General features: G+C 66.5%; 52 protein-coding genes (2 of these 52 cut by a window edge). 25 read left to right on the top strand and 27 right to left on the bottom strand.

Annotated elements, in window-relative coordinates; genetic code table 11:
- Both PP359_RS00575 and PP359_RS00570 read right to left on the bottom strand, forming a co-directional pair.
- Positions 1-582 carry the 5' portion of an NAD(P)-dependent oxidoreductase gene (locus PP359_RS00575; RefSeq protein ID WP_499249682.1) on the bottom strand. 354 nt of this gene lie to the left of the window's left edge, so only the first 582 of its 936 coding nucleotides appear in the window; it begins with the start codon at positions 580-582; its stop codon lies beyond the left edge, outside the window.
- A complete protein-coding gene (locus PP359_RS00570; protein ID WP_499249681.1) occupies positions 579-1,127 on the bottom strand; it encodes a MarR family winged helix-turn-helix transcriptional regulator in 549 nt (182 codons plus the stop codon). Before PP359_RS00570 ends, PP359_RS00575 begins: the two co-directional genes overlap by 4 nt.
- An 81-nt stretch (positions 1,128-1,208) precedes the next feature.
- On the opposite strand from PP359_RS00570, the gene PP359_RS00565 reads away from it, so the two are divergent.
- Together PP359_RS00565 and PP359_RS00560 are read left to right on the top strand one after the other, a co-directional pair.
- Complete coding sequence (locus PP359_RS00565) at positions 1,209-1,787, top strand: NADPH-dependent F420 reductase (protein WP_476151891.1); 579 nt, start codon at positions 1,209-1,211, stop codon at positions 1,785-1,787.
- A 31-nt stretch (positions 1,788-1,818) separates the two neighbouring features.
- Entirely contained in the window at positions 1,819-2,712 is an 894-nt protein-coding gene (locus PP359_RS00560; RefSeq protein ID WP_499249680.1) for a VOC family protein, read from the top strand.
- A 14-nt stretch (positions 2,713-2,726) separates the two neighbouring features.
- Here PP359_RS00560 and PP359_RS00555 read toward each other — a convergent pair whose 3' ends face one another.
- Positions 2,727-3,500, bottom strand: a complete 774-nt coding sequence (locus tag PP359_RS00555; RefSeq protein ID WP_499249679.1) for a dienelactone hydrolase family protein — start codon at positions 3,498-3,500, stop codon at positions 2,727-2,729.
- Positions 3,501-3,646: 146 nt separating this feature from the next.
- The gene (locus PP359_RS00550; RefSeq protein WP_499249678.1) at positions 3,647-4,351 is read right to left on the bottom strand and encodes a TetR family transcriptional regulator; all 705 of its coding nucleotides are present in this window, start codon (positions 4,349-4,351) and stop codon (positions 3,647-3,649) included.
- 55 nt (positions 4,352-4,406) lie between these two features.
- On the opposite strand from PP359_RS00550, the gene PP359_RS00545 reads away from it, so the two are divergent.
- Positions 4,407-5,186, top strand: a complete 780-nt coding sequence (locus tag PP359_RS00545; RefSeq protein WP_499249677.1) for an SDR family NAD(P)-dependent oxidoreductase — start codon at positions 4,407-4,409, stop codon at positions 5,184-5,186.
- A gap of 59 nt (positions 5,187-5,245) precedes the next feature.
- Positions 5,246-5,644: an ester cyclase gene (locus tag PP359_RS00540; protein WP_499249676.1), complete on the top strand. Its 399-nt coding sequence runs from the start codon at positions 5,246-5,248 to the stop codon at positions 5,642-5,644.
- A 27-nt stretch (positions 5,645-5,671) separates the two neighbouring features.
- On the opposite strand, the gene PP359_RS00535 is transcribed toward PP359_RS00540, so the two are convergent.
- On the bottom strand, positions 5,672-6,217 hold the full coding sequence (locus PP359_RS00535; RefSeq protein ID WP_499249675.1) for a helix-turn-helix domain-containing protein: 546 nt from the start codon (positions 6,215-6,217) through the stop codon (positions 5,672-5,674).
- 111 nt (positions 6,218-6,328) lie between these two features.
- Here PP359_RS00535 and PP359_RS00530 point away from each other — a divergent pair, with 111 nt between their 5' ends.
- The 4 genes from PP359_RS00530 to PP359_RS00515 all read left to right on the top strand — a co-directional run bounded on the left by PP359_RS00530 (position 6,329) and on the right by PP359_RS00515 (position 10,137).
- Positions 6,329-7,720, top strand: coding sequence for an MFS transporter (locus tag PP359_RS00530; protein WP_499249674.1), 1,392 nt, complete (start codon positions 6,329-6,331; stop codon positions 7,718-7,720).
- Positions 7,717-8,133, top strand: coding sequence for an organic hydroperoxide resistance protein (locus tag PP359_RS00525; RefSeq protein ID WP_378794723.1), 417 nt, complete (start codon positions 7,717-7,719; stop codon positions 8,131-8,133). Before PP359_RS00530 ends, PP359_RS00525 begins: the two co-directional genes overlap by 4 nt.
- A 572-nt stretch (positions 8,134-8,705) precedes the next feature.
- Positions 8,706-9,566 carry an AbiTii domain-containing protein gene (locus PP359_RS00520; protein WP_499249673.1) on the top strand — a complete coding sequence of 287 codons (861 nt, stop codon included), beginning with the start codon at positions 8,706-8,708 and terminating at the stop codon, positions 9,564-9,566.
- 190 nt (positions 9,567-9,756) lie between these two features.
- Positions 9,757-10,137, top strand: a complete 381-nt coding sequence (locus tag PP359_RS00515) for a hypothetical protein (RefSeq protein WP_499249672.1) — start codon at positions 9,757-9,759, stop codon at positions 10,135-10,137.
- Between the two features lie 192 nt (positions 10,138-10,329).
- On the opposite strand, the gene PP359_RS00510 is transcribed toward PP359_RS00515, so the two are convergent.
- From PP359_RS00510 to PP359_RS00490, 5 genes are all read right to left on the bottom strand, one after another.
- Entirely contained in the window at positions 10,330-11,283 is a 954-nt protein-coding gene (locus PP359_RS00510; protein ID WP_499249671.1) for a hypothetical protein, read from the bottom strand.
- Entirely contained in the window at positions 11,280-13,946 is a 2,667-nt protein-coding gene (locus PP359_RS00505; protein WP_499249670.1) for a DEAD/DEAH box helicase, read from the bottom strand. Before PP359_RS00505 ends, PP359_RS00510 begins: the two co-directional genes overlap by 4 nt.
- Positions 13,947-14,918, bottom strand: coding sequence for a HamA C-terminal domain-containing protein (locus tag PP359_RS00500; RefSeq protein ID WP_499249669.1), 972 nt, complete (start codon positions 14,916-14,918; stop codon positions 13,947-13,949).
- A gap of 194 nt (positions 14,919-15,112) precedes the next feature.
- The gene (locus tag PP359_RS00495; RefSeq protein ID WP_499249668.1) at positions 15,113-18,454 is read right to left on the bottom strand and encodes an NACHT domain-containing protein; all 3,342 of its coding nucleotides are present in this window, start codon (positions 18,452-18,454) and stop codon (positions 15,113-15,115) included.
- 72 nt (positions 18,455-18,526) lie between these two features.
- Entirely contained in the window at positions 18,527-19,210 is a 684-nt protein-coding gene (locus PP359_RS00490; protein WP_499249667.1) for a hypothetical protein, read from the bottom strand.
- 337 nt (positions 19,211-19,547) lie between these two features.
- On the opposite strand from PP359_RS00490, the gene PP359_RS00485 reads away from it, so the two are divergent.
- On the top strand, positions 19,548-20,498 hold the full coding sequence (locus PP359_RS00485; RefSeq protein WP_499249666.1) for a hypothetical protein: 951 nt from the start codon (positions 19,548-19,550) through the stop codon (positions 20,496-20,498).
- Between the two features lie 514 nt (positions 20,499-21,012).
- Here the strand turns inward: PP359_RS00485 and PP359_RS00480 are convergent.
- Genes PP359_RS00480 through PP359_RS00470 form a run of 3 tightly spaced genes read right to left on the bottom strand, consistent with a single transcriptional unit; the run spans position 21,013 to position 22,765 of the window.
- Positions 21,013-21,213 carry a hypothetical protein gene (locus PP359_RS00480; protein ID WP_499249665.1) on the bottom strand — a complete coding sequence of 67 codons (201 nt, stop codon included), beginning with the start codon at positions 21,211-21,213 and terminating at the stop codon, positions 21,013-21,015.
- A 35-nt stretch (positions 21,214-21,248) separates the two neighbouring features.
- A complete protein-coding gene (locus PP359_RS00475) occupies positions 21,249-21,971 on the bottom strand; it encodes a hypothetical protein (protein WP_499249664.1) in 723 nt (240 codons plus the stop codon).
- 5 nt (positions 21,972-21,976) lie between these two features.
- Positions 21,977-22,765: a DUF1883 domain-containing protein gene (locus tag PP359_RS00470; protein ID WP_499249663.1), complete on the bottom strand. Its 789-nt coding sequence runs from the start codon at positions 22,763-22,765 to the stop codon at positions 21,977-21,979.
- A 134-nt stretch (positions 22,766-22,899) separates the two neighbouring features.
- Between PP359_RS00470 and PP359_RS00465 the strand changes: the two genes are divergently transcribed.
- From PP359_RS00465 to PP359_RS00450, 4 genes are read left to right on the top strand one after another with little or no spacing between them, the layout of a single operon-like run.
- A complete protein-coding gene (locus PP359_RS00465; protein ID WP_499249662.1) occupies positions 22,900-23,817 on the top strand; it encodes a NaeI family type II restriction endonuclease in 918 nt (305 codons plus the stop codon).
- The gene (locus PP359_RS00460; RefSeq protein ID WP_499249661.1) at positions 23,814-24,677 is read left to right on the top strand and encodes an HNH endonuclease; all 864 of its coding nucleotides are present in this window, start codon (positions 23,814-23,816) and stop codon (positions 24,675-24,677) included. The genes PP359_RS00465 and PP359_RS00460 overlap by 4 nt, the downstream gene beginning before the upstream one ends.
- 19 nt (positions 24,678-24,696) lie before the next feature.
- A complete protein-coding gene (locus tag PP359_RS00455; protein WP_499249660.1) occupies positions 24,697-26,148 on the top strand; it encodes a hypothetical protein in 1,452 nt (483 codons plus the stop codon).
- On the top strand, positions 26,145-26,729 hold the full coding sequence (locus tag PP359_RS00450; RefSeq protein ID WP_499249659.1) for a hypothetical protein: 585 nt from the start codon (positions 26,145-26,147) through the stop codon (positions 26,727-26,729). Before PP359_RS00455 ends, PP359_RS00450 begins: the two co-directional genes overlap by 4 nt.
- Before the next feature lie 153 nt (positions 26,730-26,882).
- Here the strand turns inward: PP359_RS00450 and PP359_RS00445 are convergent, their stop codons facing one another.
- The 3 genes from PP359_RS00445 to PP359_RS00435 form a co-directional block, all read right to left on the bottom strand.
- Entirely contained in the window at positions 26,883-27,878 is a 996-nt protein-coding gene (locus tag PP359_RS00445; protein ID WP_499249658.1) for a DNA cytosine methyltransferase, read from the bottom strand.
- 116 nt (positions 27,879-27,994) lie between these two features.
- Positions 27,995-29,425 carry a tyrosine-type recombinase/integrase gene (locus PP359_RS00440; protein ID WP_499249657.1) on the bottom strand — a complete coding sequence of 477 codons (1,431 nt, stop codon included), beginning with the start codon at positions 29,423-29,425 and terminating at the stop codon, positions 27,995-27,997.
- Positions 29,426-29,568: 143 nt separating this feature from the next.
- Positions 29,569-29,943, bottom strand: coding sequence for a hypothetical protein (locus PP359_RS00435; RefSeq protein WP_499249656.1), 375 nt, complete (start codon positions 29,941-29,943; stop codon positions 29,569-29,571).
- 324 nt (positions 29,944-30,267) lie between these two features.
- Between PP359_RS00435 and PP359_RS00430 the strand changes: the two genes are divergently transcribed.
- Together PP359_RS00430 and PP359_RS00425 are read left to right on the top strand one after the other, a co-directional pair.
- On the top strand, positions 30,268-31,140 hold the full coding sequence (locus tag PP359_RS00430; protein ID WP_499249655.1) for a DNA-processing protein DprA: 873 nt from the start codon (positions 30,268-30,270) through the stop codon (positions 31,138-31,140).
- An 80-nt stretch (positions 31,141-31,220) separates the two neighbouring features.
- The gene (locus PP359_RS00425; RefSeq protein WP_499249654.1) at positions 31,221-31,631 is read left to right on the top strand and encodes a hypothetical protein; all 411 of its coding nucleotides are present in this window, start codon (positions 31,221-31,223) and stop codon (positions 31,629-31,631) included.
- Positions 31,632-31,658: 27 nt separating this feature from the next.
- Here PP359_RS00425 and mobF read toward each other — a convergent pair whose 3' ends face one another.
- The 8 genes from mobF to PP359_RS00385 form a co-directional block, all read right to left on the bottom strand.
- Positions 31,659-35,216 carry a MobF family relaxase gene (gene mobF, locus PP359_RS00420; protein ID WP_499249653.1) on the bottom strand — a complete coding sequence of 1,186 codons (3,558 nt, stop codon included), beginning with the start codon at positions 35,214-35,216 and terminating at the stop codon, positions 31,659-31,661.
- Between the two features lie 788 nt (positions 35,217-36,004).
- Positions 36,005-37,195: a M20 metallopeptidase family protein gene (locus PP359_RS00415; RefSeq protein ID WP_499249652.1), complete on the bottom strand. Its 1,191-nt coding sequence runs from the start codon at positions 37,193-37,195 to the stop codon at positions 36,005-36,007.
- A gap of 87 nt (positions 37,196-37,282) precedes the next feature.
- The gene (locus PP359_RS00410; protein ID WP_499249651.1) at positions 37,283-38,086 is read right to left on the bottom strand and encodes an ABC transporter ATP-binding protein; all 804 of its coding nucleotides are present in this window, start codon (positions 38,084-38,086) and stop codon (positions 37,283-37,285) included.
- Entirely contained in the window at positions 38,083-39,108 is a 1,026-nt protein-coding gene (locus PP359_RS00405) for a FecCD family ABC transporter permease (RefSeq protein ID WP_499249650.1), read from the bottom strand. The genes PP359_RS00410 and PP359_RS00405 overlap by 4 nt, the downstream gene beginning before the upstream one ends.
- On the bottom strand, positions 39,105-40,169 hold the full coding sequence (locus PP359_RS00400) for a FecCD family ABC transporter permease (protein ID WP_499249649.1): 1,065 nt from the start codon (positions 40,167-40,169) through the stop codon (positions 39,105-39,107). The genes PP359_RS00405 and PP359_RS00400 overlap by 4 nt, the downstream gene beginning before the upstream one ends.
- On the bottom strand, positions 40,166-41,068 hold the full coding sequence (locus tag PP359_RS00395; RefSeq protein ID WP_499249648.1) for an iron-siderophore ABC transporter substrate-binding protein: 903 nt from the start codon (positions 41,066-41,068) through the stop codon (positions 40,166-40,168). The genes PP359_RS00400 and PP359_RS00395 overlap by 4 nt, the downstream gene beginning before the upstream one ends.
- Before the next feature lie 200 nt (positions 41,069-41,268).
- A complete protein-coding gene (gene ocd / locus PP359_RS00390) occupies positions 41,269-42,297 on the bottom strand; it encodes an ornithine cyclodeaminase (RefSeq protein WP_499249647.1) in 1,029 nt (342 codons plus the stop codon).
- Complete coding sequence (locus PP359_RS00385) at positions 42,294-42,935, bottom strand: FMN-binding negative transcriptional regulator (RefSeq protein ID WP_499249646.1); 642 nt, start codon at positions 42,933-42,935, stop codon at positions 42,294-42,296. The genes ocd and PP359_RS00385 overlap by 4 nt, the downstream gene beginning before the upstream one ends.
- A gap of 80 nt (positions 42,936-43,015) precedes the next feature.
- Here PP359_RS00385 and PP359_RS00380 point away from each other — a divergent pair, with 80 nt between their 5' ends.
- From PP359_RS00380 to PP359_RS00370, 3 genes are all read left to right on the top strand, one after another.
- Positions 43,016-44,419: an amidohydrolase family protein gene (locus PP359_RS00380; RefSeq protein WP_499249645.1), complete on the top strand. Its 1,404-nt coding sequence runs from the start codon at positions 43,016-43,018 to the stop codon at positions 44,417-44,419.
- A complete protein-coding gene (locus tag PP359_RS00375; RefSeq protein ID WP_499249644.1) occupies positions 44,416-45,714 on the top strand; it encodes a serine hydrolase domain-containing protein in 1,299 nt (432 codons plus the stop codon). The genes PP359_RS00380 and PP359_RS00375 overlap by 4 nt, the downstream gene beginning before the upstream one ends.
- A gap of 71 nt (positions 45,715-45,785) precedes the next feature.
- Positions 45,786-46,871 (top strand): alanine racemase, encoded by a 1,086-nt coding sequence (locus PP359_RS00370; RefSeq protein ID WP_499249643.1) that lies wholly within the window; start codon positions 45,786-45,788, stop codon positions 46,869-46,871.
- A 2-nt stretch (positions 46,872-46,873) separates the two neighbouring features.
- Here the strand turns inward: PP359_RS00370 and PP359_RS00365 are convergent, their stop codons facing one another.
- Together PP359_RS00365 and PP359_RS00360 are read right to left on the bottom strand one after the other, a co-directional pair.
- Positions 46,874-47,557: a helix-turn-helix transcriptional regulator gene (locus PP359_RS00365; protein WP_499249642.1), complete on the bottom strand. Its 684-nt coding sequence runs from the start codon at positions 47,555-47,557 to the stop codon at positions 46,874-46,876.
- 23 nt (positions 47,558-47,580) lie between these two features.
- Complete coding sequence (locus tag PP359_RS00360; protein WP_499249641.1) at positions 47,581-48,042, bottom strand: RidA family protein; 462 nt, start codon at positions 48,040-48,042, stop codon at positions 47,581-47,583.
- A gap of 153 nt (positions 48,043-48,195) precedes the next feature.
- Between PP359_RS00360 and PP359_RS00355 the strand changes: the two genes are divergently transcribed.
- From PP359_RS00355 to PP359_RS00325, 7 genes are read left to right on the top strand one after another with little or no spacing between them, the layout of a single operon-like run.
- Positions 48,196-49,878, top strand: a complete 1,683-nt coding sequence (locus PP359_RS00355) for an ABC transporter family substrate-binding protein (RefSeq protein ID WP_499249640.1) — start codon at positions 48,196-48,198, stop codon at positions 49,876-49,878.
- The gene (locus PP359_RS00350) at positions 49,875-51,521 is read left to right on the top strand and encodes an amidohydrolase (RefSeq protein ID WP_499249639.1); all 1,647 of its coding nucleotides are present in this window, start codon (positions 49,875-49,877) and stop codon (positions 51,519-51,521) included. The genes PP359_RS00355 and PP359_RS00350 overlap by 4 nt, the downstream gene beginning before the upstream one ends.
- Positions 51,515-52,513, top strand: a complete 999-nt coding sequence (locus PP359_RS00345; protein WP_499249638.1) for an ABC transporter permease — start codon at positions 51,515-51,517, stop codon at positions 52,511-52,513. Before PP359_RS00350 ends, PP359_RS00345 begins: the two co-directional genes overlap by 7 nt.
- Positions 52,510-53,412: an ABC transporter permease gene (locus PP359_RS00340; protein ID WP_499249637.1), complete on the top strand. Its 903-nt coding sequence runs from the start codon at positions 52,510-52,512 to the stop codon at positions 53,410-53,412. Before PP359_RS00345 ends, PP359_RS00340 begins: the two co-directional genes overlap by 4 nt.
- Positions 53,409-55,262 carry an ABC transporter ATP-binding protein gene (locus PP359_RS00335; protein WP_499249636.1) on the top strand — a complete coding sequence of 618 codons (1,854 nt, stop codon included), beginning with the start codon at positions 53,409-53,411 and terminating at the stop codon, positions 55,260-55,262. Before PP359_RS00340 ends, PP359_RS00335 begins: the two co-directional genes overlap by 4 nt.
- Positions 55,263-55,289: 27 nt before the next feature.
- Positions 55,290-56,765: an amidohydrolase gene (locus PP359_RS00330; protein ID WP_499249635.1), complete on the top strand. Its 1,476-nt coding sequence runs from the start codon at positions 55,290-55,292 to the stop codon at positions 56,763-56,765.
- A 49-nt stretch (positions 56,766-56,814) separates the two neighbouring features.
- Positions 56,815-57,099, top strand: coding sequence for a helix-turn-helix domain-containing protein (locus tag PP359_RS00325; protein WP_499249634.1), 285 nt, complete (start codon positions 56,815-56,817; stop codon positions 57,097-57,099).
- A 35-nt stretch (positions 57,100-57,134) separates the two neighbouring features.
- On the opposite strand, the gene PP359_RS00320 is transcribed toward PP359_RS00325, so the two are convergent.
- Positions 57,135-57,671, bottom strand: partial view of a helix-turn-helix domain-containing protein gene (locus PP359_RS00320; RefSeq protein ID WP_499249633.1) — the 3' portion only. It continues 42 nt past the right edge of the window; the window shows 537 of its 579 coding nt (coding positions 43-579); its start codon lies beyond the right edge, outside the window; its stop codon occupies positions 57,135-57,137.

Here is a 57,671-nt window from a genome sequence, read left to right as displayed (position 1 = left end):
GGCGAAGTGGAAGGTCTCTGCCAGACCCGTGACCATCGTGATGAGAAAGGTGTTCACCGCCAGCTTCATCGACAGCGCCGCGGGGATCGCGCCGCATCGGAACACCTGCCCGCACATGGCGGCGACGACCGGTTCGACGTGGGCGACGGCATCCGCCTCTCCCGCGAGCATCCCGACCAGCGTGCCCTCGATCGCCGGGCCCCGGGACCCCGAAACCGGCGCCTCGACATAGCGCCCGGCGGCGGATCGTACCTCGCGCGCGAGCTCCTGCGAGAACGCGGTCGTGAACGTCCCCATCTGCACGATCGTGCGGTCGGCGATGAGGTGCGCGAAGGCGTCCGTTCCCCGGCCGAGCACCGCGTCGACCGCCGCCTCGTCGCGGAGCATCAGGATGACCGTCTCAGCCTCGGCGAACACGCCCGCAACGTCCGTGGCGACGCGCGCACCCCGGGCGGCGAGCTCGTCCGCGGGACCGGCCGATCGCGCCCACACGACGACGTCGTATCCCGCGCGCACGAGGTTGGTCGCCATCGGCACTCCCATGATGCCGAGACCGATGAAACCGATGCTGCGATCAGTCATCCGATTGCTCCGCCGCGCGGCGAGGTCGCGTTTTCCATCGCGGCGGGGTCGGCGGTGCAGGTGACGCCGCCATCGGCGGTGACCGCGAGCCGCTTCTCGGGGTCGAGGGTGCTCAGGATGCCGAGCGACAGTGCCGCCAGCTGGTCGACGCCGTCATCGTCGAGGCCGTCGAGGATCATGCGCTTCACGGCATCCGCGTAGAGAGCCGCACTGTCGAGGTAGACCGCCTCGCCGGCCGCGGTGAGCACCGCGTTGGTCGCACGGCCGTCCTGTTCGCAGGGCGCGCGCAGCACCAGGTCTTTGCGCTCCAGGCTCGTGACGACGCGCGAGAGGCGGGCGAGGGTCGCGTTGGTGCGCGAGGCGAGGGCGCTCAGGCGCAGGCGGTGGTCGTCGGCTTCGTAGAGCGCTTCGAGCAAAGTGAACTCGAAAGACGTGATGCCCGCGGGCGCCAGCTGCTTGTCGAGCGCGGTGGGCAGCAGCTCCAAAAGCGCGTGCAGGCGCGCCACGGCGACACGCTGGGCGTGGGTGAGTGCCGAGCCGGTCATGGAAGGAATCTACCGCATTAGTTGTATCTACAACGGATTGAGGCTATCGTTTTGCTTGTAGGTACAACCAAAGGAGACATCATGACTGCGTTCAGCATCATCGGCACCGGCACCATGGCCAACGCGATCGGCGGCGTTCTCGCCGACGGCGGCAGCAGCGTCACGTACATCGCGAAGGACCAGGTCGGCACCGCCGAACTGTCGGGCGACGTGGTCGTGCTCGCCGTGCCCTACCCCGCCGTTGCGGGCATCATCGCCGCGTACGGCGACCGGTTCGACGGCAAGACCGTCGTCGACATCAGCAACCCGCTCGACTTCGAGACCTTCGATTCGCTGACCGTCCCGGTCGGCAGCTCGGCCGCGGCCGAGATTCAGGCGAAGCTCCCGAATGCCCACGTGCTCAAGGCGTTCAACACGACGTTCGCCGGCACCCTCGTCGGCAAGACCATCGGGGGCCTTCCCACCACCGTGCTCATCGCCGGCGATGACGCCACCGCCAAGCAGGCGCTCGCCGCCGCCGTCGAGGCCGGTGGAGTGAGCGCGATCGACGCCGGCTCCCTGTCGCGCGCGCACGAGCTCGAGGCCATCGGCTTCTTGCAGCTCACCCTCGCCGCGAGCGAGAAGATCTCCTGGACCGGCGGCTTCGCCGTCGCCCGCTGACCGCACCCGACACCCCGACGTGGAGATCCCCATGGACACGCTCAACCCCGCGACCACGATGGACGCCGTCACCCTCCGTGTCGGCGACCTCGAGACGATGTCGTCGTACTACGCAGGGGCGCTGGCGCTCACTCCCCTCGAGGAGCGTACGCAGGGACGTGAGGTGCACCGCGTGCTGGGGCGCGGAACGGTACCGATGGTGAAACTGGTGCACACACCCGACCTGCCGGGTGTCGATCCCCGACAGGCGGGCCTGTACCACACCGCCTTTCTCTTCGACGATGAGGCGAGCCTGGCGGCGACCGTCTACCGCGCCGCACAGAACCCGACGAGCCGGTTCGCCGGATCGAGCGATCACTTCGTCAGCGAGGCGTTCTACTTCACCGACCCCGAGGGCAACGGCATCGAGCTGTACCGGGATCGCCCGCGCAGCCAGTGGAAGTACGACGACGGTGAGATCTTCATGACGACGGAGTACCTCGATCCGCGCGCGTACCTCCAGCAGCACCTCACGCAGGAGGCCCTGGATGCCGCGGCGCAGCACGCCGGACGCGTCGGACACGTGCACCTTCAGGTCGGCGACGTCGCGGCGGCGCGGGCGTTCTACGTCGACGCACTGGGGTTCGAGTCGACCGCCACAAGGGTGCCCGGAGCCCTGTTCGCATCCGCCGGCGGCTACCACCACCACATCGCCATGAACACGTGGCATTCCGCGGGCGCGGGCCCGCGCGCGGCGAGCCTGGGGCTCGGGGATGTCGCCGTCTCGGTGCCGGCGCGCGAAGACCTCGATGCGCTCGCGGAGCGGTTGTCCAGCCGCGGCATCCGGTTCTCCGACGACGGTCGCGCCGTGCGCGTCAGCGATCCGTGGGGAACGCAGGTGACGGTCGCGGCGACCGCTGCGACGGCGGACGAGCTACTGGGCTGACTGGCGCGGTCGCCTCAGTCGAAGACCTCGTTCAGGAACGTCTTCATCGCCGTCCAGCTGCGACGCTCGGCGGTGGCGTCGAACAGGGCGCCGTGCTCGGGCGCGTTCGCGTCGGGGAGCGTGAAGGCGTGCATCGCATTGGCGTACGTGACGACCTGCCAGTCGATCTCGGGAGCCGTCCGCAGATCGTTCTCGAACGCGAGCAACGCTTCGTCGGGGGCGACCGGGTCGGCCGCGCCGTGCAGGACGAGCAGCTTCGCCCCGATTCGCGCCGCCTCGCCCTCGGGGCCGGTGAGCAGGCCGCCGTGGAAGCTCACGACGGCGTCGACGGAGGCGCCGGTGCGGGCGAACTCGATCACGGAGGTTCCCCCGAAGCAGTAGCCGATCGCCGCGGTGCGCGCCGGGTCGACGGACGGCTCGGCGCGCAGTCGGTCGAACGCGACCGTGAGCCGTCGGCGCCACAGCGCGCGATCCCGGTAGAAGCCGCCGGCGACGGCCGCGGCATCCTGAGGGGCGGGTCGAACGTGAGCCCCGTAGACGTCCGCAGCGAACGCCGAGTAGCCGAGCCGGGCCAGCATGTCGCAGCGCATGCGGACATAGTCGGTCACGCCGAGCCAATCGTGCACGACGAGAACCCCCGGGTAGGAGCCGTGCGCGGCGGGACGGGCGTGGTACCCGCGAAAAACGAGACCGTCCGCGGCGTAGTCGACGTCGCCGGAGATGATTCCGCCCGCGGGAAGCGCCTCACGGTCGAGGATCTCGGTGAGGTTCTGAGCGTAGGTGGTCATGCGGTACTCCTCTTTTCGGCCGCGCGCAGGCGATCGTAACCCTTCTTGTTAGGGACGTACCTTCCGCCGCGTGCACCGGGATGCCTCGCACCGCACTGCTGACGACTCGACTTCGTCTCACCCTGCTCGCCGTCGTCGAAGCGCCGTCAAGCCCGCAGCGGGCTCGTCCCTTGACGCTCAGTGAGCCCAACGGTCTGAAAGAGCATTCGCTCCAGAAGCGCGCCACGCTCGACCAGAAGGCGACCGGCCGCGTCACGGTCACCAGAGCTCAGGACGTCGACGGTCATCTTGAGGCCGTCGAAGGCGCCGACGAGCACGGTGGCGAGCGCGTCGGGATCGAGGGGCGGGTCGAGGTCGGCGACGAGACCGTCGTCGCGGATAAAGCCCGCGACGACGTCGATCCACCGCTGTGTCATCGCCGCGGCGAGATCACGGGTGGATGGGACGCCTGCGAGGCTCTGGGTGAGGCGTGAGATCACCCAGGCATCGGAGTCCTCGTCATGGAGTGAGAGCATCGCGGGCAGGAGCCGCCGAATGCGGGCTTCGCCCTCCGCGGCCTGGGCGAGGATGCGCTCCACGTCGGCGATCCATCGGCGGTGTCGTTCCTCGAGCACCGCGACTGCGAGAGCTTCTTTGCTGTCGAAGTGGAAGTAGACAGAGCCCTTCGACAGCCCGCTCGCGTCCACGATGTCCACCATGCGGGCACGGTCGTAGCCGAGACGGGCGAAGACGGCCGCCGCCGCATCGATGATCACATCGCGCGACGCAGCCCCCTGAGCAGTCGGGCCCGTGGGACGTCCGACGCGGCGCGCCGGAACGATGTCGTCATCGGGGTGTGGACGAGTGGTCATGCTCGTACTATAGTCGCATTTTATTAGACCGACTGGTTTGTTTATTAGGAGCATCGTGCGCACCATCGCCGCTGGAACCACCGCCCTCATCACCGGAGCGTCCTCTGGGATCGGGCGCTCGTTCGCCCATCGACTCGCCGCCGCCGGGAGCGACCTCGTTCTGGTGGCGCGCCGGGCCGACGTGCTTGAAGACATCGCCGCAGACCTTCGCGCACGGCACGGCGCGAGCGTCACCGTCCTCGCGCATGACCTCGACGCCCCGGACGCCGCCGAAACCCTTCTGGCACGCCTGGAGGCTGAGCAGATCGCAGTCGACACACTGATCAACAACGCCGGCCTCGGCATCCATGGCGACCTCGGCACCACGCCCCTGCGCTCGGCGACCACGCAGATCGCCGTCAACGTGCGGAGCCTGACAGCGCTCACCGCACTCCTTCTACCGCCGATGCTCTCGCGAGGCCGCGGCGCGATCATCAACGTCGCGAGCACCGCCGGATTCCAGCCGGTGCCCCACATGGCCGTCTACTCCGCCTCGAAGGCATACGTCCTCACCTTCACCCGCGCCCTCTGGCGCGAGACCCGCGGCACCGGCGTCGACGTGCTTGCCCTCTGCCCCGGAGCGACCGACACCGCGTTCTTCGCCACCGCGGGCGACGCCGCATCCGTCGGCAGCCGCCGGAGTCCCGAACAGGTCGTCGGCACCGCCCTGCGCGCCCTGCACCGCGGCAGACCCTCGGTCGTCGACGGCCGCGGAAACGCGTTCCTCTCCTGGCTCGCGCCGCGTCTACCCGAACGGCTCGCCCTGAACATCGCGGAACGCTCCGTCCGCCCCTGAACGTCCGGGCGCCCGGGCACCCGGCATCCCACCGCCCCAACGATCGAAGGAGATCGCCCATGCACATCCACGACTTCGCCCATGCCGCAGCAGCAGCCGTCAACGCGCACGACCCTGCCGCCGTGGTCGCGCTCTGGGCCGAGCCCGCCGCCTACGACTCCCCCCTCACGGGACCCCAGTCCGGGCTCGACGCGCTGCGCGCGCGGGAGGAGGCTCTCTTCGGCGGGTTCAGCGACCTCACCGCGACCATCACCCCGCTCGGACAGGAAGGCGACACGGGCGCGATGCTCGTCCGCTTCGACGGCACCCATGACGGTGCGTACGGCGGCTTCCCTCCCACCGGCCGCACGATCGCCCTCGAGATGATCGCCGTCGTCACCTTCGCCGACGACGGCCGCGTCATCGGCGAACGCGTCTTCATCGACACCGCCGGCATCGCCGCTCAACTCGGCGGCTGACTTCACGTAGCGCGACGGAGCCGATGCTCAGCTAGGGCCAGCGTGGACGCGTTCACCTTGGGGGCCGAAGATGCTGAGGATCTCTGCTTCAATCTCCCCATCGCTGCCGAACCAATGTGGCAGGCGCGTGTCGAACTCGGCGACCTCCCCAGCTTTCAGCACGAGGTCGCGCTCCCCTACGATCAACCGCATCCGCCCGGTCAGAACATAGAGCCACTCCGTGCCCTCGTGCGTTTTCAGCCGAGGAACCGAGTGACCGCGCGGGACCACGATCTTCCACGCCTGCGGCATCCCGGGCTGATGAGCGAGTGGCACGACCGTTCGCCCGTTCACCCGCCGGGGACGCAACCGCACCCGGGGATCGCCGGTCTCCGGAGCACCCACCAGTTCATCCAACGGGACGCGATACACCTGCGCGAGCGGCAGAAGCACCTCCAGGCTGGCGCGACGCTGCCCGTTCTCCAGACGTGAGAGCGTGCTCGACGAGACGCCCGTCCGCTCCGAGACATCCGCGAGCGTCAATCCCCGCGCCTCACGCAACGCCTGCAACCGCGATCCGACACGGTCCAGCACGGAGCGCACATCCGCTCCTTCGGTCGCCTCCACGAATGCCATCGAACACGCTCGTCCCTGTTTCGGCAAGAAACGTTGCGGTCTCAGCACTCGTGAATCGAGGCTGTGTCCATGTCCACACCATCTCGAGCCGTCGCAGGGCTCGCTCTTGCCATACTCACGGCCTCGGTGGGCACGAGCGCCGCGAACGTCGCGCTGCCCGCGCTCGTCACGGCGTTCACCGCGACACCGGGTCAGGTGCAGTGGGTTGTCGTCGCTTACCTACTGGCGGTCACTTCGATCAGCGTGACTGCCGGATCAGCAGGTGACCGGTGGGGCCGGCGCCGGGTGCTACTCGCGGGAATCTCCATCTTCACCGTGGGCGCCGTGGCTGGCGCTCTCGCCCCGTCGCTCGTGACGCTCGTCATCGCGCGCGGTGTCCAGGGAGTCGGAGCGGCCGTGATGACGGCGCTGCCGCTCGCCCTCGCGAGGGACCTCGTTGCCGACGGGCGCACCGGCCGCATCATGGGGCTCCTCGGCACGACGTCCGCGGTCGGCACCGCACTCGGACCGGCTCTCGGCGGCGCGCTCATCGGATGGGGCGGGTGGACAGCGCCCTTCTGGATGATGGCCCTTCTCGGGGCGGCGGCGCTGCCCCTTGCCGTGACGGTCCCCTCAGCGCGAACGATCACTCGTACGCGCCACCGCTTCGACGCCACCGGCAACGTCCTCTTAGGCGCGGGCATCGCCACGTACGCCCTCGCGCTGACGGCGCCGATGCCGAACTGGCCGACGGGAACGCTCCTGGGCGGCGCCGCAGCCCTTCTGATCGGCTTCCTCGCCGTCGAGCGACGCGCCGACGCCCCCGTCCTGCCCCCAGCGTTGCTGCGCCACCGGACCATCACGACCGGCATGATCACGAACGTCCTCGTCGCCACGGTCATGATGACCACGCTCGTCGTCGGGCCCTACGCCCTCCACGACGGACTGCAGCTACCACTCCCCCTCGTCGGGCTCGTCATGGCCGTCGGTCCCGTGACCTCTGCGATCAGCGGCGTCCTCGCCGGGCGACTCGTCGACCGCACCTCACCACCCATCATGATCACCGTCAGCCTGACCATCCTGACCGTCGGCGCGGCAGCCCTCGCCACGGTGCCCACCTGGTGGGGCGTGGCCGGCTACATCGGCGCCCTCTTCATCCTCACGCCCGGCTATCAGCTCTTCCTCGCCGCCAGCAACACCCACACCCTCAGCGCTACAGACCCCACGCAGCGCGGCGCCATCGCCGGCGCACTCGGGCTCTCCCGCAACCTCGGCCTCATCATCGGCGCCTCCGCCATGGGCGCCCTTTACGCCACGCTCGCCGCTGAGTCGGACACGGCAGCGAACGGCCCATTGGATGCCGCGCAGACCACCTTCTTCATCGCCGCACTGCTCGCCGCGATCGCGGCCGCCGCATCTCTGCGTGCATCACGCTCCCTCCAGCCCCGCGCCCAGACCGCCCCACGAAAGGAACAACCGTGAACACCCTTTACACCGCCGAGGCCACCGCTCACGGAGACGGCCGCTCCGGCCACGTCGATACACCCGACGGCACCCTCGACATCGACATGCGCATCCCCGTCGAGATGGGAGGCCCGGGTGGAGCAGCCAACCCAGAGATCCTCTTCGCCGCCGGCTACGCGGCCTGCTTCCACGGCTCCCTCCAGCTCGCCGCACGCATGCGCAAGGTCTCCCTTCACGACACCAGCGTCACCGCCCGCGTCAGCATCGGAGCCGACACCGACGGCGCCTACCGACTCGCCGTCGCCCTCACCGCTGTGCTGCCCGGTATCCCCGCCGACCAGGCCCGCGAGCTCGTCGACGCCGCACATCAGATCTGCCCGTACTCCCACGCGACCCGAAACAACCTGGATGTCACGATCACGGTCGCCTGAGCAGCGCCGCACAGGGTCACCCGCTCCGCAACGATACGAGGCGTCAGCAGGGAAGAGCCGGGAGCCTCGCCTGTCGGCGCTTCTTGAAGAAGTCGACAACAGCTGTCGCGGCAGCCGAGGTTAGCGGTCGCGATGCGAGCCCGTCATGCCAGAAACGAAGAGAACCTCCCGCATCTCTGCGGGAGGTTCTCTTCGTCGACCTGTATGAGGCTCACCTCGTTCAATGGCTTGAACTCCTCAATATGGTCGGGATGACAGGATTTGAACCTGCGACCCCTTGACCCCCAGGCGTCCAGACGGCATAAATCTCACCAAAAACCGCGTAATTCCGCGGCGCAGATCATGCAGAGCACGTCACGAAATGCGTGGATTGCATGATTCTGGTCCCCTTCTGGTCCCCCTCCACGAACGTGTGCCGGGAGCCTGAAATGGAGCTTCGTTGGGGCGCCGATGGCCAGAAAGCCGGCCGACACGATCTTCGCTTCGTCAGCGAGCTCGACTTGGATATGGGGTTCTTGCCTTTCTCCCCCGCGACGCACCAACAGCCCGCCGAGCGATACTCAGCGACATGCATGACCAAGACGGTCCTGGGCCCCCTTCGGCATCGTCGCGGTTGCTCCGAAGTCGGTGGTGGAGGAGATAATTTGGCTGTGATCAAACGGCCAGCGGATCTCATGGCGCAAATCGAGCGCGACCTCCTCGATGAGAAGCCCCTCGACACCCTGCTCCGCAAACTCATCCTGCTCGGCGGAAACGCGGGCTCACCCGAACTCCGCAACTGGGCGTCGCTAGAGCTCCGCGGCTACGGGCGGGACGCAGAGCTGCCCCACTACCGCACTGTGTCCGCTCCACTGCAGATCGACGGCACCGTTCCAGGCGGGATCGTGCGCCACGAGACAATCGGTGCGATGGACATTCCCGACTTCGCTCGCGACGAAGTCAACGAGCAAGTCCCATTACGAATGGGCGTGAGCGAGATTCACAGCATGGTGGATCAGCACCGAACCGACCGAATGGTCAAGCTGCAGCCACCGGGGGCTCCAGACCTCGTCACCTACATGAACGGCACCCGGAAGATGAACGGCCACATCACCGCGCTCTATTGGAGCGTCAGCACTATCGCGCTCGCAGGCGTGCTCGACCAGATTCGCACTCGCTTGGCTGAACTCATCGCAGAGTTGCGCTCCGGAACCCCACAGGGCCAAGACCTCCCAACCCCAACGCAGGCAGCCAACGCCGTGAACTTCGTCATCAACGGGCGCGGGAACCGCGTGAGCATCGCACAGACCACGGACGGCAGCACGACCACTGCTGCCCCCGAGGAAGCGAAGCCGCGCTTCTGGACACGGGCCAAGTTCGTCGGTGCAGCAGGCGTTGGACTTGCCACGATCGCAGGAACGGTCATCGCGACACTCCAACTACCAATCTGGTGAGGCAATCGCGAGGACGCCATGACCACACATGCACCACCAACAGTCACATCAGTACTGGCGGCACTGGGAACCGACAGTGTCACCGTCACGTCTGGACTCGGAGAGCCAGTCGAAGCCGGTGATGTCGAGTTCTTCGGCTATGGCGTCTACTACTAGGGACCGACCGGCAACAGCGGAAAACGTCCGCTAGATGGTCGAGCACGCCGCCAATCGGATCGAGTCGGCCGCCGCCGACTTGGACTCATCGAGTAGTGATTCACTCAGTAACCATCAACAGAAGGCCCTTCAATCAGCGACTATTGGAACGTCGTTGGTTCAAGGTGCCAGCGAGCCCAACCAGAATCTCGGGCTCGGCGCAGTGTGGCTGGCGGTGGTCCTGATCCTTACTCTCGTGCGCCTCCTTAGCGAACGCCGAATCAGTAAGCGAAAGGAGAAGCCTATGAACACAGTTCAGAAGCAAAACACCAACAGCACGACCAACATCCCACGAAAGTTCTGGCAGTACCTGCTCGAAACGATCTGGGCGACGGGAGCTGGGGTCCTTGCGGCCCCGCTGGCCACCTTGAGCTAACGAACGACGAAGAGGCCTCCACTAGGAGGGCCTCTTCCAGTTCCTGCGCCCATCACGCAAGTCGCTCCCCCGAAATCCCACCTGTCGGTCTTTTATGCATCATTCAAAGAGCCGCGACGAAGCGCTTGAGATGCAAGGCGCCGCTGGTCCGGTCTACCCACTCCCCGTACATCGTTGGCAGGCTGACCACGGTCAGGTGGTACCGGACTGCTCCGAACCATCGTGTGCCGCGTGTTCGGCGTCCGCCCCCTCCGGCTCTGGCTCGTCCTCAAGCCAATCGTCGCCCTCTTCGAAGTCGGGCATGACGAACGTGTCCCTGTGATTGATGAGCTCTTCGATGACAGGTTCTCTGTCGGAGACGCCCGCAATCTCGTACGCGAAGAAGTTGTCCGTCGTCTGGGTCAGCACGTTCACTGCCTCGCGCAGGATCGGTAGCTCTTGGCTCGTGTAGTTCGAGACTGACGCGAGAATCTCCGCCGGCCACCTCGCCCGTCGGTACATCGCGAGACCAACTGCGACGGCCGCGGCGTGCAATGGTTTGGTCGAACTCTCCAGGATCGGATAGGCCGCGCTCTCAAGGTCATTGGCGATACAGACATCGGTGAGTGCGTTTCCGACCGCATTGCGAATGCTGATGCTCTGCTCGACATCCTCCGAGACAGCTCCGCCGGAGCAGAACTCTTCCCATTTCTCCCACGTCAACACGTGAGCATCGTCGCGTGAGAGCGAATCGAGAATCTCGTACCTGCCGCCACCGGATGCATACCGCTCCAGCCACTCCACGAGGTCATCACCAAACTCATCGCTCGGTCGCGACAGATAGTCGGGGTTGAAGGAAACGAGTTGAGAGGTGTCGAGCTCTTCGAGCGCGGTCAGCAGATTGCTCAAGCGGTGCGAATAGTCGCGCACGTTCGAGAACTCCCCCGTGGCAGCGAACCCGTGGCAGGCGAGTGCCAGCTTGCACAGGCGCTCAAGCCCGCTCGTGTAGAGATGCAAGCCGATATTGAGCGGATACGTCTGGTCGTACCCCACTCGGGCGCGCTCGTCACCGCTCATCGGGAGCGCGCAGACCTGACTTATGCCGGATCGAACGAGCTCCGTTGCGAACTGAGACTCGACGACGAGGTTGCGCCACCTGTCGGTCATTGCAGCGGCTCGGCGATCACGTCCACCGGAGCAGCCTTGCGCAGGATGTTCTCCAGCTCGGCCTTCGTCTCTGCCGCAACGTCTGAGGTGGCAAGGAGTCCCTCAAGATCAACGTCCTGGAGCTCGTCTCCCGCGAAGCTCAGGAACTCGGCGTGCTTGCCGAGCAGATCGAGCGCCACGCCTCGCGTGAACCCGACCTCCTGCAAGTTGATGACCTTCCCGTCGCTCGAGCCGTACTCGACGAGCTTGGCAACGTTGATACCGGCCTCGTCTGCACCAAGTGCCTGCACCGTGAGGTCGTAGTAGTTCTCGAGGTAGCTGATGATCTTGAATCGCAGCCCTGTCTCGAGATCTCGCATCGTCTCCTCGATGATTCGGTTGACTTGCTTGGGGTCGCCAGCCTTGAAGGGCTCCTCGATCAGGTAGGGCGAGATCGCGTAGTCGTGATACTTCACGACTCCTTGATTCGCGTGGTAGCGGATCGACCGGCTAATCACCAGCACCAGCGGATCGCCCTTGACCCAGTAGGACATCAAGGTCGCCCAATAGCGCAGCCGTGCCGTGTAGCCGGGATCTTCCTTCGGAACGAGCGGGTCCTTTCCACCGGACTCTTCAACAATCCAGTTGTAGACCCGTCCAAGATGAACGAGCACTCCTTCGAACAGTTCGAAGGTGAGCTCCTCCGTATCGCTCGGCACCAGCGGGCCGGCAACACCGGACTTCAGTTCCGTCCAGACATCGCTCTGATACTTCGGTTGGATGCCGGGCGAGCGTCGGAGTACTTCCTCTGAACCAGTGAACGAGTTGACGGCCTTGTCGAGCAGCTTCGCGGCATCCGGCACCTTCTCGAGGAACAACGAACGCAGCGGCGTTTGCTGTTTGCCGAGAACATGAAGAAGCAGGATGGAGGTGTACTGCTCGACGGTGCGCTTGGCGTCATTCGAGGGCGTGCCCGGAATCATCTCGCCCCGAAGGACATAGCCGATGTCGGTGAAGTCCTTGCGCGTCTTTCCTGGGTTGACGAGGAAGCTCTTCGCGATGATCGGCTCACCGCGTGGGATGAGTTCCTGCCGCGACTCACTCCAGCCGCCGGTTTCGTGACGAACGCAAATGACGTTGCCGGAGAAGTCATAGGTCAGGCGACCTGCGCGCCCGGCGAGGTTCTCGAAGTCGATCTTGCCGAAGCCAGATGGCCCATGGGTGTCATTGAGGACGAAGATGTTCTTCGCCGGAAGGTTCACGCCCTCGAGCAGCGTTGACGTACAGACGACGAACTGGAGTGGCGAGTCCGGATCTGAGAAGCACTCTTCGACCTTCTCCCGTACCTCCTGAGGCATCTTGCCGTGGTGGAAGGCGACGCCGTGACGCAGCGTGTCCGCCAAGAAGTAGTCCTTATGGATGTGCTCTTTGACGAACTTGATCACCGACTCGATGCGCGGGTCGTCTACCTTCGGAAGCACCTTCGCGAGCTCCAGGGCAAAGTCTGCGGACTTGGCCGAGCTGTTGATGTAGACGATCGACTTACGGGCTCCACTCAGCGAAGTGACGAGTTCGATCGCTGTCTCGGCGGCAGGCTGCTCCTTCAGGGCGCCGTCACCATCGCCGGCTCCCGAGAGGTAGAACTGCTTGCGGTCAATGAGGTCAACGAAGTACCGCTGCTGCGCGACCGTGCGTTCCCGGACGGCAAGGGCACCGTTCGAAGCTTTGCCGAAAAGCTCGAGGAAGAGCTGCGGGTTCTCGATGCTCGGCGAGGCGAAGACCAGCTTGGTGGCGAACCGTCGAATCGTCTCCACGATGGCGTGGTAGTAGATCGAGGATCGGGCGTCCTTCTTGGCGATCACCTTCTGCGCCTCATCAACGATGAGGTAGTCGATATCCCTCACAGGGTTGGAGAGGTATCGAAGCAACCGTTCCGGCGTGAGCACAAAGATCGTGCGCGGATAGGTCTGGCGCAGGAAGAGGGGCAGGGAAGGGAACGTCGCGACGTTGACCTCGGGCACATCACGCAGCAGTTCGCGGAGATCCGCGGCGGTCTGCCCAATCAGGGCCTTCGTCGGGACAAGCACCACCACACAGTGTTGATCGAGATCTGATCGCCGAACGATTTCGTAGATCGCGTCCTTCAGGATGAACGATTTACCGAGTGATGTCGGCCCCGAGAAACTAAAGAAGTCTTCGTCGCGCATCCGCTCGGCGATCTCGAACTGTGTGTCCGTAAGCGTCGCAGTACCGTGCTTCGTGGCCTGCGTGACCTCCTTCGCAGCACGAAGCACACCTCGCGAAACGGGGAGCGCGTAGGTCGCGTCAGTGGCATTCGCCAAGGTGCGGAGACCCGGAAAGTTCCCGAGTTCGATGAGCACGGCGGTGGCGACGGCTGTGACACGGCCGCTGGCTCGTTCGGAGAGCCCGACGAGCTCGTCATACTCGCGCAGCAGCGCAATCAAGTTGTATGCGGTCTCCCGATGCACTGAAAGCGTTGAGTGGGACATGATGTCCGCGTACCGAAGCAGTCGATCGACCAAGGCATCGTCAACGACTGCATTGGCTGCGCCGGTCAGAAAGGCTTCGGAGACGGCGGACTCCAGCGCGAACAAGTCGCCCACGTAGTCGTCGCGAGCGACGATCGTGTCGCTCAGCACATCGGCCGCGATGCGCCCGGCCATCTACTTCGACGCTCCGTGGTTTCCGAGCTGGGCGGCAAGCTCCATTCGGATCTGCGTGATCCCATGTGCCTTGTCACCCGTGCCGCGTTTGGCGAACGGAATGGCGTAGAGATGAATCGGGTACACGCCAAGGCCGCGATCCGTCACCTCCTGCTTAATTAGGTCGTGCTGCGCGGTGATGGCGTCGGTCGCGCGCTTCCGAAGCTCTTCCTCGATCTCGGCGAGCTCCATATCCTCAACCTTCATGTCCGAGACGTCGACTTCGTAGCCGACGAAGATCCCGAAGGCGTTGTGCTTCTTGATGTCATCGTCACCGCCGCCAGTCGACGGAAGCAAAATCGCAGAGAGCGCAGCGAGCTTTTCGTCGTCGAGTTCTTCCTTCAACAACTCAGACTGAACGAGCCATGTATCGAAGTCGAAGCCTTCTTCATGCACCTTGCCGACAGACTTGAAGGCCGCCTTGATGCCGCGCTTCGCGCTGTTGCCCACGCCACCCGAGTCGCCGTACATCTTGGACTCGCCAAAGATCAGCTGGTACGTGTTCTCATCGGTACGCAGCAGATGGACACCATCCGAGCCGTAGACGTAGTGGTCGCTGTTTGTCTTCAGCTCCATCTTCGAGAGCACCTTCGGCGCGCCGAGGTGACCTTCGAGAAGGGAATAGAGGATGACCTCGCCACCCTCTCCCGCCAGCTCGTCGGGGATGCGGAACTGCGCCTGCACTTTGGCAGCCACCTCCATCATCCGACCGGGATCTTCCAATGCCTTCTTGTAGTTCAACCGCGAGAGGACGTACGCAACGCTGTTGTTCTTCAGCTCTCGGTAGAGCCCAGGGAGGTCGAAGTTCCCATTCTGAACGCGGAGTACATGGACGTGCAGATTCGTCTTCGTCTGCAGAGCAACGCTCACGGGTTCGTAGAAGAGCGCGTTGAACTGATCACGGTTCGAAGCGAGCAGCGACAGAGGCAGCACTGGCTCTGGTGTATCCGTCAAGATGGTCCCCCAGGTTTGACCCAAAACGTAGTAAGACTCAGGATGCCCTGAACTGCATACGTAGACGTGGTGACGCGGCGGAGTGCCCTCATTTGCCCCTGATTATGAACGAGTCGCGGAATTCGTCAAGCTCGACCACCTTCAGGCGTGAACAACGTTCTGACGTCGCTGAGCTAGCGGTAGTTCGCCGTCCGGTCCACCTTGAGCCACTTGCGCTTCCGTGCGATCTCAGCGAGCGGTATGGGTCCAGCAGCTACTCCGTTGGAGGCGAGGGGAATCTTCGCCTCCGGCGTCTGTGCGGTCCTCAGGGTTATGAGCTCATCGAAAGCGCCGCCGAGCCCAACTGGTTCGGGGTGCAGCTGACCAATCCAGCCCGATTCGGAGAGACGTCGTGCTGCCGTCAGGAAGGCGCGCTTCTGATCGGCAGGGAGCTGATCGACCGCCGCGTCAAGATCCGCCGCGAGGGCCTGGATGACTCCAGCACTCGCCATCGCCCAGAGCGCGAGTGCCCATTCTGCACGCGAGAGATCGTCGTAGCAATCGCCGAGCCGTTCGCGCCACCACACGACGTCGCCAGCCTTCGTGCGTGTCTCCGTGATGAGGGTGGCGGGGTGGCTGGCAGATCCCAGCGCGGCGGTACCCGGCGCCTTGGTCACTCCCAGGCCGAAGGGCGCCGCAGCCCCAATGACAGCGATCTCGGAGACCAGCCAGCATCGACCGGTCTGGTCGAGAAGCGCCGTCGCCGTATTCGCCCATGGGAAGGTGCTGCCTTTTTCACCTCGCCGGAACCGGCGAAGACGGGCGATCGTGGCGTACTCGGGAGCACTTTTGCGAAGATGCTGCATCGCGAGCGCACGCCGATCGCTCGAGGTGACTGCTGGGCGATAGGTCGCAACCTCCGCACCGAAGGCGTAATACTCACTGGGGTTCAGCACCGCAGCTATTTGGGCGGGTCGAGAACGCACAGAGGTCGTTTCGGAACACTGCCCGTCGAGGACTGCGCGGATGAGTTGCGCCTCGAGCATCCCGCCGTCTTCGGGTACAAGCCCACAATTCAAGATGAGCTGTGCGCGCTGGCCGTCCTCGGCGGAGAGGCCCGGAACATTCACCTTCGCTCCGGCGAGCACCTCGCACTTCGCACCGATTGCGAGCCACGGCAGATCGTTGCCTCGTTGAATCGCCTCGGTGAGCTGCTCTAGCCACCATGCCGTGAACTCCGCCCGCAGGCCGAGTAGGTCTCGGATAACGCGCACTCGCCATGCGTGCTGGGGGTCATCTGGATCAGCGCAGATCTGTGCGGTGAGGCGAGCCCAGGCGTCCTTCGCGTGGCTGGTCTCCGGGAGCGGAGTGATCTCTTTGCTGTCCAGTGCGGCGAGGAGCAGTCGGCTTCCGCGTTCGTTCGTCAGCGCGTTCACGACTGACGCGGCTTCGTTAGGCCGGCTGTTGAAGACGCCGTCAGTCAGGAGGCTCCACGCTGCCACTCTGACCTGCTTCGATGTGTTCTCCGCGAGCTCATGCTCGATCCCGGCTTTGAGTACATAGATGTCCGAACCGCGCGCATTTCCGCTATAGAAACGAACCGTGTTGAGCCAGTACGGGCGGCGGAGAAGCTCGCGGAACACGTCGGTGCGATCGAAGGCAGGATCTCCCTCGCCAGCGTTGTAGTAAAGGAACCGGGCGGCAAAGTACTCGCGCAGGGAAAGCACCTCGAACTCAAGGGTTCCTTCCTCCTTACTCGTCAGCGCCCAGAGCCGATCGCTCGCTGCGCGGAAGAGCTCGTCGACCACTTCCGTCGGTTTGCCGTAGGTCGTCTGGAAGTGCTTCATGGCGGCGTCGACCTCGGCGAAGGCCATCCGTCCGCTGTGGCCTTGCTCCTCGCCGCGGGATTGCAGATACCAGCCGAGGAATGGCACGATCTCGGTGAGGTCGTCACGGTAGCGACGCACCGATTCGGGTCGCTTGTTGGCTTCACGAGCGAGCAGCAGAGCCATGTAAGCGTCGTAAAGCTCGGTGCGCTGGTTCGGTGTCGCGTCGCCGTGCTGACGGAGCAAGTAGAGCAGGATCGTGAGCTGCATCGGGTTGCCGGCGAGCTCGCCGATGTAAGGTTCCTTCGTCTTCTCCGTGAAGTTCCGCCGAAGCACGCGGCTGTCGTTTCCTCGCACGTTGTGGACGACGCACCACTTGCGCAGGTACTCATCGCGCAGCGACGGTTCGAGCGGGCTCAGAGAGATGACTTCGAAGATCTCGCTATTTGGTTCCGGCAATCCGGCCGAGTTCGGACGGGTCGTGACAATGACCTTCGGTTCGACGGCGTACGACTTGCCTCGAGCACAGAACAGGTCGATCTCCTGGACCACGCGCTTGCGGTCGTCCAGGTTGCCTACCTCGTCGAGACCGTCCAGCACCACGAGGCTCGGCACACGGTCGAAGATCTCTTGCACCTCAGACGAGGTGACCGTGCCCCGTCCGCTGGCGTGGGCGATCAACTCAGCCAAGAACGACTCAATCGACGCTTGCGCCGCTCGTCGTTTCGGGCCCTTCGTAACTTTGGCGCCATCAGTCTTGTCGAAGACGTCATAGCCCTGCATCCACGCTGCGTAATCACCGAGGTCTAGCCGAAGAGGGAATCGGGGCTGCTTGATGTCGGGAAGCTCTTCTGCGAATGCTGACTGCCCAGGCACGAACGCGATTCGGTAGGCCTGGCAGACATACTGACTCAGCGTGGACTTTCCCTGGCCCGGCGCACCGCGCACGAGCGTGAAGGGGTAGGGAGTCCTGGTGGCGACGTAGTTCGCAGCGCCACCGACGGCCCTTGGCTCTAAGTGAAGAACTTCAGTTCGTTTCGGGATTCGTATGCGTTCCGCAGGAACATCGACGAACAGGTCGGTGAGGCGTTCCCGATCCAGTTCAACCTGGCTGAACTTGATCCGCTCGTCCTCGTCCCACTGGGCCGCCGCGACCTTCCGAACAAGGTCGCGGAGCTCTGAGTCTCGTGCAACCACTCCTTGCTCGCTGACGAGGTAGCGAATGAGATCCCAGCCGGCGAGCATCTCCGCGTACGCCCATTTGGTCTCCGTCGGCGCGGAATCTACGACCGAGTTGATGGCTTCGCGCCAAAGGCACGACATCTCGAGACCGAAGTCCTTCGAATACTGCTGCAGCTTGGCATCTAGGCGATCGAATGTGCCGGTCTTCGGCTTGCCCGTGCTTTCGACATTGGTGACCAACACGTACTTGCGTGCGCCTTGTGCTGCGAGCTTCTTGATCTTCTCCGCTTCGCCACGCACCTCAGCATCGAGCCACGAGACGGGATCGCGTTCACGGCCACGTGCCGACCACTTGACCTGAAAGACGAGCCGGTGCGGGCCCACGATGCCATCGCGTCCACCGTCAGACTGCCGAAGCGGCAAGGGAACATAGTCGGGGAACTGCAGTGCCAGCAGCGCCGAGACTAGCTGCTGGAAATCATGGTCGCCTAGTCGCTCGTACAGATACTTGTGACGGCTTTCGGGCACGGCGATCCTCTCTTCCTCCTACCAGCGTGCATGCCACCACCGACACATACGTCACCAACACACCCCCGTACGTCAATGTGACTGGTGACTTGGCTGCTCTTCCCAAGGGATCTCGAAGGTCATCGTCTCCGCCGTGCCGCCTGATCGGAGATCTGAGCTCAGTTGACTCGCAACTTCTGCCCATTGGGCCTTTGCCCACTCGAAGCCTTCCTGCCAACCGACGTTCGCGTCGTCGAAGAAGTAGGTGACCTCGAATCTGCCCTCTCCAAACTCAATGACGAGTTCACCGGTCGATGGATGAGTCTCGGGAACTGATCCTGAGATGGGCACGTCCGGAAGCCCATCCTTCGAGAACTGCCGAAAAGTGGGGTCAAAGATCATAGACAGTGTGCGGCTCGTCAGGATCATGTGTCCCGCGCGTTCGAAGCTGCGCTCCGAAGTGTCGTCGGGGAAGCCAGCGACCTGAGCCCCGAGACGTGCCTTGGCATCCTCACCGGCCGCGACGCCTGTCATAGAGACTCGATGCTCCTCGGTATCGATCGCGAGGATGGACACTGCGCGAGCCTCGACCGGGAGCCCCAAGCGATCAGCGGTGGCAGCAAAGAGAGCCGCCACCTCGACGCACTCCGCACGAGTTCCCCAAAGCTGCGCAATCATGCGCGTCAGCTCCGACAGCCATCGAGCCTCCCGCTCGGCCCTCTTTACCTTGTTCACTTCGCGCCCACCTTTACCCATGGGGCCGACTGTATCTGCCAAAGCAAGAGGATGGGCGTGTCGAGACGGCTCGGTTCGTCACGGTGGACTAGTCCCCCGATGCACAGTCCCACCCGCGCGACTCGGGCCAGAGTGCGCGTGACAGCGCGGTCGTCCGATATGGGTCGGCGCGTCATCCAGGGAGGAGAGTCAGCAGTGCGTCAGAGGTGCTCCGTAAGCTGAGGGGATGCCAGCGACTCGAACATGCGTATTCTGTGGCAGCTCTGAGCCACTCACACGCGAACATGTTCTGCCGAACTGGCTGAGCGCGATTGGTCTTCCATCCGACCCCGTTGAGCAGCGCGCAGGTCCTCTCAACCGGATCCCAAAGGCGATGGGGGTGAATGCGCCGTTCAAGACCACTGTCAAGAACGTCTGCAAGGCCTGCAACAACGGCTGGATGGGAAGTATCGAGGGCGTCGCGAAGCGAGTCCTGACACCGCTCATCCTCGGTGAATCCAGACATATCGAAGAAGGCGACCAGGGTGCGATTGCCCTATGGGCTCAGAAGACCGCCCTCATTTCGATGCTCCTATCCTCCGCCGAGGATCGAGCGCAGGGGTATGGACTGCCGCCGTCCGAGTACGAGCTGCTGTACGCGCGACGCGACATGCTCGAGCCACTCCCGTCCAGCCAGTTCTGGATTGGCCGCTACGCAGGCTCGCTTCAACTCGGTTCGGTCTGGGTCACGCCGCTTTCGGTTCAGATCGACGGCCTACCGGAGTCAGTTGGGCCCCACGCGTATGCCACGACGATTGCGCTCGGCGCTCTCCTTATTCATGGGATCCGCTACACGAGTCGCGAGTTCAAGCTAAGAACCGAACTACGACTTCCGTTGGTTCCGCTATGGCCCTCCACCGGGATGACCACCTTGGCTTCGGAAGCTGGTGTCGACAACGAGGCGTTCTTGAAGCTTGCACGAGGGCGCGAGTTCGCGCTTTCGGATCCTGCGTTGAAACTCCATCCCTGGCGCCCAGCAACCGAACTTGCGCCGAGCACGCTGAACGGATCGGTGGTCGACCTCCCCGCCCTCTGCGGCAAGCACGTTGTCCAGTATCCGGTCGACCTGGTCCACGAAGCCGGTCGCGGTCGCTACTACTGGTTCATGGTCGGGTGCTCCTGCAACATCGCGTACCTCATTCACACAGAACAGGACGGGGCGCACGCAAAAGTGGCGGACTCCGCCGAGCGAGTCGAGGAGATGTACGAATCGCTGGACGGTCCGGAGTTCGTGATTCAGAGCGGTGAGGCTCAGTTCTTTGTAAAGCGAGACGAGTCAGTTCTCTCCTGACCGCACGCATGCGTGACGTGGCGCTGAAGCTGGTCTATCTCATTGGGCCTTGGATCTTACGCGCGTCGTTCTCCTACGAGCTTAGGACCGCCTCACGGATATGTGACAGTTTCACCTACTCGTGCGGCAGTCCCCTGTACCGACGCTCGCTCGTCGCTGACGAGCTCGTAATTGTGTTGCCAGCATGGTCAGACGTTGCGCCCTAACGCGTCATCTCCAGGACTGTCGGGTGCTTCTGGCACCGCTCCCCAGAACACGGCTCGAAGTCGTCCGCCAACCAGTCCTCCTAGTCACCAGAGCTCGCCCGGAACATCGAATATGAAGCGCACGGAACACGGCCTAGCTACCGAGACAGGCTGGACGGCGGCGCGGATATGGGGATCACGAGGACGTCGGCCGCAGCGATGGAACGGGTCACTACGGCGCGCCGCACGGCCTCATAGGTGCCAGTCAGTCGCCATCTGGGCCGCCAACCCGGACGATGAGAACAGCATTGATCAGTTCCGCGAGGGCATCACCGATCTCCGCGGGGGTCGTCATGGGGGTTGATGGGCTGGCCCTGGTAGGCCAGGGCCAGCCCATAGATGCCCTTAGCCATGAGTGAGAGCTCCGGGTCAGCGAGCACGCTGCCAGGGATGGCCGTGGCGTCGGGATCACTCTCGACCGCGCGCAGGCTGACCGGGGCGATCCACCAGTCCGGCAGGGGCGAGCTCATCACGGGATTATTTTGGACGTGTGCTTCCTGCTGCATCAGCCGGATGTGCCGACTTCGAGCTCGGCTAGCTTCTTCCTGGCGGCCCTTGCCTGCGCTTCGGCTCTAGCGACCTCCCGGCGGGCCTTCTCGACGGCGGCTTTCCTCTGGTTCTCTGCGTCGCGTGCTCGGGTTGCGGCAGTGGTGATCCGCTCGGAGGTCACGATGCCGCGGGTAGCGTCGCAGTCCGGGCAGTGCGCGGTCGAGCCGCTGGACCAGTGCTGGTGTGTGTAGTGCTGGGTTCGCTCGACGCGATGATCGCAGGTCAGCAGGAGCACCCAAATATCGAGTTCCCGGCCCCGGTCCGCCGGGATGCTCTCAAGGATGCGGCGCACCCTTTCCAGTGCGGCCTCCGGTAGCGGGAGCGGCGGGCAGCACAGCCCGCAGTGCCGGGTACGCGATGCGCTGATGCTCCAGCTGTAGGTTCCGCAGTCCGGGTGCGCTGCCCTGTATGCAGCCTCGGCCGCGTCGTATTCAGCGCGTTCCTGCTCGGTGAGGTGCATGAGCGGCGGCCAGTCACCGAGGTTGTCGACGGCGGGAAGACCGCAGCCGCGGCAGAGCGCACCGGCCTGGGCTTCCTCCCGTGTCAGGTACATGCCCTGCTCGGCCCATTCGCGGCGTTTCGCCTCGTGCCGGAGAGCCCGGGCTTCCGCCTTCAGCGCTTCCGTCCGGCGGCGTTTCAAGGCACGCCCGGCTTTCTGCTCCTCGGTGAGCGTGGGCATGCGGGTCAGGCGGCGATGCTGTCGCGGACAACAGCGGCGATCTCGTCAGCGATCTCCGCGATCGTGCTGGTCGCGGTCGTGCGGGCGATCTTATCCGCGAGAGATGGCGACTGCCGCTCGACCTCTTCCTTCGAGATCTCGTGCCAGATCGGCAGCATGCGCTGCTTCCCGGCCACCGAGAGCCCGACGATGCCGTCGAGCTCGTACTGCGGCCATCCCTTGGCGAAGAACGACTTGGAGAATACGACGATCCCGAAGGAGGAGTGCGCCAGGCCGTGGTCGATCTTGCGGCGCAGGCTGTCGCCGATGCGCAGCTCGCCCTTGTCGATCCATACTCGCAGGCCGCGCTCTTCCAGAGCGGCAGCCAGCGGGCTGGCGACGGCCGCCTTGTCCTCGCTGGCATGCGAGATGAACACGTCCCACGTCTGCCCCGACTCATCCGGGGTCAGCCGGACCGGCGGCTCGGAGCGGATGCCCGACAGGGGCGCACTCCTGGCAGACCGGGCGGCAGGCAGGGCGGGCGGCTCGACCCGGACGCCGGAGCGGACCGAGGTTGCCCGCAGGCCCGCCAGGTCGACAGTGACGTACCAGGTCCCGGTCGAGGGGACGACGATGCGGAACGGGGTCTGATTTGCGAGCCCGCCGTAGTAACGGTGCTGGCGCCCGGTGCGGTAGCTGGTGAAGTTCGAGGAGTCCATGAGCCGGACGTTCGCCCCGGTGCTCAGCGTGACAACGACGGTTGAGCCCTTCTCGATCCTGCCAAGGTCGTACTTCATGAAGCTGGGTCCGGCCATGCGCGCTTCCTCTCTCTGCGCTGAGCGCGGGCTGCGCCAGCAGGGCCATTGAACCGTGCACCTCCGACATTCAGACTGGACACCGCGCGGCGGGGACCAGAAGTTAAGTGGGCTACGGCCCCTATGGTGAAGGGGTGAGCCTGTTTTACCTTCCCGCCCCCGCTGCTGACCCTGGCGTTGCCGCGGTCGTGGCAGAGCTGCGCCGGCTTGACCCGGACGGGACGCGGATGGCGAAGGTTTTCCGGGCCACGTTCGATCAGCTTTACGACGGCCAGCACACCGGCCGGTACAGTGTCGATCAGCTGTTCAAGACAGAGAAGACGCACTTCGGGACGCTCATCGAGATCAATCTCCAGCGCGAGCTCAAGTTCACCGACGGAGACGTGCTCGACTTCAAGATCGCCGGACTCGAAGTTGATTGCAAGTACTCGCATACGGGCGCGTGGATGCTGCCGATGGAGAGTTTCGAGCAGATCATCCTGGTGACCGAAGCAGATGACCAGCGCTCAGTGTGGAGTGCGGGGGTCGTGCGGGTAACCGCCGAGAACCGGCGCACGAGCGAGAACCGGGATAGGAAGACCGGTCTCAACGCCCACGGCCGCTCACAGATCACATGGCTCCACCGGGATGCTCCGATGCAGCCGAATGCGCTGCTCCAGCTCCCTCCCCAGGTCGTGGCCGAGATCATGTCAGGCCGGAGCGGGCAGGCGCGGGTGAACGAGCTGTTCCGTCAGGCAACGAATCGCCGCCTGTCCCGGAACATCATCGCGACCGTTGCCCAGCAGGACGATTACATGAAGCGCGTACGTGACAACGGCGGTTCGCGTAGCGCGCTCCGCCCGGAGGGCTACCTCATCCTCGGCGGCGACTACTTCATCCAGCGCGATATCGCTGCCGCGCTGGGCGCCATGGTTCCTGAGCCTGGTGAGGTAGTGAGCGTGCAGGTCGTGCCCGCATCACCACTTGAGGGTGTCGGGATCGACGATGAGTGGTGGCGGCTTGCGGGGCCGGATGATCAGATTGATCTGCCCGCACCGGTGCTTCGGCGATGAGCGGGAACGAGCTTCCGCGCCCCGGCAGCGACGAGCTGAGGGAGTTACTGACCCGCCAGGATCTGCGTTCGCTGTACGCCTTCCTCTACGAACGGCGAGAGAAGCCGCCGACGATGGTGGAGATCCGAGACCAGGCGTCCGCGGAGAACGGCGAGTCGCATTCGCAGACTGACCGCCGGGTACGGGAACTGCGTGGCTGGTTCCGGCTGCCCGCGGTGCGCACTGGCCGCAGTTATGTATACGTCCTCCAGGGCCGTGCAGGGACAGTCCGGGGCGGCCGCACTGGCATCTCTGCCACTGTAAGGGGCGAAGTGCTCAGCGCGCATCGGTGCGCGCAATGCGGGAAGACTCCGGCTGAGGATCACATAAAGTTGGAAGTGGATCACAAGATCCCGTACAGCTGGGGCGGCACAGACGATCCCGAGAATCTGCAGCCCCTGTGCACGCAATGCAATCATGACAAGCAGGCGTTCTACTCGTCGCTTGATCCCTTTGAGGAGCAGATCCGCGCCGCCACGTCCCACATGGAACCGCACCGTCGCATTGGTGAACTCCTCAAGGCATTCCACGCCGCGGGAGTTGACGCCCCTTCGCAGGTCATCGGCGTAGTCGCCTCGATGCACCAGTACCAGGAGGATTGGCACCGGCGCGTGCGGGAACTGCGCGAGCTCGGCTGGGGCTACACGACGAGCAGACGCAAGGAGAACGGGCGCGTACGCACTTACTATCGGCTGACCGCTTATGCGGAATGGCCTGACGGAAACATCGCTGCCGAGATTGATCACCGTGTTCGTGCGAGGAACCAGGCGAAGTTCCAACGCACTGTGGGGCCGGACGAATGGCATTCGCCGTCTGAGTGATAGCTGGCAAGATCGGATCATGAACAACCGAGAGATCTCCCGCCGGGATGCCAGCGGCGAGCTTGACCTGCCGGCATTCGAGACCGCCATCCTCGGTGAGATCGAGGCGCTGGGTCTGCCGTCCGAGGACATTCTCGTTCCCGTCCGCCAGCGCGTCGGGGTGCTCAATCAAATGGCTGGCGTTCTGGAGCCCGTGGATGCGGCGGCGCGCAGCACGAGCGCCTACCTATCGAAGTTCATGGCGGCGGTGGCGGCCGGGCTGTTTGACGCGGCCCTGAACTACCTCTGGGACGAGACAGTGTCCAGCGTTCGCGCGAAAGCCGCAGCGTACGACCTGAACTACTTCTTTGATCAGGCTGCCCCGCCGGGCTCGGAACTGCGGTCGAAGCTCCACGGGCCGGACGATATGCGGCTGATTGATGATCAGAAGTTGTTGCTGGCCGCCAATCGGATCGGGCTGATATCGGATCTGGGACTGCAGCAGCTTGATCTGGTGCGGTACATGCGCAACCACGCCAGTGCTGCGCATCCGAACCACGTGACTCTGCGTGCGCCTCAGCTCGTGGGGTACCTCGATGCGTGCATCAACGAGGTCATCAATCTCCCTCTGGCTCCGTCTGTGCTGCAGGTTCGCCTGCTTCTCACGAAGATCAAGGCGGCTCCGATCGAGCAGTCAACGGCGGCGGTGACGGGCGGCGGCTTCGAGGAGATGCCCCGCGAACAGGCTGACAACCTGGCTCTCGGACTCTTCGGGATCTACACGCGGCCAGGTGCTGACACGTATGTCCTCGAGAACATCCGTCTCCTCCTGCCCTACCTGTGGGAGCACGTGAGCGAAGAAGCCCGGCAGCAGTTCGGGACGAAGGCCCGGGGGTTCGGGGTCAACCAGCAAGCGGAAGAGTTCGCGCTCGCGAACGAGTTCCTGGAGTCCGTGGGCGGCCAGAGCTATCTCCCCGACGACCTTCGTATCCCCGTCATCGACGCCGCCCTCGACGCGGTCCTCACCGCCCACCATTCGTGGAGCAACTTCGCCGCGGAGGGTCCGCCTGTCCGCGAGCTCGGCAGGCTCGTCGGCGACGAGCCGAAGGTCCCGCGGGCAATCCAGGAGAAGTATGCCACCGTACTGGTGTACGTGTTCCTCACGAATGGGTCCGGTGTCTCGTGGTCCGCGAACCCGGTCTACAGGGAGCTCATCGGCAAGTTCACGACCCGAGAGTCAGCGTTTGCGCTCAACTCGATCACGAACCAAGCTGTGGCCAATCGCCTGCACAGCGCGCTCGCCAAGGAGAAGTTCAAGGAGCTTCTGGGCATCCTCAACCTGAAGGTCGTGAGCGGGGCGAGGCGTGATCTGTACGACGCGCTCGTCGCCTGGCCCGAGGCAGATCTCAACTCCGCACCGACGGCACCCAAAATCAAGCGCCTGCTGAATGAGGCGCGTCGCGTGAAGTCCACAACCCGGCTCATTGGATGACGGCGCAGGCAACGTTGGAGAACCAGGTTAAGGTCAAACGGGACATCGGGCGCCTGATCGCACACGGCCTTGCCTCGAAGCTGACTTTCGATCAGGCATGTATGAGAGCGGGGCTGTTCAACGAGATCTACCTGCACGGCACCATCAACGAGATCGTCGTATCGAACATCAGCACCGCTGACTTCTGGGTCAGGCCGGGCTATGCGCACCCGCAGTTGCAGGACGCGCCTGGGGCTCGGAAGAAGGCGGGCCGCTCCCGGGAGCTGGACTTCTTCATCACCCCTGCCGCCGGCCGTACGGGCCGCTCGCTGGCGATGGAGGTCAAATGGACCCCGTCGAGGCATTGCAGCTGGGGCAACGTTGTCTCCGATCTTTACCGGCTGAAGCTCATCGCGATGTCCGAGGCGACGACCGACTGCATGCTGGTGCTATGCGGACCGAGAGATGGGGTGATGAAGCTGCTCGATAAGGTGCAGGCGGAGTCTCAGAAGCGCGCTATCGGCAGGGTTTACGAGCCGGGGCTCGCGCTCCGATCCGCCGGCTCTACGACAGGAAGCGGCGGCATTGCGCCCGGTCGATGAGAACGGGCGGTTCCTGGGCGGCGATACCGTCCGAGAGCGGCTTCCGCTGGGGAGAAACGGGAGGCGCCGTATCCCGGCGGGGATCACGCTTCAGCTGGCGGGCGAGGCCACGGTCGGCGTGAAGGAATGGACTGCTGCGGTGTGGCGAGTGAGCTAGCTGACCGCGCGGAGTTTCATGCCCGTGCTGGTGCTGCGGCTGGCAACGGCGCCAAGTGCTTCCGCGATCGATCCTCCTATCGCCTTCGCGACTGGCGGCGGGAAGGCGTTACCGATCTGCCGGTACACCGACGTCTTGCGACCGGAGAAGTGCCATTCCGAATCGAAACCCTGGATGCGTGCGGCCATGTCATTCGTCAGCCGCGGCACGTAGTCCAGCGGTGCGTCCGGTGCGGGTGCCTCGTCAGCAATGCCCTTGCCGTCGACGCCGAGCTGCAGCCACGCCTGCTTCGCACGGGTCGGGCCGAGGTCAGCGCCGCCGTGCTTCTTGGAACCGCCGACCAACGTAGGCGCGATGTTGTTCGCGCGCTTAGCCCACTCTGCGGCGCCTTCCCAGCCGCGGGACCCCATGAGGGGGGCGAGGACGCGGCCGACGGTGGGCGGGGTGCCGATTGCGCGGGGCCACGTGAACTTGCGGAAGTTGCGGCGCTTCATCGCGACGAGGATGAACCGTGGCCGCAACTGCGGGACACCGAACTCACTGGAGTTGAACAGCTGCCAGTCAGCGTCGTAGCCCATCTCGTCGAGCGCATCCAGGATGGACTGCCGGTACGGCGCGAAACGCACGGAGGCGAGGCCCTTGACATTCTCCAGCATGACGGCGGTCGGGCGTGCCTCACGGACGAGCCGGATGGCCTCCGGGAACAGGTCGCGCTCGTCGTCGGCGCCGAGCTGCTTGCCGGCGATGGAGAACGGCGGGCAGGGCACTCCCCCGGCCAGCAGATCGATGCCTTTGTAGTCGCGGCCGTTGATGTCGCGGACGTCACCCTCGTGCACATCCCACTCGGGCCGGTTCAGGCGGAGCGTAGCCGCTGCATCGCGGTCGATCTCAACGGCGAGCGAGTGACCGAACCCGGCCATCTCAAGGCCAGACGACTGCCCTCCGGCACCTGCGCAGATCTCCAGGACACTCAGTTCGGGCGCTCTCGTCATGCCTCTTATCCTCTCATTGAAACGGCCAGATCCCGGGACCCTCGGGCGGCGTCACGGATCATGTCACGGACCTCGGACATCCCCCGTCAGCGGACCTGGCAGGTGTCGCCCGGCGGTCATCCGGCCCTGCCAAAGGCCCGCTCGAGATGCTCAGCCGTGACGGGGTTCACAGTCTCGCTGCGCTGGATGTAGTGCTGCATCGTGGTCCGCGGGTCGGTGTGCCCGAGGAGCTCGGAGGCGAGGAGCGCACCTTGCGCGTCGTTGACAACCGTGGCGACAGTGCGGCGGAAGCGGTGCGGGGTGACGTGCTCGATCCCGGCCGCATCCATCACGTCGCGCAGGAGCCGACGGATGTTATTCGTCGTGTGTGGCGTCCCGACCCGCGTGCTGAACAGGAGTGCACATGGTTCGTTGTCGCCGCTACGCAGCAAGCGCGAGCGGATCGCCTGCAACGCGAACGACGGCAACGCGACGCGGCGAACCGAGCGATCCGTCTTCGGATGATCTTGCCGGTGCGTGGGCTCATCCTTGCGGCTGATGATCGTTCCCGCGATCCGTGCCGTCGGGATCGGGTCGTCCAGGTCGAGGTCCTGGAGTCGGAGGGCGAGGACTTCGCCGATGCGCGCGGAGGTGCCGAGCATGACCTCGACGATCTGCCCGAGTTGCCGATCCGGCCTCGGCCCCGCCAGTATCCGCCGGGACTCCCAGGCTTTAATCACTGCACGGATCTCCTGCACCTCGCCGATCGTAAACGCGTCGGGGATCGTCTTCTTCCGATGCAGCCGGGAAACGTGATCCATCGGGTTGCGAGGCAGGATCTCGTGACGAACCGCGAGCGCGAGCGCGAGTCGGAGAACGACGCGGGCGTGCTTGGCCCGGCTGTAGCTGCGTCTAGCGAGTTGCTTGAGGAAGTAGTCGCAGCGGGCGACCCCGATCTCCCGGAGAGTGAGGTCCTTGAATGCTGGGAGGACGAGGGCGCGCATGTCGCGCTCGTAGAGATTCCTCGTGGTTCGTGAGAGGCGATCTTCGATCTCCATGTCTTCCAGCCAGTACGCGACGAGCTCAGGGAACGAACTGTCGGCACCCATCCCGTTGAAGCCGGGCTGGTAGAGGGAGCGTTCGGCGAGCTTCTGCTTGAGCTTGCGCTCCGCGGCGGCCCGTGACGGGCCGGTGGCCTGGACGAGCCGGTTGCTGCCATCCCAGTCCCGGTACCGGGCGCGGGCCACATGGTTGCCGTTCGGCTGGGCACGGGTGGCGATGACTCCGAAAGTTCCGACCGGCGTGCGGGGCCTACCCACGTGCGCCCTCCCCGCCCCGGGAAAGGTGGCAGCCCCGGTAGGGGCGGCAGGCTCGCGCATGGTGTCCATCCAGGCGCAGATGTCGGTGATGCCGAACATGATGCGCTTGCCGAAGCGGTAGGCGCGGGGTCCTTTGCCGTTGGCGCGCCAGTCGTAGATGGTGGATACTGGCACGCCGAGGTAGTCGGCGAGTTCGTCGATGTTCAGGAGCGGTTCCAGGCCGTGCGGGCTGGACTGGTGTCGATTCATCCCTCCAGTCTCGAAGGACAGATGACCGCGTCTGTTCTCCCGCCCTGCTCCCCGTCGAGTTGCCCGCAGCCCGGCACGCGTATTGGCGCCTGCCGTTGCGGCGTCGCTGTTCGAACGGTGCGGGCGAGGCCGCGATGCGGTTCCTATGGCGTGCGCGCCCTTGCCGGTTCAGCAGGCTCGATCGGCCGAGGCACACGACGGTCGCTGCGTCGGGTCGCCGACTCCTCCACACGAGCACGGATGAGGAGGACAACGCTGATCGGCCCCATGATGAGGAACTTGAGCGCGTTCCAGCAGAACAAGAGTACGAGGAGGTTCAGCCAGCCGGGACCGCCGTGCTCGATCAGGGTGAGGCAGTAGTTCGCGGCGAGGAAGTACGGCGCGGCGAGGAGCATCGCGGGGGTGCCCCATTTCAGGCCGCGGCGGGTGCGGATCGCGTCGAGCGCAACGTTGGTGGGCATATAGCGCCGCAGGTAATAGCGGACGTGGGCGCTAAGCGCCCAGAGCGGCCGGATCATGGCATTGTCCTCTCGTGGCACGGTCAGGTGACGAGACAGTGCGTAGAGAGCGGCCCAAGGGCCTGTCCGCGAGGACGCCAGATCAAGGAGGAATCTGCCTCGCTCCCAGGGTACGACTCCCCTGCGACATCCGTAAGAGGTGCGCCCGCTCGTTCGGGTGGCGCTCGTGCACCTGTCTGGCACACACGGACGGGAGCCGGCATGGTCACGATCACTTCTCTCGCCAAGGACGAACGTTCCGGACGGGTTGCTCTGGCTACGACCTTGGAGCCCGACGAAGCGGTGACTGGCAGGCTCCTCGCAGCGGTTGGCGCGGTCGAGACTGTGCGCCTGGCAGCTGGTACCGGCGCGTTCCCGAAGAAGGTCGATGCGGTCGAGGCCGGGCTGTGGCGCAACAAGGTTGGCCCACGAATGGATGCCCGCACGGTCACGCAGGCACTCTCGGAGAGCGACCGTCTCGGGTTGCGCATCCTCATCCGCGGCGACGACGATTGGCCGACCGCCCTGAATGACCTGGGCGACCGTGCCCCGACTGCCCTGTGGGTGCGCGGCGCGTCCTCGTTCCTCACCGCGCCGCTGAGCGATCGCGTGACGATCACCGGAGCCCGCGCCGCCACAAGCTATGGCGAGCACGTCACGGGCGAGCTCACCTCCGATCTGACGCATGCCGAACGAATCATCGTTGCCGGCGGCGCCTACGGCATCGACGCCGCCGCGCACCGAGCCGCGCTCGCCACAGGCGGGCAGACCCTCGCCGTGATGGTCGGCGGCCTGGATCGGCTCTACCCCTCCGGCAACCGAGAGCTGCTGGAACGAGTCGGAGACATCGGGCTGCTCGCCAGCGAGATGCCGCCCGGCGCGACGCCGACCAAGTGGCGCTTCCTCGCCCGCAACCGCATCCTCGGCGCCCTTTCCGGTGTGACCGTCGTGGTGGAGGCCGGCTACCGCTCCGGCTCCCTCAACGTCGCTGCCCGCGCCGCGCAGCTCGATCGCCAGGTGGGCGCAGTCCCCGGTCCGGTCACCAGCGTGTCGAGTGCCGGCACGCACCGGCTTCTGCGCGAAGGCATCGCGTCACTCATCACCGATGCCACAGACGTCACGGCGCTCCTCGACCCGCCCGCACGCGGTCGCGGTCAGGTGGTCGAGCGCGAACCAGACATCGCTCGACCTAGTCACCAGCAGGGGCGCATCCTGTAGCTCGACGGCGCGCATCGAGCCGAGATCGCATGACCGCTCGGTGCGAAGATGAAGGCATGTGTGCGACGAATCTGTGGGCGGTGAACGCCGCCGCCTTCACGCCTGAGTTCGAACGGTTCACCGCCGAGCAGGTCGGCGTCGCACCGCAGGTCTCCGAGCTTCGGATCGCGTCGAGCCGCGTGCGCGCCAGCTCGATCGTGTTCACGCTGACTCCGCGCATGTGCGACTGCGATTCCCTGATCGGACGAGGCAGCGACGGCCCCGTTGACGGCGAAGTAGCGGCTGAAGACTGGCTGACCTGGCTCCGTGAACTGCCGACCCAGGTTCCGCATGTCAGCCGTCTGGCCGTCCTTCGGGCATGGAGCCCGCAGGACGACGACGTGGCTCCCCAGCATGCGAAAGGCGCGACGATCAGCGAGGTGACTGAGCAGGTGCTCCGCGGACTCAAGGACAACTCACTGTTGACCATCGACTACCCACGCACCGCCTGAGCGCCCCGGCCTCCCGCACGGCACCGACTACAACGACGGTCCGACTCGCCGTGCTCCCATGCGGCGCGGACATTCCTGGTCGGACTGCTCGGGCTGGGCGAGGCTCTTAGCCCGATCGAGCGCGGCACGGGCGCGGGCGGCGTCGAGCTTCTGCGTGTCGGCTTCAGCGGGTGCCCCGAGCGGTGCTGGCCCGGCGATGCCATAGCGGTCGCGGTAGGCAGCGATGGTGCGAACGGCGTTCCGCCATGCGTGGGCTGCTCGCGCCTGCTTCGGCTGGACGCCGAGGTTCGTGGTCCACTCGTGCTTCTCAGTGAGCGCGGTATCGAGGAGCACATCGGCCCGGGTCTCGATAAGGTCGCGTCGCTCGGTCAGCGCCTGCCGCATCTCGGACGGCAGTGTGCCAGTGGCTTCGGGGATGAGGCCAGCGATCAAGCGTGGTGCCTTCCGCGCGCGACCGGAACCTATTGGCCGCGCGGTCGCCTTGGCGACTCGGTAGTGCAGGATTGCGGCGATGTCGTCGGCGTCCCCGAAGCCGCGTGCTCGCACGAGGCGCGGCAGCAGAGCCTCGACGTCGTGCTGGTTCGCCTCGGCCCGCCGCAGTTCGGCCGTCAGCGCTCCGAATGCGGGTGACGCGATCGCGTCGTCTGCGTCGTCGTCGCTGAGCCCAGAGGAGCGGATGAGCGCGGCCCAGCGGTCGTGCTGTGCGGCAGCGGCCAGGGTCTCGTACTCGGCGGCAAGCTGCGCAATCGAAGCCCAGGCGTCCTGCTCTGCAGCGATCGTCTCGTGCGCCGAGAGTTCAGCGCCGACGTGCTGCAGCACTCCGAACAGCACCGAGCGGGCCGTCGCTCCGGTGTTGTCGCCGGGGTGCGGGCCGTCGTGGGCGGGGTCGGGCTTATCGACAGCGACATAGGCGATGTTCTCTTCGCGGCCACGGGTCATGGCGACGTAGAACGTCTCTCTCGTCATCGACGCATCCGCCAGGACGTGCGAGGCGTCCACGGTGATGCCCTGCGCCCGATAGGAGGTGACGGCGTAGCCGAGGTCGAGATGTTCGGCCGCATACTCGGCCGGGACCACGACCGACCCGCCCCACGTGCGCCCAGCGCGGCGGAGGGTGAGGACGCCGTCGTCACGGACCTCGGCGACCGTCCATCTGTCACCGTTACGAACCCAGGAGCGGTCGGCGCGCAGACGCCGGTCGTTGCGGCGAGTGATGACGGTATCCCCGGCCGCGGCACGAGTGCCGTCGTGCAGCTCAACCTCACGGCGGGCGTTCACGGTGCCGTCGAGGATCAGATCGGCCCGCGCCCTGTTATTGAGCGCCTGGACGGACTCGTTGGAGTCGGTCACGAGGACGCTGGCCCGTCCGGCGAGAGTGTCGGAGCGCCAGGCGGTGTAGGCGGCGTCGATCATCTCCTCGGTCTCCCCGCCGATCACGCGGCCGTGCTCGGCGTAGGTGTCGATGACGTCGGTGCGGCCGCGCCGCAGGGCGAGGGATGCGGTCTTCTCCCACACGTTGACGAACCGGTGCACGTCGACCAGCTCCGGGGCGTCGTCGCGGTCGCGGACGAGGAGGGAAAACGCGCCCCCGGCAGTAACGGACTGGAGCTGGGCTTGATCCCCGACCAGCAGCACCTTCGCCCCAGCGTCAGCGGCCAGGGCGGTGATGCGGTCGAGGGAGAGCGTGCCCGCCAGCGATGCCTCGTCGACGATGACGAGCTGTCCCTTGCGGAACGTCTCCCCGGTGCGATCGTGGGTATCGAGCCACTTGGTCGTGTTCTCGGTGGGGATGCCGAGGTCATCGGCCAGGACCTGCGCGGCGACTGCGGACGGCGCGAGCCCGACCACGCTGCCGTGCCCGTGCTCGTGCTCCCATGCCCGTCGCAATGCCGACATCGCCGTCGTCTTCCCCGCACCGGCCGGGCCGACCAGTACATCGACCATCCGGCCTGAGAGCGCGATCTTCGTCAGCGCGGCTGCCTGGTCGTCACCGAGCATCCGGCCCTTGCTGTCGGGCCGTTTCGAGATTCGTTCGAGGGTGGTCAGCGGGACCGTCGGCGCCGTGGTGGTGCGGGCGCGCTTGAGGAGGCGGTCTTCGGCGGCCAGCAGCGCCTCGGAGGAGAACAGAGCGGAGCGCTTCGGACGGAACACACTCGTGCCGTCCGAGCGGCGGAACGTCGCCGGACTGGATGCGAGCTCCGGCGGGGTCAGGCGCAGCGACGCAGCTTCGGCAGCGTCAACGACCATTCCGACGACGGCTTTGCGATCCTCGGTCGACGCGAACCGGTAGGCCATTGTCTGCCGTGCGGCCTCGGCGGTGAGGTTCCAGCGATGCCAAGTGGAGCGCTTCTCACCGACCGTAGCCACGACGTCTGCCCCGAGCGAGTCGATCACCTCCAAAGGCACGTCGTCGGCGCGCAGCAGCAACGGCTCCTCGTTCGCCGTCACGCCGCGCGCCCACGAGGTCGCATCCGACCCGAGCACCCTCCCGGCCCGCTCCCGCCAAGAAGCCGTGAGGTCGGCCAGCGACCGCACCTCCTTCTCCGGCCGCGTGGTGAGCGTGGCCTGGGCGCGGAGCTTCATGATCGTCGCCGGCGACGGCCGCCGCCCATGCGTCTCGACGTAGCGTTCGATGAGTCGGTCGGTCTCGGCGTCGATGTGCCGGGCGCGGGTGGAGAACTCCTTGACCAGTGCCTCCGGCACCCCGGTGATCGCCCATGCCGGGTTCCGGTCGCGGCCCATGTCGCGCGCCTCCCAAGAGACGCCGAGCATTCGGGTGAGGTGGTCCGCGAAGACCGCCTCATGCAGCTCGGAGAGAGCGACCACTGCGGCGTGCATCGGCCGTCCATCCAGCGACCGCCATTTGCCATCGAGGACGGTCTGCACCTTATTGCTGATGACAACGTGCGTGTGCAGGTGCGGGTCGCCGGCCCGGCTGTCGTAGTGGTCGAACGCGGTGGCGATCAGACCTGCGACGTCAACCTGTGCAACCGCGCCGTCGCGGCCGGTTGCGCCCGTGCGGGTGGCTGCAACCTCCCGCTCCATGAACGCAACCACCTCCGCAACCGCCGCATGGTGCGCGTCCGCGATCAACGTCTGCGTCCCGGCATCCGCAACAGCCCACAGCACGCTCGCGGACTTCGGGATCGAGAACGTGAAGTCGAACCCCGCGACCGCCCGGCGCGTCCCACGCTCGGCTTCCTCCGCTTCGATCGCCGCGAGCGTCTCCGCACGTGACGCCGGCCCGAGGGATGGATCAAGCGCCTCGCTGCGCGCCTCAATCCGCTCGGCCACGGTTCGATACTCGGGGTACGCACGACCAAGCGGCTCCCCGGTGATCGGGTCACGGCCCATACCGACCAGGAGCTGCAGTTGGGCTTCGGAGACGTGATCGCCTGCGCTGATCCGCCCAGTGCCGAGCGTGGCGATCCCGGTGCCGAGCCAGCGACCCGGCGGGGTGCCCTCGGCGTTGTAGTAACGCGTCAGCGGGGTGGACAGAGACCTGTCACCGTCGCTGGCCGCGACGGTGCGCAGCAGGTACTTGTAACCGTCGCCCGCCGACATCACGCGCATCGAGACCGTCACCCCGGCCGCCCTTCTCCGTCTGCTCAGAAGGTGAGCAGCGGCCCGCTGACGGCGGGCTCAACCTCGATCTGCAAGAGGCGTGGCCGATTGAAGCCGGTGCTGCGGGCGGACTCGCTCTGGCAGCGTGGGAACACCTGCTGGTCGTGAGCGATGTGGTGCACAGCATCGCGGACGTGACGGTTTGCAGGGGCGATTGCTCCGAGGTGATGAGCGGTCTCGCGCCCTGGAGCATAGATATGGTGATCACCGACTCGCCCACGGGATCGCTATGACGGTGAGCGGCTGGGACGGCGCCACGGCTCTCCGCGCACCCATCACAAGGGAGGCTTCAGCGCAGGCGAGCGGCGACGGGTTCAGCGCATGGTGTCAGAGATAGGCTGCGGAGTGTCTCCGCCTGCTCAAGCCGGGCGGGCACCTGATCGCGTTCGGCAGACCGCCCCGATGGCACCGCCTCGTCTGCGGGATCGAGAACGCGGGGTTCGAGATCCGCGATCATATCGCCTGGCTGTGATGCCAACGGATACCCGAAGTCGCGGGACCTCTCAGCCGCGATGGACATACGCGCCGGCGTGCACCGCGACAGGTCGGCTTGATCGATCTGCCGACCCCGCTGGATCGACAGCTCTTCACGGCCGTTCGTCGTTCGTCCCTCGATCTCCCCGGTGTCTTTGCCGTCCGCCGCACGCTCGCGCAGGCTTACGAGACGATCCAACCCCGCGCCGCGTAGCCATCGGACCGCGGGCGAGCGGCGGGTGCGTCCCCACGCCGGGAATTCGAGCACCCCCGTCTCAGAGTGTGCGGGCGAACGCGATCGTGGCGAGGGCGGCGGCCTGATCCCTGAGCACCGCGTCGTCGAAGAGCGCGCGGGGCGAGTGGTTGAACTCTGCCGACGCGGGATCGATGTCAGGCGGTGAGGCGAGCAGCATAAGGAACGTTCCAGGCACCTCGTCCAACACGAACGAGAAATCCTCCGATCCCATGACCGGCGTCGCCATCGTCTGCACACGCTCGTGACCGAAGACGCCACGGAGCGTGGTCATCGTGCGCACCGTCTCGTCAGGATCGTTGACCGTGACGGGGTAAGCGATCTGGAAACCGACCTCGGCGGTGAGACCGTGGGCGTTCGCGATGCCATGGATGAGCCTCGGCAGCTCGATGCTCAGTGTGTGCAGCGAAGCGTCCGACATCGTGCGCACGGTCGCGGCGAGCGTGACGCGCTCGGGCGAGACGTTGACGGCGCCGTCGCCGGTGGTGATGCGCGTGATGGATAGGACGATCGGATCGAAGGCGTCGAACCGGCGGGTGACGAAACTCTGCAGCGCGAGCACCATCTCGGCCGCGACCGGTACGGGGTCCAGCGTCTGATGCGGTTGAGATCCGTGGCCACTACGGCCGCGGACGACGACCGTGAGCTCACTGGCACCCGCAGCAACGGCGCCCGGACGGGTCGCGAACACGCCGCACGGGCCGGGAACGACATGGATGCCGTATGCGGCGACGGGCCGGTCGCCGGCCGCCTCCAGCACCCCTTCCTCGATCATGACCCGCGCGCCTCCCTGCCCCTCCTCCCCCGGCTGGAACATGAAGATCACCGCGCCACGGAGCTCAGTACGACGAGCGGCGAGCAGCATCGCAGCACCCACCAGACCGGCCGTGTGCAGGTCGTGACCGCAGGCATGCATGTTGCCGTTGCGCGAGGCGAAGTCCAGACCGGTTTCCTCCTGCAGCGGAAGTGCGTCCATGTCACCGCGGAGGAGGACCGTGGGGCCTGCGAGGGCGCCGCGCAGAACGGCGACGACCGACGTCGTGCGGGTGCCGGTCCGAATCTCGAGCGGTAGACCGTCCAGTGCCGCGAGCACTCGTTCCTGAGTACGGGGCACCGTCAAACCGATTTCGGGGTCGGCGTGGAGCGCTCGACGCAGAGACACGATCTCCTCGAGGATCGTGGCAGCGTCCGCTGTGAAGTCGGGGATGGTCACTGTAGGCCTTTCTTTAGGGGTGACGTCTCGGGGACTCGCATGCGCACGCGGCGACCGCACCACGAGAGCATCCGAGGGGAAGCAACCTCACAGGCGTCCTCTGGCTCGCGAGCCGATCGGGACGACCATCGGCGATCCGGCGATCGGGTCGGGCACGACGGCCACGTCGAGCCCGAACACGGACCGCACCAGCGCGGGGGTGATCACGTCGTTCGGCTCGCCCTCGGCGGCGACGGCGCCGTCGGAGAGGGCGATGAGGTGATCCGCGTACCGGGCTGCGAGGTTGAGCTCGTGCATGACCACCACGACCTGTGTGCCACGCTCGCGCGACAGGGTGACCAGCAGTTCCAGCAGCTCGACCTGATGCGCGAGGTCGAGGTAGGTGGTCGGCTCGTCGAGCAGCAGGATGTCGGGCTCTTGGGCGAGCGCCATGGCCACCCAGGCGCGCTGGCGCTGCCCTCCCGACAGCTCATCGACCGGTCGGTCGACGAGCTCGGCCATCCCAGTGAGCGTCAGGGCGTCGGCCACTACCTCGTCGTCGCGCCGCTCGCGCCGTCCGAACCAGGCTCGGTGCGGTGTGCGACCACGGTCGACGAGCTCGGCGACGGTGATCCCGCCGGGTGTGAGCGGCGCCTGCGGCAGCAGTCCCACGATGCGCGCCACCTGTCTGGTGGGCAGGTGCGCGATCGGCTCGCCGTCCAGCAGCACGGCACCGCCCTGGGGACGCAGCAGACGGGCGAGTGCGCGCAGCAGCGTCGACTTTCCGCACCCGTTGCCGCCGACGATCATAGTGATACCGCCCGCCGGCAGGTCGAGGTCGAGCCCGCGGATCACCGGCTCTCGGTCGTATCCGAGGACGAGCGCGCGGGTGTGAAGGGAGTGCGCGGTCATGCGCGGGTCCGTCCTCTCATGAGCAGGAACAGCAGGTAGGGGGCGCCGATCACACCCGTGACGACGCCGACCGGCAGCGCGACGGGCAGCAGGTGCTGTGCGACGAGATCCGCGGCCAGGACCACCGCCGCCCCGACGAGAGCCGCGGCGGCGGGCACGGCCTCGGTGCGGCGAACCAGCCGCACCGCGATGGGCCCGGCCAGGAAGGCGACGAACGCGATCGGACCGGTGAGCGAGGTCGCCACCGCCACGAGCAGTACCCCCACGACGATCACCGCGAGCCGTGCCCGCGGCACCGGGACCCCTAGCGCGGCCGCGGCGTCGTCGCCGAGCCGCAGGGCCGGCAGGCGGCCGGCCACCAGCAGGCCCGCGGCGAGCAGCGCCATGAGCGCCGGCGCGAGGGGCCCGAGCTGGTCCCAGAGGCTGCGGCTGAGCGAACCCGACATCCACACCACGGCATACTGGGTCGCGCGCACGTCGCTCCGGGTCAACACGTAGCCGATGACCGCCTGGAGGGCCGCGGCGACGGCGATGCCGACGAGCACGAACCGGGTGCCGGAGAGCCCGCGCCGCGAGGCGAACGCCCAGACCAGGAGAGCGGCGGCCAGGGCACCGATGACGGAGACGCCGGCCACCGGCATCCCCGATGCCCCGAACAGGCCGATGGCGATCACCGCCGACGCGCTCGCCCCGGCCGAGACTCCGATGACGTCCGGACTAGCGAGCACGTTGCGCAACAGGGTCTGGAAGAGAGTTCCGCCGAGGCCGAACGCGGCACCGGCGAGCACGGCGCCGAGAGCGCGCGGCAACCGCAGCTCTCCAACGGTGAACGAGGCCCCCGGCACGTCGCGACCGACGAGCACGCCCAGCACGTCGCCGAAAGGGCTGATCCGGGTCTCGCCCCAGAGGAGCATCGTGAAGAACAGGCCGACGATGACGGCCGCGAGGAGGCCGAGGACCGCCGCATCCCGCGTCAGCCGGGAACGGCGGGTGCGGCGCAGGTGGAGAACGAGCGCGCTCACAGCCCTACCGTCTTCCGCCGCTGCAACAGAAGGATGAACACGGGTGCGCCGATCAGCGCGGTCACGATGCCGACCTCGAGCAGGCCCGGGCGGGCGACGAGCCGACCGACGAGGTCGCAGACTAGCAGGAACGCCGCGCCCACGAGGGCCGACAGGGGGACGACGACGCGATAGTCCGATCCGGCGACGAAGCGGACCGCATGGGGAACCGCGAGGCCCACGAACGCGATCGGGCCCGCGATCGCGGTGGCGGTGCCGCACAGGAGCACGACCGCGAGCGCGGCGAGCAGGCGCACGAGCCCCACGCGCAACCCGAGGCCGCGGGCGACGTCGTCGCCGAGTGCGAGCGCGTTCAGGCCACCGGATACCGCGAACGCCACCGCCGCCCCCACCACGAAGAAGAGGCAGAGCCGGGCCAGGGTTTCGATTGTCGCGCCCGTGAGAGAGCCGAGCTGCCAGAACCGGAAGCTCTCGAGCGTGGACTCGTCGGAGATGAGCACCCCCGACACGACCGAGCCGGCGACCGCGGTGACCGCCGCCCCGGCGAGGGCGAGTGTCACCGGCGTCGCCCCGGCGGGGCTGGCCGACGCGGCGCCGTAGACCAGCACCACCGTGACGGCGGCACCGAGCAGGGCGCACCAGACGACGACGATCGGGCTCTGCAGACCGAGGACGCTCATCCCGAGCACCACGAACATCGAGGCTCCCGCGTTGACCCCGAGCAGGCCCGGGTCGGCAAGCGGATTGCGCGCCATGCCCTGCATCAGGGTGCCTCCGACGCCGAGGGCGGCACCGACCACGAGTCCGGTGAGGGTGGTGGGCACTCGCGAGAGCGCGGCCGCTTGCCCAATGTCGGAGCGATCGCCGACGGTGAACGCCGTCCAGATGGTGCCGAACGGAACGTCACGTGCACCGAGGGAGAGGGATAGCACGATCGCGACAGCTACCGCGAAGGCGGCGATCACGACCGCCCGAAACGGGGTCAGGCGCGCGCGGGGGCGCACCTGACTCGCGTTCGCCGCAGATGCCGCGGCATCTGCCGTGGGAGTGTGGTTCGTCATCCGACCTTCGCCGCTGCCTCGCCGATCGCCTTCGCGTAGGCGGGAAGCGACCAGGGGATGGAGAGCACTGTCGGAGAGGAGATCGCCATCAGCTGCGTCTCGTCGTCGAGCACGACGACAGCGCCGGACTTGACCGCGGGGATGTTGCCCAGCAGGGGATCGCTCGTGACGGCGGAGAGCTCGCCGCCTTGGACGTACAGCAGGATGATGTCGGAGTCGAGCTTGTCGGCCTGCTCGGCGCTGATCGACTCGACGAACGACGAGGAGTCCGCCGCGAGATCGATGATGCTCGGAGCGATGGTCAGACCGAGATCCTGCAGGTACTTCATGCGCGAGTCGTTGGGCGTGTAGAACTGCACTTTGCCGAGGTCTTTCGCATCGACCCACGCGATCAACGCCGTCTTCCCCGCAGCGGCAGGGTAACGGGCCATTTCGTCGTCGATCGTCGTCTCGGTCTGTGCGATGAGCCGCGTCGCGTCGTCGGGCTTGCCAAGCGCGCGGCCCACCATCTCGGTGGTCGCTCGCCACGGTGTGCCCCACGCTGCGCCCGGATACGCGACGGTGGGGGCGATCTTCGACAGAGTGTCGAACTCCTGCTGCGAGATGCCGGAGTTCACGGCCAGGATCGCATCGGGGTCGAGTTCCGAGAGCGCCTCGTACGGCACGCCATCGAGCTCGTCGTGCAAGGGAGGCAGTGGTGCACCCATCTTCTCGATCGCTTCTCGCGTCCACGGGAGCCAACCGTCTGCGTCGGCGCCGAAAGACGACGCACCGATCGACTCCGGCACGACGCCCAACGCGATCGCGGCATCGAAGCTCCCCCATCCGATGGTCGCGATGCGCTGTACCGGCGCCTCGAGCGTCGTCTGCCCGTACACGTGGTCGATCGCGATGGGCACAGCGGATGCTCCTGCCAGACTCTCCGCACCCCCTCCTCCGGGTGCGCACGCCGCCAGAGAGATTGCACCTGCGAGGGCGATTCCGATTCCCACCGTCGTTCGACGGCGGGCGTTGTGGCTTTCGAACATTTCTCAGCTCCATCTGTGGGTATACTTAGGTAAGGCTAACCAAACATACCCAATGGCTTGAGAGTGGTGGACTACCCGATCGGTACGAGCTGGGGAAGCGAACCGAACAGATCCTTGGGGTCCTCCGGCGAGGCGATGAGGTCGATGTCGGTGCACAGGGATGTCCCGGACAGCCGGTCCCGGGCGTAGCGCAGTGCAGAGAAGTCCTCCATCGCGAAGCCGACGGAGTCGAAGAGCGTCACCTGCGCGGCGGCGTGGCGTCCCACCGTTTCACGCGTGAGAACGCGCCAGAGCTCCGTCACGGGGAAGTCGGCGGGCTTGTTCTGGATCTCTCCCTCGATGCGAGTCTGCGGCGGATACTCCACGAACACGTCCGCGCGATCCAGGATGGCCGGGTCGAGTTCCGTCTTCCCCGGGCAGTCGCCGCCGATGGCGTTGATGTGAACACCCGGGTGGACGTCCTCCTCGCTGAGCACGGTCGCAGCAGACTTGTCGGCCGTGCAGGTGGTGACGACGTCAGCGCCCTCCGTGGCCTCTCCCGCCGAGCGGCATACGACGACATCGAAACCCCGCGGAGCGAGGTTTCGCACGAGCTTCGCCATTGCGTCCGGATCGGTGTCCCAGATCCGCAGCGACCGGATGCCGAGGACCTCTCGGAAGGCCAGCGCTTGGAACTCGGCCTGGCTGCCGGTGCCGATGAGCGCCATGGTGTCACTGTCGGGGCGCGCAAGCGCACGGGAGGCGAGCGCAGACGTGGCGGCCGTCCGCAGCGCGGTGAGCAGGGTCATCTCCGCGACGAAAACCGGGTAGCCGTTGTGGACGTCCGCCAGCACACCGAATGCGGTGACGGTCTGGAATCCGCGCGCGGGATTGGTCGGGTGTCCGTTGACGTACTTGAACGCGTACTCGTCGTAGTCGGTGATCGGCATGAGCTCGATGACACCGAACGGCGTATGGCTTGCAACGCGCGCAGCCTTCTCGAAGACCGGCCAGCGGCGGAAGTCGGCCTCCAGATAGTCGACGAGTTCGCCTATGATGCGAGCCGGGCCATGTTGGGCGATGAATCGCGCCATGGAGCCGACGCCGACGAACGCGGTCATGCGAGAGTCCGCCCGTCCCGCATTCGCATCATGTACTCGGCGAGTCCATGGTTGCCGTAAGGGCCCTCGGCTTCCAGCGCATCGATGACCCGGTCGACGATCTCGACCGGCTTGTCCTGGCTCATCTTCTCTTTTCCCTCGAGTCTCGTGAGGCGGAGCCGGAATCCGACCGTCCCGTGGGCGATGCGTCGCGCGTATGCGGAGTCGGCCGGGGTGGCGTTCATCGGGTGCGGGACGGGCATCCGGCCCTCGAAGTGGTCCACCAGTCTCTCGAGCGCCGCCAGATTCTCTTCGTGCGGCAGGATCTCGGGCGTACCGTGGGCGTGGACGACGCTGTAGTTCCATGTGGGGACCGCCGGGGAGGTCCCGTACCACCCCGGCGATACGTATCCGTTCGCGGCGGATTGGACGATCGCCAGCACCTCATGCCGACCGAGCTCGTGCTTCACCTCGTCGGGGCGTCCCAGATGGCTCTCGAGCACGATCCCGTCCGCGCCCTCCACGAGTACGACGGGACAGTGCGACGCGACGAGACCGCGCCCGGGAACGAATGAGACGAGCGTGCACCAGGGATTCCGGCGCAGGAACTCGCGCACACGCCCCTCCTCACTCATGGCGTAGTCCGGATTGTCTCGCATGACACCTCCTCAAATAGACATCTTGTCCAAATACTATGCATATAGTCCACTTGTGCGCCAGAATCGTTAGGGTGAACACCATGACCGACACCACCCTCGTCGTCGCGGGCGGTGAGTCCGTCGACTCCGAGAGCGGGGCGACCCACGCCGTCGACATCGCCATCGCCGGCGGGAGCATCACACGAGTCGCGCCAGCCGGCACGCTTTCGACCACGGCGACGGACACGATCGACGCACGCGGGCTCCTCGTGCTCCCCGGACTCGTCGACCTGCACGTCCACCTGTCCGAGAACAACGCGGGCCGGGTAGGACACGCGATGCTCGCCCGCGCCGGTGTGACCACAGCGCTCGATCTGACCGGACCGTCCGACGAGACGGTGCGCCTCGCCCGCACGCACGGAGCCGGACTCACGATCGGAGTCGTCGAGGCCCTTGGGCCGGAGGTGCACCTGCCCCGGCACCCCTCGAGCGCACAGATCACCGATGCGCTCTCCGCCGCGGTCGCTCGAGGCGCGATTGGGGTCAAGCTGCACGTCGACGCGGGGTGGGGACCGGAGGAGACCGCGGCGATCATCGCCGAAGCGGTGCGGTTGCGCCTCTGGGTCGCCGCGCACTGCGGAACGACAGCCACCGCGAGCGACCTCACGGGCCTCGCCGAGACCCTGCTGCTCGCCGACGACCAGCCCATCCACATCGCCCACGTCAACAGCTACTGCCGCGGCGAGGTGGATGACCCCGCTGCCGAGGCCGCTCGCGCCGTGGACCTGCTGCGAAATGCGCCGCACGCGCGCAGCGAGTCCTACCTCGACCGTGTTAACGCAGTCTGGGGAGAGTTCCGCAACGACCGGTCGGTCAGCCCGCGCCTCGGCGCCTGGCTCGAAGGAGGCGGGTTCTCGCCCGACCGCGATGGCGCCGAGAGGGCGATCGAAGTGGGCTGGGCGGGCGTGGTCGTGCAGAACGAGTCCACCGCGCACCTCACGAGCGGCGCCGATGGATTGCGGCACTACACGGATGCCTCGACGCGCATCCCGCTCTGCCTGCCCGTGAACCCCGCTGTGTCGAGAGTCGCATTGGCAACCGCGAGGAACACCGACGGACGCTTCGCGGTCGACGCGCTCGCAACCGACGGCGGCGGACTCCCCCGCAACTCCACCCTCCGCGCGGGTCTCGCCCTGGTCGAACTGGGATTCCTGACGCTTGCCGAGTTCGTGACGAAGGCGAGCACGACTCCCGCCCGGCTCCTCGGACTCACCGACAAGGGGTGGATCGGTGAGGGGGCGGACGCAGACCTCGCCGTCGTCGACCCGCGCACGCGTGAGGTCGTTCACACGATCGCGGGCGGAGCGCGCATCCACGGCCCTCGCGGCGTCACCGCGGCGCCGTCGCGACTGCTCACGACCGCGCACGCAAGCACCAGCCGCGCGGCAGGAGATGTCAGAATCGACATCGCGACGAGCGGTCTCTACGCGGGGTGGGACAGATGATCGACGCTCTCACGACCGCACTGGGCGACCTGATGACCCTGCACGTCGGCCACGTGCCCGGAGCCGCTCTGGCCGTACACCTCAGCGACGAGACACGCACCCTCACGCAGGGCCGGACGAGTTCCACGGGCGGCGAACCGATCACGGACCGGACGGTCTTCCGCTGGTGCTCGATCACCAAGCTCGCCACCACCGAGGTCGTGCTGCAGCTCGCCGATGAGCAGCCAGGCCTTCTCGACACCGCGCTCGGCGATCTCCTTCCGGGACCGGCGCACGCGGCCTTCGCGGATGTGACGGTGCGAATGGCCTTGATGCACACGAGCGGAATCGAGGGTGAATGGCCGGAGTCTCTCGATGTGTTCGGGGAGGATGCCGGCGCGCTGGAACGATTCGTGGCAGAGGCCCCAACCCTTCGCCGGTTCGCCCGGCCCGGACGAGTGTACGGGTACTGCAATCCCGGGTTCTGGCTGCTCGCGGCATCCGTCGAACGGCTCGCCGGCGCTGCGTTCGAGTATCTGCTGCGCGAGCGCGTGCTCGACCCGCTGCATCTCGCCGACACGCGTAGCGAGACCGAGCGGCCCACTCTGCGTCCAGCGTCTTGCGCTCCGGCCCTCCCTCATCTGCGCGACGGCGAGGGCGTGCGCCCCCACGATCCACGACCGATGCCGCGGACCCGCGTCGCCAGCGGAGGTCTCTCAGGATCTATCGGCGATCTGCTGCGGTTCGGGGTCGCCATGCTCGATCACCCCACGCGGCTCACCCAAGCGAGCCAGACGATGGTGCCACGAGGAGGACCTGGCGCGTACCAGGGACTGGGCTGGGAGATCGACCGCGGCGAGAACGGAACGGCGCTGGGCCACAGCGGGTTCTATGAGGGCTTCTCGTCGCATCTGCTCGTCGTCCCGGCGCGCCGGGCGGTCGTCGCGGTGCTCGGCAACAGTGACGCTGCGTGGGAGCTGTGCGAGTCGATCGTCGACCTCACGGAACGGCACCTGCTGGGACCACTGCAGGCCGAGCCGAAGGAGCCCGCGCTGCCCGCGGCGTCGTATTCGGGCCACTTTGGTTTCCCCGGTATGGACGATGTCGAACTCGCAGTCGAGGGCGACCTCATCGAGATCGGCCTTCTCCCGCGGGGCGGACGACCTTCGCGAGTGCACGGACACGCAGCGGGCCCGGACCGGTTCGTCCTCGACGATGGCCCGGCGGTCGGCGAGACGCTGCGCCTTCTCGACGGAGGCATCGGCTACCGCACGTTCCGACTCGGGGGGCGCCTGGGCGGGCGGAACGTATCGTGACCGGCGAACAGCAACAGACTCCGTGGTGGAGGGTCCTTCCGGAGCAATTCGAACAAAGCGCGGGCGCCCACGTGCTCGCGACCCCCGCTCTCGTGATCGATGCCCCGACCGCGCGTCGCCGCATCGCAGAGACGTCGGCGCGGATCACCCGGGCCGGCTGGCGCTGGCGCGCCCACGTGAAGACGGCGCGGACGCCGCGCGGCGTCGCGCTCCTGCAGGAGGCCCGTGTCGACCGGTTCAAGGCGGCGACGCTCGGCGAAGTCCGCGCGCTCCTCGAGCTGGGCGCGACGGACGTCCTCCTCGCCTATCCGGGCATCGGGCCAGCACTCTCGACCCTCGCCGACCTCGCCCGCAAGCACCCCGGAGCACAACTGTCCGCGCTGATCGACGACGCTGCGGCCCTCGAGGAGTGGCCCGATCAGACATCCGTCGCTGCGATGATCGACCTCGATGGCGGCATGGACCGGACCGGCGTGCCATTGAATGACGTCGCCGCCGTATCGGCGCTTGCGAGCCGACTGACCGCGCGGGGCATCCGTCTCGCCGGTCTCCACCTGTACGACGGCCATCTGGCCGACATGGCCCCCACGGATCGTCGGCATGCGGTCTCGGCGGCGCGTGCGGCGGTCGGCGCGCTCGAGCAGGCGCTCAACGCGGGCGGCACGCCGATCGACGAGATCGTGCTCGGCGGCACGCACACTCTCCGGGACACGATCGCCGCGGCTCCGACATCGTCGGCGGTGCACAGCGTCGGTGCCGGAACCCTGGTCTATGGTGATGGCCGCAGCAGGGAGCGGTTCGCCTTCGACGGAGATCCCGAGTCGGTCGAGCCCGCGGCCGTCGTCGTGACGCGCGTCGTGAGCGCACGCAGGGATGCAGTGACGGTGGATGCCGGCTCTGCTTCCGTTCAAGTCGATGCGGGTGCACCACACGTCGAGGTGCTCCACCCGCGAGGCCTTCGGCCCGGGGCGCTCAGCCAGGAGCACCTCGTCCTGCGAGGAGACACAGGCTACGGGGCCGCGGCGTTGCCGCGAGTCGGATCGATCGCGGTGCTGCTCCCCCGGCACCTCGACACAGCGATCAGCCAGTTCGAGACGGTGCTGTTCCGCGACGAGGGCAGCACCTGGTCACGCGAGCGGGTGTTCGGTCGCCACTGAACTCATCCGTCATCCTCTTTACGGATCCGGACGAGGTAGTTGTAGACGGTCGCCCGCGACAGGCCGAGCCGCGACGCGATCACCGGAACGGATCTGCGCAGCTGCAGAACACCGGACTGATCGAGCAGACGGAACACCTCCGTCCGCTCCGAGGTCGTGAGGCGGGTCAGCGGATGCCCCAGCACGGCCTCTGCTTCGGCGAGAGCCGAGTCGATCACGGCATCGGGGTCGGCGCTGAAGGTGGTCTGCGGCGCCTCACGGGCGTCGTCGACGCCCGTGAGCTGCGTCAGCAGCCTGCTCACCGTACGCAGTTCCGTGACATCGATGTTCATGCACAGGGCGCCGATGACGTGACCGCTGCGCGTGCGCAGCAGCATGGTCGATGATTTCAGCACGCGGCCGTCGGGAAGGCGTGTGATGTAGTTGAGGTCGTCGACGGCATCGTCGCCCTGGCGCAGCATGTTGAGTCCGATGAGGCTCATCGGAGAGCCCACCTGACGTCCCGTGACGTCGCCGGCGACGGCAACCACCGAGTGGTCCTTGTGCCGATAGTCGTGCAGCACCACCTCGCAGTGGTCGCCGAAGGTCTTCTGGATGCCATCCATGACCGACGCGTAGGAGCGGAAGATCGCTTCGATCTCCTCGGACTCCCCCGAAGGGACGGTCGCCGCTGAGGGTTTCGCCATGTCGGGCAGTGTACTGACTGCGCTCACGCCTCCTCGCCGCCCGCGATGAGCAGAACGGCTTCGACCTCGACGGGAGAGTCCATCGGCAGTCGCGCGACGCCCACGGCAGAGCGGGAATGCTCGCCCGCCGCGCCGAGCTTCTCCAGGAGCGCCTCGGACGCGCCGTCGGCCACCAAGTGGTGCGAGAGGAAACCCTCCGCGGTCGAGACGAACACCGTGATCTTCAGCACCGAACGCACCCGCTCGAGAGTGCCGAGGAACTCCTCCGCGTGCGCCAGAACGTTGAGCGCGCAGATGCGCGCGGCGAGCTTGCCCTCCTCGAGCGTCAGCTCGGCGCCGACACGCCCTGTCAGCGGGAATCCACCGTCGGCATAGGCCACCTGCCCCGAGATGTAGAGACGGTCGCCATCCCTGCGGTGCGCCTTATAGTTCGCGAAAGGCCGCACGGCCTCGCCTGTGTCGCGGTGGTGGATCGAGTGGTTCACGAGTCTCCTTCGGGCTGTCGTCGTGATCGTCACTCTAACGAGACTTGGATTTTCCATCAATGCACTTGACGAATTATCCAGTTGGGGCGACAGTATCCGTAATACTCCGCGTCGACGTCGCGACCCGTCTCGCACGAACGAAAGGCAAACACCGTGAAAACAGCACCACGACTGCTCGTGGCGGCTCTCGTCGTCGCCGCCGCCGCCACCACTTCCGCCTGCAGCGCGTCCTCTGCTCCCGCGCCGTCCTCATCCGCGGCGGCGATCACCACCAACGACATCAACCCCGTGTCACGGTCGGAGGTCACAGACGGCGGCAACCTCCAGTGGGCGCTGAGCTCCACGATCCCGAACTTCAATTTCTACAACATCAACGGGGCGCTGATGGACACCTACATCGTGAACACAGCCCTGCTGCCGCGCCCCTTCCACTACGACGCGAGCGCACAGACATCCGTCAACGAGGACTACTTCAGCTCTATCGAGGTGACCTCCGACAACCCGCTGACGGTCACCTACACCGTGAACCCCAAGGCGAGGTGGTCCGACGGCTCCCCGATCGGCGCCGCCGACTTCGCCGGCATGTGGCGAGCCAACAGCGGCCAGAACACCGACTACCAGGGCTGGGGCACGACCGGCTACGACCAGATCTCCTCGGTCACCGAGGGAAGCGATCCGACTCAGGTGGTCGTCACCTTCGCCGCGAACTTCGCCGACTGGAAGAGCCTGTTCGACCCGCTCATCCCGGCATCCCTCACCGCGAACCCCGAGGCCTTCAACGACGGGTGGGCGAACGCGCCCCTCGTCACGGCAGGACCGTTCATCTGGGGCGGCGAGGACCAGACCGCGCAGACCTATACGCTGACGCGCAACCCGGACTGGTGGGGCGATCCCGCCAAGCTCGACTCCATCGTGTTCCGCGTCTACACCGACGCCGCAGCCGCCGTCGGCGCATTCAAGACAGGTCAGCTCGACTTCTCGGACATCCTCCCCGACGCCGACCAATACGCTGCCGCGCAGTCGCTGCCCGGAGTGACGGTGCGCACCGCCGGCTCGCCCGTCTACCGAATGTTCACACTCAACAAGGCCGACGACTTGTTGAAGGACGATAGCGTCCGCAAGGCGATCGCCCTCGGCACCGATCGCGTCCGCATGGCGACCCTCCAGGTCGGCAAGATCGGCGGCAGCCCGACAGCCCTCCAGAACCACATCTTCATGCCGAATCAGGTCGGCTATCAAGAGAACTGCGGTGATCAGTGCGCCTACGACCCCGCCGCCGCGAAGAAGCTGCTGACAGATGACGGGTGGACGCTCGGCTCCGACGGCTACTTCGCGAAAGACGGCAAGACACTCGAGGTGAGCATCACGATCCAGTCCGGCCGGAAGAACTCCGCGAACGAGGCGCAGATCGCTCAGGCAAGCCTGAAGGAGGCCGGGATCAAGCTCACGATCGACACGGTCCCCGTCGACGACTTCTTCACGAAGTACGTCACCGGAGGCAACTTCCAGCTGGCCACGTGGACATGGAACGGCGTCGCGATGCCCGTCTCGGGGTCTCTGTCGATGTACCTGCTGGACCCCGACAACATCGCGCAGAACTACGGCCGTGGCGGCAACGAGACAATCAACGACCTCCTCACCCGCGCCGTCCAAGCACCCACGGTCGACGAGGAGAACGCACTCGCGAATGAGGCAGACGTGGAGCTGTGGAAGGATGCCTCCTGGCTGCCGCTCTACCAGGTGCCGCAGAACACGGCCGTCCGGTCGACGGTCGCGAATCTCGGCTCGCCTGGCTTCGCCGACATCCGCTTCCAGGACATCGGATTCACCGAGTGACCCCTCTACCTGCGCCCCCGTTACAGGATGTGGCCGTCATCGGCGGCCACATCCTGAACGGTGGTCCGGACGCATCAGCGGTCGCCGTGCGGAACGGCAAGATCGTGCTCGTCGGAACGGACGCGGACGCGCGAGACGCTGCGGGGCACCGTGCCGTCGTCATCGATGCGGGCGGGGGGACCATCATGCCCGGATTCGACGACGCCCACGCCCACGTCCTGAGTGGCGCGGCGCTGAGCGGGCGGCTCCGCCTTTCGCCCGGGCAGAGCCGCGGGGAGGTCTATCAGGCGATCGCCTCGTGGAGCGGTGACGACGACGGATGGGTCATCGGCAGCGGCTGGCACTATGGATCGTTCGACGGCGGGACCCCGACCCGCGCCGATCTCGACGCGGTGACCGGTGAGCGTCCGGCGTACCTGTCCTCGTTCGACGGTCATACGACGTGGGTCAATTCCGCAGCGTTGCGCCGCGCAGGCATCGACGCACAGACCCCCGACCCGCGCGGCGGTTCGATCGATCGCGATCCAGACGGGGCGCCCACAGGCATCCTGAGGGAAGACGCCACAGACCTCTTCCGACCCTTCCTCCCGTTGCCCTCACACCACGAGCTCGCTACCCGCGCCGCCGCGACGATGCACGAGCTCGCCACCCTCGGGATCACCGCGGTGCAGGATCCCGGCTGCACCATCGAGGAACTCGCCGTGTGGCGGGATCTGCGCGACGCCGGCGACCTCACGACCCGCGTGCGCCTGGCGCTGCCGCTTCCCCCTGACATCGACGACGACGTGTTCCTTACGCTGCTCGACGACTACCGGAGGGCGCTGCAGGAGACGGTCGACGACACCTGGCTTGCGGGCGGAGCCCTCAAAGGATTCGTCGACGGCGTCCTCGAGACACGCAGCGCCGCCGTCCTCTCGCCCTACGGTCTCGCGGACGCAGGTCCCGCGAGCCTTGGTGAAGCCTTCTTCACTGCGGAGCGACTGACCGCCCTGGTCACAGCCGCCGACCACCGCGGATGGCAGGTTCAGCTGCACGCGATCGGCGACCGCGCCGTGCGGATGGGGCTCGACGCCGTCGCCGCCGCGCGGAGCATACGGTCCTCCGGCATCCCGCACCGCATCGAGCACATCGAGATCTGCGACCCTTCCGACATCCCTCGTTTCGGCGCGCTGGACGTCGTGGCGAGCATGCAGCCATTGCACGCCTCGTGCGACCCGCGCCGCGTCGCGGAGTGGGACCGGCTGCTCGGCCCGGAGCGCAGCATCAATGCCTGGCCATCGGCCCAGATCCAGGCCGCTGGCGGAACGGTGGCCCTCGGATCGGACTGGCCGGTCGCGTCGCACGATCCACTCGAGATCCTGCGTGCAGCCGTGACACCGAGCAACGACACACTCGCGGGCCCCGCGGCACACCCCAACTCGCTAGACCTGCAGCAGGCGCTCGCGGCCTATACGCGCGGCAGTGCCCGCGCCGCGCGGGCCGAGGAGCGCCGCGGCGCGCTCGCGGAACATCACGACGGAGACATCGTCGTCATCGACCGCGACCTCACCGAACACCTGACGAGCGCCGACGCCGCCGCCGTCCTGGGTGCCGCTCGAGTCACCGCGACGATCGTCGCAGGAAGGGTCACGCATCGATGCTGACATTCCTCGTCCGCCGCTTCGCGGGAAAGGCGGCTCTCGTGTTCCTCGCGACGAGCCTCGCCTACATCCTCGCGTCCCTCACCCTCGACCCCGCCCAGGTATACATCAAGGGACAGAAGGGCCAGTCGCAGACCGCGATCACCGCCGCACTCAACGCCTACAACATCAACCCCGATGTTCCCCTGTTGCAACGCTACCTGACCTGGCTCGGCGGGATCATGCACGGCAACCTCGGCTACATCTTCCAGACCCACGATCCGATCTGGGACGAACTGCTGCGACGGATGGGCGTGAGCTTCCGCCTCCTTATCGTCGGAACGATCCTGGCCGTCGTGCTCGGAGTCATCGTCGGTGTCGTGGGCGCCGTCCGCCAATACCGGGTGGACGACCACATCGTGACCATCACCGCATTCGTGCTGCTGTCGACGCCGGTGTTCCTCCTTGCCAACGCGCTCAAGTTCGGGGGCGACGCGATCAACACCGCTGCGGGACATGTCCTCCTCTACCTCGACGGCGAGTATCACACGGGCGCCGATGCGTCGATCCTGGAACGGATGCAGCATCTCGCCCTGCCGACCCTGGCGATCATTCTCGGCCCGGCGGGGATCGCCTATTTCAGCCGATATCAGCGCAACGCCATGCTGGACGTGCTCGGCAGCGAGTTCATCAAGACCGCGCGCGCCAAGGGGCTTACCCGCAGGCAGTCGTTCTTCCGCCACGGGCTGCGCGTCGCGCTCATCCCCATGGCGACGTTCTTCGCCTTCACCTTCGGACTGCTCCTCGTGGGCGCGTCGTTTCTCGAACGCATCTTCAACTGGAATGGGATGGGCCAGTGGGCGGTCGACTCGATCAACAACAGCGACGTCAACTCCGTCGCAGCGATCACAGCGGTCGTCGCCATCCTCGTGATGTTCTCAGGGCTGCTCTCCGATGTCGTCTATGCGGTTCTCGACCCACGTGTGCGAGTCGGCGGAAGGAGCCCCCGCGCATGACCCGTCTTCCCGCGACTGCGACGCTGCGCACGACGACGCGAGCACGCCTCGTGACACGCCGCTTCCTGCGCCATCCGCTGGCACTGGTCGGCGCGCTGATCCTCGCAGCGCTGCTGATCGTCGCCTTCCTCCTCCCCCTCGTCGTCCCCTACGCTCCCGCCGACCTCGACCCGGACGTGACCCAGGCGCTCGCCCCGCCGAGCTTGAGGCACTGGTTCGGCACCGACCAGATCGGGCACGATCTGCTCTCCCAGTGCATCAGCGGGCTGCAGAAGTCGCTGCTGATCGGTCTCATCGCCGCCGTTCTCAGCACCGGCATCGCGGCGGTCGTCGGATCGATCGCAGGCTACTTCGGCGGCTGGACGGATCGCACGCTCACGATCGTGATCGACCTGCTGCTGGTCCTGCCCGCCTTCCTCATCGTCGCGATCATCAGTCCGGGGTTGCAGGGCGCAAGCTTCCTGTTCCTCGCCCTCGTGATCGCCGCGTTCAACTGGATGATCACGGCGCGCGTCGTGCGCGGCCTCGCCATCGTTCTCCGCGACCGCGAGTATGTCGAAGCCGCCCGCTACATGGGAGTGAAGCCAGGGCGCATCATCCGCGACCACCTCCTCCCCAACATGGCGAGCCTCCTGATCGTCGACGCCACCCTCAACGTCGGCGGCGCGATCCTGGCAGAGACAGGGCTGTCCTATTTCGGCTTCGGTATCCAGCCGCCGGACGTCTCACTCGGAACCCTCATCGCCAACGGCACGTCGGGACCCAGTCTCACCTCCTCACCGTGGCTGTGGGGATTTCCGGGCATGCTGCTCGTGCTGACGGTGCTGAGCGTCAATTTCCTCGGCGACGCGATCCGCGATTCGATCGACGCCAACTCTGCGAGAGGAGCCCGACGATGACGACCGCCGACACCCTTCTGGAGGTGCGCGATCTCCGCGTCACGCTGCCGAGCGAAGCAGGGCTCGTCCATGCTGTGGACGGGGTGGACATCACGCTGCGCAAGGGGCGCGCACTGGGCATCGTCGGAGAGTCCGGCTCCGGCAAATCGATGACCGCCCTCGCGATCATGGGCCTCCTGCCCGACACCGCAACCGTCGCGGGGTCGATCACGTTCCGTGGGAGAGAGCTGCTCGGACTCGGCGACCGCGAGATGTCGCGCATCCGCGGCGACCGGATCGCGCTCGTCTCCCAAGACCCGCTCTCCTCGCTGACACCCGTGTTCACCATCGCCGATCAGCTCATCGAAGCCATTCGCATCCATCGCCGCTGCACGCGCGCGCAGGCGCGGTCCCGAGCTGTCGAGCTCCTCGGGCTTGTGGGAATCCCCTCCCCCGCGCGCGCCGCAGACGCGTTCCCGCACGAGTTCTCGGGTGGCATGCGCCAGCGCGTCCTCATCGCGATGGCGATCGCGAACGATCCCGACGTCATCATCGCCGACGAGCCGACGACGGCGCTCGACGTGACGATTCAGGCGCAGATCCTCGATCTGTTCCGGATGGCGCGAGAGGTCACCGAGGCATCCCTCATCATCGTGACGCACGATCTCGGCGTCGTCGCCGGCATCGCCGATGACGTCCTGGTCATGCGACGTGGACGTCCCGTCGAGACGGGGCCGGTGGACGCGCTGTTCGCCGCGCCCGCGCAGGACTACACGCGAGAGCTACTGCGCGCGATCCCGCGCATCGACGGCCCCGTCGCCGAAGCGTCACGGCAGGAGAGCACTGAGGTGCTCGTTGTGGACGACCTCCACCGCTCCTACGCGCCACGCCGTTCGCTCCTCGCCCCATGGCGGTCTCGCGGGGCACAGCCGGTGCGGGCAGTGGACGGCGTCGATCTGCGCATCGGCCGCGGCGAGACCTTCGCACTCGTGGGCGAATCCGGCTCGGGCAAGACCTCGACGATCCAGGAGATCATGCGCCTGCGTCCTCCCGAGAGCGGACGCATCACCCTCTTCAGCCGAAACGTCGCAGACCTGGACTCCGCCGGTCGCCGGGCTCTCCGAGCTCGCGTGCAGATCGTCTTCCAGGACCCCATGGCGTCACTCGATCCCCGCCAGCCGATCTCGGAAATCCTCGCCGAGCCTCTCGCCGCAGCTGGGTGGTCTGCCGAGCGCCGGGACCAGCGGGTGTGCGAGCTGCTCGAGCTCGTCGAGCTCGACCCGGAACGCCATCTCGAGCGGTTCGCGAACGAGTTCTCCGGAGGGCAGCGTCAGCGCATCGCGATCGCGCGCGCGCTCGCCCTCGAGCCTGAGCTCCTTGTACTCGACGAACCAGTGTCCGCCCTCGACGTCACCGTGCAGGCCGGCATCCTCCGGCTGCTCGATCGTCTTCAGCAGGACCTCGGGCTGTCGTATCTGTTCGTCTCGCATGACCTCGCCGTCGTGCGGCAGATCTCGCATCGCATTGGCGTGATGTACCTCGGGCGCATCGTCGAGCAGGGGAGCGCCGCGGGGGTACTGGACGCGCCGCGGCATCCTTACACCCAGGCGCTTCTGTCAGCGGTGCCGATCCCGGATCCCGCGGCCGAGCGCGCTCGTCGCCGCATCGTGCTCTCAGGGGATCTCCCCTCGGCGTCGGAATCGGGCACCGGTTGCCGGTTCCGCTCCCGCTGCCCTCTGTACGCCGTCCTCCCCGAGCAGGACCGCACTCGGTGCGCCCTCGACGAGCCCGCCGCCGTGCTGCTCGCAGGCGACCACCGCGTCGCGTGCCACTTCCCCGACCGTTCTGCGCCGTCGTCGGCCGCAGCCTGAGCCACCACACCCTCGGAGGGACCATCCATGACCCTTGTTCTGACATCCGCCCGCCTCGTCGACGGAGGTCCCGACCTCGTCGACGTCGCCATCGATCGCGATCGAGTCGTCTGGATCGCGCCCGCGGGTGAGTCCAAGGCCGTCTCCGCAGAGCGGGTGGACCTGGACGGGCGGTTCCTCGGGCCTTCGGTGCGCGACGCGCACGTCCACTTCTCCCAGCATGCCATGCTGCGGCAGCGGGTGGACGTGTCGGCCGCCGAGAGCGCGATGGATGCCGCGGACATCGTCCGGCGGCACGCGGGTCGCCCCGGCCCCCTCGTCGGCTATGGGTTCCGCGACGGGCTGTGGCCGGATGTGCCGCACCGCGACGTGCTTGACGCCGTCGCCGTGGACCGCGAGATCGCGCTCATCAGCGGCGATCTGCACTGCGTCTGGTTGAACTCCCCAGCCCTCGCCCGACACGGGCACGCCGGTCATCCGACCGGTCTCCTCCGCGAGACCGAGGCGATTGCCGTGGCGACTGAGCTCGGTCGTGTCGACGAAGCCGTGCTCGACGAGTGGGTCCGCGTCGCGGCCGACGATGCCGCGCGGCGCGGCATCACAGAGGTCGTCGACCTGGAATGGGCACCCAACGTGGATGCCTGGGGCCGACGCATGCAGAACGGACTGCGCTCCCTGCGCGTGCACGCCGGCGTGTATCCCGATGGCCTGGATGATGTCATCGCGCGCGGGCTGCGGACAGGCGACGTGATCGCGCATACTGATGGCCTGCTCCGCATGGGTCCCCTCAAGATCATCACCGACGGATCGCTCAACACCCGGACGGCCTACTGCCATGACGCCTACCCCGGACTCGACCGCGACGCGCACCCGCGCGGCATCGTGCAGTACACGCACGAGGAGCTGGTCGCACTGATGCGGCGCGGCCACCGTGCGGGGCTGGCTCCGGCCGTCCACGCGATCGGGGACGCGGCGAACGCGCTCGTCCTCGACGCCTTCGCGGAAGTGGGATGCCGCGGCGTCGTGGAACACGCCCAGCTGGTCGCCCCCGAGGACTTCGCCCGGTTCGCCGAACTCGGCCTCGTCGCGAGCGTGCAGCCTGAGCACGCCATGGATGACCGCGACACGGCAGAGCGCTACTGGCCGGGTCGCACGGGTCGCTCCTTCGCCTTCGGAGCGCTCGCGGAGGCGGGTGCAGAGATCGCGCTCGGATCCGATGCGCCGGTCGCGCCGCTCGACCCATGGATCTCGATGGCGGCAGCGATCTACCGTACTCGCGACGGGCGTTCACCCTGGCATCCGGAGCAAGGAATGTCGCCGCGAGATGCGTACCGTGCCTCGACGTCCGGGCGTCGGACCCGGGTCACGGTGGGCGATGTCGCCGATCTGGTCGTATCCGACTTGGACCCGCTGCAGGCCGATAACGAGGCTCTTCGCGACTTCCCGGTCACAGCGACCCTGCTGGCCGGACAGTTCACCTTTACCTCGATCTCGCTGCAGTGACGTGGCATCTGAGTTGACGAGTGTAACTACCGGTATGTACACCCGCTTCATGGACACGAAGACTCGGCTCGTCGAAGCAGCTCAGGAACTGCTATGGGAGCGCGGCTATGCCGCAACCAGCCCGAAGGACATCCTGCGTCGCGCTGACGCCGGGCAGGGCAGCATGTATCACCACTTCGACGGCAAACAGGAACTCGCGCTCGACGTTCAACTCCTTCTCCCCGACACAGAAGCCGACGATCTCGACGACGGCCTGCACTCCAACACCACGGCATACAAACGGATGGGCGCACGCTTCGCGGAACACGATCCGCGCACGAGCCGCGATCGGTAACGGGGCAGAAGTCCGGGACTGCGCGTGCCTTCCATTTATTGCTGGCCGGCGTGGACGCGCTCCCCCTGCGGCCCGAAGATGCTCAGGATCTCCGCGTCCGATTCACCGTCGCTGCCGAACCAGTGCGGAACACGGGTGTCGAACTCCGCCACCTCACCCGCAGCCAGCGTCAGGTCCCGCTCTCCGACGATGAGGCGCATGCGGCCCGTCAGCACGTAGAGCCATTCCGTGCCCTCGTGCGTCTTCATCCGGGGGACAGCGTGGGTACGCGGGATGAGGATCTTCCATGCCTGCGGCATTCCCGGTTGATGCGCGAGGGGAATGACGGTGCGGCCGTTCACCCGTCGCGGGCGCAGGCGGATTCGTGGGTCGCCGGTCTCGGGAGCGCCTACTAGTTCGTCGAGCGGCACGTGGTACACCCGCGCGAGGGGCAGGAGTAACTCGAGGCTGGCACGCCGCTGCCCGTTCTCCAAACGCGAGAGCGTGCTGGTCGATACTCCCGTTCGATTCGAGAGGTCGGCGAGCGTCAGTCCGCGCGCCTCGCGCAGCGCCTGCAGGCGGGGCCCCACGCT

It is taken from the genome of Sphingomonas sp. BLCC-B65 (assembly GCF_028550675.1).
Lineage (GTDB): Bacteria > Actinomycetota > Actinomycetes > Actinomycetales > Microbacteriaceae > Microbacterium.
Note: the sequence above shows the minus strand (reverse complement) of the source record. Positions and strands in the feature narration are given on the sequence as shown.

Bases quoted from the DNA above. Each gene is read 5' to 3' on its own strand.
- PP359_RS00335 (WP_499249636.1), top strand. From the start codon at position 53,409: ATGACGACCGCCGACACCCTTCTGGAGGTGCGCGATCTCCGCGTCACG.
- PP359_RS00455 (WP_499249660.1), top strand. From the start codon at position 24,697: ATGAACAACCGAGAGATCTCCCGCCGGGATGCCAGCGGCGAGCTTGAC.
- PP359_RS00555 (WP_499249679.1), bottom strand. From the start codon at position 3,500: ATGACCACCTACGCTCAGAACCTCACCGAGATCCTCGACCGTGAGGCG.
- PP359_RS00325 (WP_499249634.1), top strand. From the start codon at position 56,815: ATGGACACGAAGACTCGGCTCGTCGAAGCAGCTCAGGAACTGCTATGG.
- PP359_RS00470 (WP_499249663.1), bottom strand. From the start codon at position 22,765: ATGGCCGGACCCAGCTTCATGAAGTACGACCTTGGCAGGATCGAGAAG.
- PP359_RS00460 (WP_499249661.1), top strand. From the start codon at position 23,814: ATGAGCGGGAACGAGCTTCCGCGCCCCGGCAGCGACGAGCTGAGGGAG.
- PP359_RS00510 (WP_499249671.1), bottom strand. From the start codon at position 11,283: ATGACCGACAGGTGGCGCAACCTCGTCGTCGAGTCTCAGTTCGCAACG.
- PP359_RS00400 (WP_499249649.1), bottom strand. From the start codon at position 40,169: ATGACGAACCACACTCCCACGGCAGATGCCGCGGCATCTGCGGCGAAC.
- PP359_RS00450 (WP_499249659.1), top strand. From the start codon at position 26,145: ATGACGGCGCAGGCAACGTTGGAGAACCAGGTTAAGGTCAAACGGGAC.
- PP359_RS00550 (WP_499249678.1), bottom strand. From the start codon at position 4,351: ATGACCACTCGTCCACACCCCGATGACGACATCGTTCCGGCGCGCCGC.
- PP359_RS00475 (WP_499249664.1), bottom strand. From the start codon at position 21,971: ATGCCCACGCTCACCGAGGAGCAGAAAGCCGGGCGTGCCTTGAAACGC.
- PP359_RS00505 (WP_499249670.1), bottom strand. From the start codon at position 13,946: ATGGCCGGGCGCATCGCGGCCGATGTGCTGAGCGACACGATCGTCGCT.
- PP359_RS00520 (WP_499249673.1), top strand. From the start codon at position 8,706: ATGACCAAGACGGTCCTGGGCCCCCTTCGGCATCGTCGCGGTTGCTCC.
- PP359_RS00480 (WP_499249665.1), bottom strand. From the start codon at position 21,213: ATGAGCTCGCCCCTGCCGGACTGGTGGATCGCCCCGGTCAGCCTGCGC.
- PP359_RS00445 (WP_499249658.1), bottom strand. From the start codon at position 27,878: ATGACGAGAGCGCCCGAACTGAGTGTCCTGGAGATCTGCGCAGGTGCC.
- PP359_RS00345 (WP_499249638.1), top strand. From the start codon at position 51,515: ATGCTGACATTCCTCGTCCGCCGCTTCGCGGGAAAGGCGGCTCTCGTG.
- PP359_RS00385 (WP_499249646.1), bottom strand. From the start codon at position 42,935: ATGCGAGACAATCCGGACTACGCCATGAGTGAGGAGGGGCGTGTGCGC.
- PP359_RS00560 (WP_499249680.1), top strand. From the start codon at position 1,819: ATGGACACGCTCAACCCCGCGACCACGATGGACGCCGTCACCCTCCGT.
- PP359_RS00435 (WP_499249656.1), bottom strand. From the start codon at position 29,943: ATGATCCGGCCGCTCTGGGCGCTTAGCGCCCACGTCCGCTATTACCTG.
- PP359_RS00570 (WP_499249681.1), bottom strand. From the start codon at position 1,127: ATGACCGGCTCGGCACTCACCCACGCCCAGCGTGTCGCCGTGGCGCGC.
- ocd (WP_499249647.1), bottom strand. From the start codon at position 42,297: ATGACCGCGTTCGTCGGCGTCGGCTCCATGGCGCGATTCATCGCCCAA.
- PP359_RS00375 (WP_499249644.1), top strand. From the start codon at position 44,416: ATGATCGACGCTCTCACGACCGCACTGGGCGACCTGATGACCCTGCAC.
- PP359_RS00440 (WP_499249657.1), bottom strand. From the start codon at position 29,425: ATGAATCGACACCAGTCCAGCCCGCACGGCCTGGAACCGCTCCTGAAC.
- PP359_RS00530 (WP_499249674.1), top strand. From the start codon at position 6,329: ATGTCCACACCATCTCGAGCCGTCGCAGGGCTCGCTCTTGCCATACTC.
- PP359_RS00340 (WP_499249637.1), top strand. From the start codon at position 52,510: ATGACCCGTCTTCCCGCGACTGCGACGCTGCGCACGACGACGCGAGCA.
- PP359_RS00540 (WP_499249676.1), top strand. From the start codon at position 5,246: ATGCACATCCACGACTTCGCCCATGCCGCAGCAGCAGCCGTCAACGCG.
- PP359_RS00365 (WP_499249642.1), bottom strand. From the start codon at position 47,557: ATGGCGAAACCCTCAGCGGCGACCGTCCCTTCGGGGGAGTCCGAGGAG.
- PP359_RS00410 (WP_499249651.1), bottom strand. From the start codon at position 38,086: ATGACCGCGCACTCCCTTCACACCCGCGCGCTCGTCCTCGGATACGAC.
- PP359_RS00330 (WP_499249635.1), top strand. From the start codon at position 55,290: ATGACCCTTGTTCTGACATCCGCCCGCCTCGTCGACGGAGGTCCCGAC.
- PP359_RS00380 (WP_499249645.1), top strand. From the start codon at position 43,016: ATGACCGACACCACCCTCGTCGTCGCGGGCGGTGAGTCCGTCGACTCC.
- PP359_RS00565 (WP_476151891.1), top strand. From the start codon at position 1,209: ATGACTGCGTTCAGCATCATCGGCACCGGCACCATGGCCAACGCGATC.
- PP359_RS00515 (WP_499249672.1), top strand. From the start codon at position 9,757: ATGGTCGAGCACGCCGCCAATCGGATCGAGTCGGCCGCCGCCGACTTG.